The organism is Morganella sp. B601, assembly GCF_051172335.1.
Classification (GTDB): Bacteria; Pseudomonadota; Gammaproteobacteria; order Enterobacterales; family Enterobacteriaceae; genus Morganella; species Morganella morganii.
The window spans coordinates 1-57671 of sequence record NZ_JBPIZE010000005.1; the positions used below are offsets into that span (position 1 = coordinate 1).

The window sequence follows — 57671 nt, forward strand, 5'->3', positions numbered from 1 at the left end:
CTTGCGCCCATTGTGCAATATTCCCCACTGCTGCCTCCCGTAGGAGTCTGGGCCGTGTCTCAGTCCCAGTGTGGCTGATCATCCTCTCAGACCAGCTAGGGATCGTCGCCTAGGTAAGCCGTTACCTTACCTACAAGCTAATCCCATATGGGTTCATCTGATGGCGCGAGGCCCGGAGGTCCCCCGCTTTGGTCCGTAGACATTATGCGGTATTAGCTACCGTTTCCAGTAGTTATCCCCCGCCATCAGGCAGATCCCCATACATTACTCACCCGTCCGCCGCTCGTCAGCAGAGAAGCAAGCTTCTCCCTGTTACCGCCCGACTTGCATGTGTTAGGCCTGCCGCCAGCGTTCAATCTGAGCCATGATCAAACTCTTCAATTAAAAGTGTCTGATGCTCAAAGAATTAAACTGTTTACTGCTGCTTATTGCTAAGCTGCTGTATTGGTCACTCTTCAAGACTTCTCAAAAATATATTTTTTGTGATATGTCCTGCGAGTGCCCACACAGATTGTCTGATAAATTGTTAAAGAGCAGTTGCAACATTCGCTGCCGTTGCCGGTCTTCTGCGTTGTTGCGAGGCTGCGTATATTACGTTTTCAGCCCCTTCGAGTCAAGCGTTGTTTTTCAACTTTTTTCGCTTTCCTCTACTGTCGGCGCGCTTCTCAGCGTGTTGCTCCGTGTCAGTGAGGGCGCATTATAGACACTCGCTGAGATCACGCAAGTGTTTATTTCAACTTTTTTTCCGTTTGCTCAAAAACCGGGCAAACACATAAGGTATCGCTGATTTCCTGTGCATTATGCACAAAAAAGGGGCGCTTTCGCGCCCCTCTGTTTTGCTTTCTTCTGTTATTACTGTTTCGCGGTGATCACACCATCGGTTAAATCCAGAGTGATCATTTTACCCGGAATCAGTTTGCCGGACAGCATCGCCTGCGCCATCGGGTTTTCGATCTCCTGCTGAATAGCCCGTTTCAGCGGACGCGCCCCGAATACCGGGTCGAATCCGGCTTCTGCCAGTTTATCCAGCGCACTGTCAGTAATCGTGACCTGATAGCCGTGCTCTTCCAGACGTTTGTACAGACGTTTGAGCTGAATTTTCGCAATCGCGTGGATCTGCTCTTTCGCCAGCGGATGGAATACCACCACTTCATCAATACGGTTGATGAATTCCGGTCTGAAGTGATGAGAAACCACTTCCATGACCGCGCCTTTCATTGCATCGTAATTCAGTTCACCAAAGTGTTCCTGAATCCGGTCAGACCCCAGGTTAGAGGTCATAATCACGACCGTGTTACGGAAGTCCACAGTGCGCCCCTGCCCGTCAGTCAGCCGTCCGTCATCCAGCACCTGTAATAAGATGTTGAAGACATCCGGATGCGCTTTTTCCACTTCATCCAGCAGAATGACGGAATAAGGACGACGGCGGACCGCTTCGGTCAGATAACCGCCCTCTTCATACCCGACATATCCCGGAGGTGCCCCGATAAGCCGTGCCACAGAGTGTTTTTCCATAAACTCGGACATATCGATACGCACCATCGCGTCATCGCTGTCGAACAGGAAATCAGCCAGCGCTTTACACAGCTCGGTTTTACCCACCCCGGTCGGTCCGAGGAACAGGAACGAACCAATCGGACGGTTCGGATCCGATAACCCGGCACGGCTGCGGCGGATAGCATTGGCTACCGCGTCAACCGCTTCATCCTGACCGATCACACGGCTGTGCATCACCTGCTCCATACGCAGCAGTTTTTCGCGCTCGCCTTCCAGCATGCGGGATACCGGAATACCGGTCCAGCGCGCCAGGATTTCAGCGATTTCCACATCAGTGACTTTATTACGCAGCAGTTTCATCTCTTTATCTTCTGCCGCATTGGCTGCTGCCAGCTGTTTTTCCAGCTCCGGAATTTTACCGTACTGCAATTCTGACATTTTGGTCAGATCACCGGTACGGCGTGCCTGTTCCAGTGCCGTTTTTGCCTGCTCCAGTTCTGCTTTGATGTGCTGGGTGCCGGACAGCGTTGCTTTCTCCGCTTTCCACTCTTCTTCCAGAGACGCATACTCGCGCTCTTTCTCGGTTAATTCCTGCTCCAGCATATCAAGCCGTTTTTTACTGGCATCATCAGACTCTTTTTTCAGTGCCTGCTGTTCCAGTTTTAACTGAATGATACGGCGATCCAGTCTGTCGAGGGATTCCGGTTTGGAATCCATCTGCATACGCAGACTTGCACCTGCTTCATCAATCAGGTCAATCGCTTTATCCGGTAACATACGATCCGTGATATAGCGGTGCGATAACGTTGCCGCCGCGACAATCGCCGGATCGGTTATCTGCACATGGTGATGCAGCTCATAACGCTCTTTCAGACCACGCAGGATCGCAATGGTGTCTTCCACTGTCGGCTCTGCCACATAGACTTTCTGGAAACGGCGCTCTAATGCCGCATCTTTCTCTATATACTGGCGGTACTCATCCAGTGTGGTTGCGCCCACACAGTGCAGTTCACCACGGGCCAGTGCCGGTTTCAGCATATTCCCGGCGTCCATTGCGCCATCCGCTTTACCTGCGCCGACCATGGTATGCAGCTCATCAATAAAGAGGATGACACTGCCTTCTTCTTTGGATAATTCATTCAGAACGGCTTTCAGACGCTCTTCGAAATCACCGCGGTATTTGGCACCGGCCAGCAGCGCACCGAGATCCAGAGACAGCACGCGTTTATTTTTCAGTCCTTCCGGCACTTCGCCGTTGACGATACGCTGCGCCAGTCCTTCCACGATGGCGGTTTTACCCACCCCGGGTTCCCCGATCAGTACCGGGTTGTTTTTGGTTCTGCGCTGTAAGACCTGGATAGTCCGGCGGATTTCTTCATCACGGCCGATAACCGGGTCGAGTTTGCCGGATTCGGCGCGCTCAGTTAAATCAATCGTATATTTCTTCAGGGCCTGGCGTTGATCTTCCGCGCCCTGGTCATTCACATTCTCACCACCACGCATAGTGTCTATAGCCTTCTTAAGTGTTTGTTTATTAATTCCGGCTGCTTTTAATACATCTGCTAATGAGCTGTTGCTCTCTAATACAGCCAGAACAAAAATTTCGGATGCGATATAAGCATCATTTTGTTTTTGTGCAATCTGGTCACATATATTCAGGTGACGGATTAAATCCTGAGAGGGTTGCACATCCCCGGCGGAACCTTCCACCTGCGGTAAACGACTGATGGTGTCATCAATCTTCTGATTAAGCTGCGCAATATCCGCCCCGGCAGATGCCAGTAACGGACGCACCGACCCGCCTTCCTGATGCAGAAATGCTGACAGTAAATGCACGGGTTCAATAAACTGATTGCTGTGCCCGACTGCAAGAGACTGGGCGTCGGCGAGCGCTTGCTGGAATTTATTCGTGAAACGATCCAAACGCATAACACCTCCAAAAAATGGCTTTGAATTTTAGCTAAGTACTAAATGAGGACTTTTGTCAAATATTCAAGCCAGATTTTGAAAAAATATTAAATATTATGCGTAATCCTGAAGGTTATGACTTTTGCGGCCGGGTGATCCAGATAAATGACGCCATCCGTCCGGTACGGGCATCACGGCGGTAAGAAAAGAAGCGGGCAGAATCTGTCACGGTGCATTCGGTGCCGCCGGAAACAGCATTCACACCGGCGGCTGCCAGACGCTGACGGGCCAGCTGATAAATATCCGCCAGATATTTATCACCATACGGAATAAATGCCGGGGCTGCTTCTGCGGCGTGCGCCATAAACGCCTCCCGCACTTCCGCGCCGACCTCAAATTTCTGCGGGCCGATGGCCGGCCCCAGCCAGGCAATAATGTCTGACGGCGCGGCCGCAAAGCAGGAGACCGTATTTTCCAGCACGCCGCCGCATAAACTGCGCCAGCCTGCGTGAGCACCGGCCACTTCGCGCCCGTCACGGGAACAGAACAGTACCGGCAGGCAATCCGCCGTCATGATCGCACAGACTTTCCCCGGGGTGCGGGTATACACCGCATCGGCCTGCGGGCCGCGCGGTGTGTTGTCACCGAGAATGGCAACATCCGTTCCGTGTACCTGATTCAGCCACAGTGGTGTATCCGGGAACCCGGCCGCCTCAGCCAGAATCGCCCGGTTACGGGCGACGTCCTCAGGGGAATCACCCGTATGCAGCCCCAGATTGAGGCTGTCAAACGGCGGCTGACTGACACCGCCTGTACGTAATGAACTGCAGGCTTTCACGCCTGCGGGCAGCGGCCATTGCGGGGTAATCAGTGCGGTCATGGTGACTCCTTACCAGTCCATATCATCCTGATGCTCTTGCGCATCAGCTTTGAGAACTTCAATCAGTTTCACCATATCATCCGGAATCGGCGCGTGCCACTCCATCTGAATCCCGGTGATCGGATGATAAAGACGCAGCATGGTGGCATGCAGAGCCTGGCGGTCAAATTCACGCAGTGCATCGCGGAATTCATCGCTTGCCCCTTTCAGCGGGCGCGGACGACCGCCGTAGAGCTGATCCCCCACCAGCGGATGATTGATATGTGCCATATGCACACGGATTTGGTGAGTACGGCCGGTTTCCAGACGCAGACGCAGACGGGTGTGGGCACGGAAATGCTCCATCACACGGTAATGTGTCACCGCCGGTTTACCCATCGGGTTAACAGCCATATGAGTACGTTTGGTCGGATGGCGGGAAATAGGTTCTTCCACTTTGCCGCCCGCTGTCATACGACCATTAGCCACCGCTTCATATTCACGGGTGATTTCGCGCAGTTGCAGTGATTCCACCAGCCGGGTCTGGGCAGGTACAGTTTTCGCCACCACCATCAGCCCGGTGGTATCTTTATCCAGGCGGTGAACGATACCCGCACGCGGCACATCGGCAATATCAGGATAATGATACAGCAGCGCGTTCAGGACAGTACCGTCCGGATTACCTGCTCCCGGGTGCACCACAAAATCACGCGGTTTATTAATCACCAGGATATCATCATCTTCATAAACGATATTGAGCGGCAGGTTTTGCGGTTCAAAACGCATGTCCTCGTCAATCAGTGCATCGATACTGATCTGTTCCCCGCCCAGCATTTTTTCTTTTGGTTTGTTGACAAGACGGCCGTTAACCTGAACCCTGTCATCTAAGATCCACTCTTTTATACGTGATCGTGAATAATCAGGGAACAATTCCGCCAAAGCCTGATCTAAACGCTGACCGAGCTGTGATTCATTAATAGTTGCGGTAAGTTGTATTTCTTGAGCCATGTTTGTCTCTGTTTCAGAAAGTTATATTTTGAACGGTAACACCGTTTCATTTAAACTATGTGGTATTGTATCGTGATCGCCAGCGGGAGCTGTACGGAGTGCTCCCTAAAAAATATTCAGAGGATAATCAACACGTGATGATACGTATGAAATATCTCGTGGCCGCCGCCACGCTAAGCCTCATGTTGTCCGGCTGTTCCGGAAACAAGGAAATTCTCCCGGATGCCTCACCGTCAGAGCTGTATACTGTCGGCCAGGAAAAATTACAGGACGGTAACTATAAAGGGGCCATCACGCAGCTTGAGACCCTCGATAACCGTTTTCCTTTCGGCCCGTATTCGCAGCAGGTTCAGCTGGATCTGATTTACGCCTACTATAAAGCAGGTGATTTACAGATGGCACTGGCCTCAATCGACCGTTTCATGCGTCTGAACCCGACACATCCGAACATCGATTACGTCCTGTACATGCGCGGTCTGACCGCTCAGGCGCTCGATGATAACATGCTGCAGAGTTTCTTTGGTATCGATCGTGCAGACCGCGACCCGCAGAACGCGCGTGTGGCATTCCAGGATTTCAGCCAGTTACTGCGTTATTATCCGACCAGTATCTATGCGACAGACTCCGCAAAACGTCTGGTATTCCTCAAAGATCGCCTTGCGGCCTTTGAACTGGCCGTTGCGAAATTCTACACGAAACGCGGGGCATATGTCGCGGTGATTAATCGTGTTGAATTAATGCTGCGTGATTATCCGGACACACTGGCGACACGTCAGGCGCTGCCGCTGATGGAAAATGCCTATAATGAACTGGGATTAACGGCGGAAGCCGGAAAAGTGGCACAGCTGATTGCCGCCAACCCGCGCGACTGAGTTCCGTTTTACTCATCTGATTGAAAAGGCCATCTCCGGATGGCTTTTTTATTGCCTTATCATTATTTTACTGCATAAAAAATGGCCGACAGCCTTCTCCTCTCTGAGAATATGCGGTCAGCCAACTTATCGATAATGCACGATTCAGTCCCTTCCCGCAAGTTGTATCCTCTGTATTCTCAGTCTGAGTCACAAAATTATAACCTTTTGAAAAAACTAAAAAATATTAGTGACGGCGATCAATTTTTTCTTGTCGCCATCAACGTATTCTGAGTATCAACAAGACGGATGTAACAAAGAGAGGTCACTATGAATGTGAATATCACCAGTAAGCAAATGGAGATCACCCCGGCAATCCGGGAGCATGTTGAAAACCGTCTCGATAAGCTGAGTAAGTGGCAGGTTCCTTTAATTAACCCGCACATTATCCTCGCGAAAGATCCGCAGGGATTTGTGGTTGATGCCACCATCAGCACACCGAATGGAAATTTAGTTGCCAGCGCCAAACACGCTGATATGTATGCCGCCATCAATGAATTACTGGCGAAACTGGAACGGCAGCTGAATAAAGCACAGCACAAAGGTGAAGCGCGCCGCGCGGATAACAGTGTTAAAGAAGCCAACCTTGTGTCTGATGAAGAATCCGCAGAATAAAAAATATAATAAATTGAGTTTTGTCTCTGCGCGCCCTCCGGGCGCGTTTTTTTTGGTTGACACAACGGGTTGCATCAGGTCTATTAATTATCATCTGATGACACAACGGACAACGCACTGACTATGTATCCCCGTATCCGCTTCTTCTTTTTCTTTTTTCGCTTCTGTTAATGAGGCTTTTTGTCGTGTGAGAAAGAAAACGAAGACGCACAGAAAAGCCTCCCGCCACGGAGGCTTTTTTTATCGCCGGAAAACAGGGTCTGAGGACAATATATGAACGATCTTTTAGCTATACGGGAACAAATCAGCCAGCTGGATGCACAATTGCTGGACCTGCTGGCAAAGCGGCGGCAGCTCGCCGTGGCTGTCGCACAGACAAAATTACAGGATAACCGCCCCATCCGCGATAAAAACCGCGAGCGTGAGCTGCTGGATGTACTGATAAACAAAGGTAAGCCGCACGGACTGGACGGATTTTATATCACCCGCCTGTTCCAGCTGATTATTGAGGATTCCGTCCTGACCCAGCAGGCGATTCTGCAAAAACACCTGAATCAGACACCGGATAACAGCGCGCGGATAGCCTTCCTGGGCCCGAGAGGATCTTATTCACATGTGGCCGCCCGTCAGTATTCCGCCCGTCATTTCGATCATATGACCGAGTTCAGCTGCAGTAAATTCCGTGATATTTTTGAGCTGGTTGAAAACGGTCAGGCCGATTACGGGATGCTGCCGCTGGAAAATACCAGTTCCGGTGCCATCAACGATGTCTATGATTTGCTCCAGACCACCCCGCTTTCCATTGTCGGCGAGTTGCGCCTGCCGGTGAATCACTGCCTGCTGACCATCCCGGGCGCGGATATTGCCGGGATCACCACCCTTTACAGCCATCCGCAGCCGTTTGAGCAGTGCAGCCAGTATCTCAGTCAGTTCCCGGATCGCAAAATTGAATACTGCGAAAGTACCGCGGCGGCGATGGAAAAAGTCGCCTCCCTCAGCCGGACAGATGTTGCAGCTCTCGGCAGCGAAGCCGGCGGCGCACTGTACGGGTTACAGGCGATTGCACAGAATCTTGCCAATCAGCAGACCAATATGACGCGCTTTATTGTCATTGCCCGCCAGCCGATTGATGTGTCAGAGCAGGTGCCGGCGAAAACGACTCTGCTGATGGCGACCGGGCAACAGGCCGGGGCGCTGGTCGATGCCCTGATTATCCTGAAAGAGCATGACATTGTGATGAGCAAACTGGAATCCCGCCCTATTCACGGTACACCATGGGAAGAGATGTTTTATATTGATGTGCATGCTAATCTGCGTTCAGTACCGATGCAGCAGGCGCTCAAAGCATTACAGGCAATCGCCCGTTCAGTGAAGGTGCTCGGCAGTTATCCGGGGGAACATGTCCCGCCTGCCTTAATCGGCTGATTATACCTGCCGGGGGTGCGGCAGCGCCCCGCCGCCGCACAATACGCCTGTTCAGAGTACGGTTTTGCACGTAGCATGTTCTGCATATCTGTTTGTCACCATCAGAGGTTGCGGGTAAACTGCACCCTTTATTTTTATTCGGAGTTCTTACGGCATGAGTGATATTGCGGGCTGGCAGCCGACTGCCCCGATAGCCAATCTATTAAAACGCGCAAAAATTGTTAATGAAATCAGACATTTTTTTGCAGACAGAGGTGTATTAGAAGTCGAAACGCCGACCATGAGTCAGGCGACCGTCACCGATGTCCATCTGCGCGCCTTTGAAACTCAGTTTACCGGCCCCGGAGCCGCACAGGGAATAACGCTTTATCTGATGACCAGCCCGGAATACCACATGAAACGGTTACTGGCAGCTGGCAGCGGCCCCATTTATCAGATGGGCCGCAGTTATCGTAACGAGGAAGCCGGACGCTATCATAATCCGGAGTTCACCATGCTCGAATGGTATCGTCCTCATTATGATATGTACCGTCTGATAAATGAGGTTGATGATTTATTACAGCAAACCTTAGAGTGTGAAAGTGCAGAATCGTTATCCTATCAGCAGGCTTTCCTGCGCTACCTGGATATCGATCCGCTGACCGCCGAGAAAGACAAACTGCGTGAAGTTGCGGCCAAACTGGATGTCAGCAATATTGCCGATACTGAGGAAGATCGCGATACCATTTTGCAGTTGCTGTTTATGGTGGGTGTGGAGCCGCATATCGGGCTGGAAAAACCGACCTTTATTTATCACTTCCCGGCAAGCCAGGCCTCACTGGCGGAGATCAGCTCTGAAGATCACCGCGTGGCCGAGCGCTTTGAGGTGTATTACAAAGGGGTTGAGCTGGCAAACGGCTTCCGTGAACTGACTGATGCCGCAGAGCAGCGTCAGCGCTTTGAACGGGATAACCGCAAACGGGCAAGTATGGGCCTGCCGGAACAGCCGATTGATGAAAATCTGCTGGCAGCACTTGAGCACGGTTTCCCGGAATGTGCCGGTGTGGCGCTGGGCATTGACCGCCTGATTATGCTCGCTCTGGGTGCAGAGCGGATCAGTGATGTGATCGCTTTCCCGGTGGATCGCGCATAACACCTCTGTCAGCCATCTGTTACGCAGATGGCTGCTTCTCTTTTCTTCATCTCATCTTTATTCTACCCGGTATAGCTAGTCAGCTCATTATTTGAAAGTGATCTGCCGAGTCTGGTGCTATTTTTCGCTGAACATATATTAACGATATAAATCAGCGGAAAATACGTTATGCATATATCATCAGAAATCTTATCAGCTAAATTTCATGCGTTTGAATCATCTGTAAAATCAGCAGTTAAAAACCTGTTTGCTTCATTACATTCTGTTTCTGATATTAAAATGAGCGGTCATAAGCCGGCGGCAGGACACAAAAAGCTGCCCGGCAGTTTTGTCGCGCGCAATTTGGCATTAGATGATGATCTCAATCCAAGTAATCAGACTCCCCGCTTTCACGGCTATACGAATAACTTCCGAAATACGGGTGAGGAAGCACTTCTTCTTCACGGCAGCAAAAGCGGAAAGTTTACCGTTGGCAATCTTGCGCAGCCAATAATAGAAAATGGCACATACACAAAGGTTGGTAACAGACCCCGCTGCCGGCTGGATGAGTCACAGTCACAAAATTTAACTGCGCGTGAATTTGTTGACTATCTGAAAGAAAAATCAAAAGAAGACAATAATATTGAAATTGACCTGACTAAAAATTCAGGACCAATACATTTAATCAGTTGTTACGGAAAACAAAAAGCAGCGCAGGATCTTGCCGATGTCACAGGAAGACCTGTTATTGCCTATTCAAATCAGGAAGTGGTTTGCAAGGATTTAATGACCATCCGGCGCACAGAGTTTACCGTTGACAGTAACTTTAAACATAAATGGGATCCGCGAAAACTCATCACCGGCAATGAGTACCATACCGCAACACCGAAAACGTTTTACCCGAAAGAAAATACCGTAAAATAATCGGCGAAACTGCGGGGTACTTTACTGAGTACCCCGCAAATATCAGCGGCGGCTGTCGCTCGCCTGTTGCAGTAATCCCTGACTCTCTTTCATAAAGCGCTGTGCGTGTTCGCCGAACCAGTCACTGACAGCGGAGAACTGCGAAATAAACTCTGCTTTATCCCGGCTTTCCAGCAGTGACATGGCTTCACCGAACTCACGGTGATAATCCTCTATCACATCCAGGTTATCTTCCGAGGCCATAATGATATCTGCATAAAGCTGCGGATCCTGGGCAAACAGGCGACCAATCATTACCAGTTCCAGCCGGTAAATCGGTGATGACAATGACAGCAGCTGCGCGAGATCGACATTTTCTTTTGCCAGATACCGCCCGTAAGCAAAGGTAGTGAAGTGACGCAGCGCCTGAATGTAGCGCATATTGCGATCATGCTCCTGCGCCTTAATACCCTGTAAATGCGCGCCCCAGACCGTAATCTGTTCGAGGAACCACTGATACTGCTCAGGGAAACGCCCGTCACAAAAGGCCACCACCTGCTTGGCAAAACTGCCGACATCCGGCCCGAACATCGGGTGCAACCCGAGTACCGGTCCGTTGTGTACTGCCAGCATTGCCTGTAACGGCCCCGCTTTGACAGACGCGAGATCCGCCAGGATGCAATCTTCCGGCAGTGGCGGTAATTGTTTAATAACCTGTTCTGTCAGGTGGATAGGCACACTGACAATCACCATGCCCGCATCTGCCAGCAGTTCCGGGGCATCCGCCCAGTCGCCGCTGTCGAGAATACGCACAGTGTAGCCGGACAGTGTCAGCATCCGCCGGAACAACTGCCCCATTTTGCCGTCACCGCCGACAATCACTATCGGGCGGGCCTGCTCATTGAGCTTTTTAAACCCTTTATCATTCTCACGGGAATAGGATTCCCGCATGATACGGCGCAGCACATCCTCTATCAGATCCGGCGGAACCCCGAGTGATTCCGCCTCCTGCCTCCGTGATGCCAGCATTGCGGCTTCGCGATCCGGCGCATAGACCGGCAGGCCGTGCTGACTTTTCACTTCCCCGACTTCCGCCACTAACTGAAGGCGTTTTGCCAGCAGTGACAGCAGCGATTTATCCACTTCATCAATTTGATCACGTAAATGCGTTAATGCACCGGACATACACCCTGCCTGTTTTTATTATCCTGCCTGCTGTAACTGAACCACACGCTCTGCCAGCGCCGGTGAGATCTGCTGATGCAGCTGACGCAGAACTGCTTCAGTGGTTTCCCAACTGATGCAGGCGTCTGTCACTGACACGCCGTACTGCATGGCACTGCGCGGTTGTTCTGATGACTGATTGCCTTCATTAATATGGCTTTCCAGCATAATACCGGTAATTGAGGTATTTCCGGCACAAATTTGTTCTGCCACGGCATCCACCACCAGCGGCTGACGACGGAAATCTTTATCCGAGTTGCCGTGACTGCAGTCTACCATCAGTGAGGGGGTGAGACCGGCTTTCTTCATTTGTGCCTCGCATTCCGTAATATCTTCCGCACTGTAGTTCGGACGTTTTCCGCCGCGCAGGATCACATGGCCGTTCGGGTTACCCTGTGTCTGTAACAGACAGACCTGACCGGACTGGTTGATCCCCATAAAACGGTGCGGCATGGACGCAGCTTTCATGGCGTTGATGGCAGTGCTCAGGCTGCCGTCAGTCCCGTTTTTAAAACCGACCGGCATGGACAGACCGGACGCCATTTCGCGGTGTGTCTGTGATTCGGTGGTACGCGCACCAATGGCAGACCAGCTGAACAGATCCCCGAGGTACTGCGGGTTATTCGGATCCAGCGCTTCACCTGCCAGCGGCAGGCCGAGCTGAACCAGATCCACCATCAGTTTGCGGGCAATGTGCAGACCTTTTTCCATCTCGAAAGATCCATCCATAAACGGATCACTGATAAGCCCTTTCCAGCCCACGGTTGTCCGCGGTTTTTCAAAATAGACACGCATCACGATATACAGACTGTCACTCAACTCAGCAGATAATTCTTTCAGACGACGGGCATATTCCAGCGCTGCATCCGTATCATGAACGGAACACGGGCCACAGACAACCAGTAAACGCGGGTCGCGGTGATGAACAATATCCGCAATCGTCTTACGTGCACCGGCGATGGCATGCTGGTCGTTGCGACTCAATGGGTACTTTTGTTTCAGTTCTTCCGGTGAGATTAAAACAATTTCATCACTGATGTGAACGTTATTGAGTGCGTCTTTTTGCATGATCATAGTGTTTTCCTGCTGAGTTTTACAAAAAATGGATTACGTGTTGAGTGTCTGAGAAAACACCATAACATCCTTCGTAAATAATTCAATCCAAAATCGTAAAATATTTAATTTTTCGTACATTTTAAATTACAAAATAAAAATGAGATGTTCTGCACTGATAACACCCATCAGCTACATCGCTTATGAATAATCATTAATTAATTGAAAAACAATAAATTAATCAAATTCAGATTATGGTATGTAAGATAATGACAGAAAGAAAGGTAGTTTATAACGCAGATATGATGTAAATAAATATTTACATGATGAAAATGATGTCATATAAACAATACAGCGAATTGAACGGAAAACAGGCAAAAAAGAAAAATAAAATAGCGTATAAAAAAGGCCAGCACGAGGCTGGCCTTTATTGTCATATCGGATGCTTGCGCATTATTTTGCGTTCAAACGCTCTTTGATACGAGCTGCCTTACCTGAACGCTCACGCAGGTAGTACAGTTTAGCACGACGAACGGCACCACGGCGTTTAACGCTGATGCTGTCAACAACAGGTGAGTGAGTCTGGAATACACGCTCAACACCTTCGCCGTTAGAAATCTTGCGAACAGTGAATGCAGAGTGCAGACCGCGGTTACGGATAGCGATAACCACGCCCTCGAATGCCTGCAGACGTTTTTTAGAACCTTCAACGACCCATACCTTAACTTCCACGGTGTCACCCGGACGGAATGAAGGTACGTCTTGTTTCATCTGCTCTTGTTCAAGTTGTTTAATAATGTTGCTCATAATAAATCTCTTACCCTAGGTAAACTGATATTTCAAAAGATATCCCGCAGGATACCTGGATTAACTTGTTGCTCCGGACTGATATTCCCGCTGGAATTCAGCCAGCAACATCCTTTGCTCGTCAGTCAGAGCTAGGCTTTCCAGAAGTTCAGGTCTTCTGAGCCAGGTGCGACCGAGTGACTGTTTCATACGCCAGCGATCAATTTCTGCATGGTTGCCCGACAGTAAAACCGGCGGAACACACATGCCATCCAACACTTCAGGGCGGGTATAGTGCGGGTGATCAAGTAAACCGTCAGCAAAGGAATCTTCTTTTGCTGATGCCTGATGTCCGAGGACACCCGGGACAAAACGCGATACCGCATCAATCAGTACCATCGCCGGCAATTCACCACCACTGAGCACGTAATCCCCGACTGACCATTCTTCATCAATTTCAGTCTGGATAACGCGTTCATCTACTCCCTCATACCGGCCGCACACCAGAATTAACTTCTCGTTGGCGGCCAGCTCACAAACTCCCTGTTGATCGAGTTTGCGGCCCTGCGGCGAAAGATAAATCACTTTCGCATTGTCACCTGCGGCAGCTTTTGCTGCATGGATAGCTTTGCGCAGAGGCTCCACCATCATCAGCATGCCGGGACCGCCCCCGTAGGGCCGATCGTCCACAGTGTGGTGCCGGTCATACGTGAAATCACGCGGGTTCCAGCAATCAACACTGATCAGGCCGTTTTTTACTGCCCGTCCGGTTACACCATGCCCGGTTATTGAGAGGAACATTTCAGGAAACAGGCTGATAACCCCAATCCACATTTTCGTGTCCCACTTAATGACAAAACCATCACCGGAGGTTTAAAAACCGGGATCCCACTCAACTTCAATCAGTTTTTCAGTGAGATCAACTTTCCTGATAACCTGCCCGTCAAGAAACGGCACTAACCGCTCTTTCATGCCGAAGGCATCTTTCAGATTTGCTTTAATCACCAGAACATCATTCGACCCGGTTTCCATTAAATCGGTTACGGTGCCGAGATCATATCCGCCGGTGGTCACTACACGGCAGCCCATCAGGTCTTTCCAGTAGTAATCATCGCCGTCTAATTCCGGTAACTGCGAACTGTCCACCACGATTTCCGCGTTAGTCAGTACGTTTGCTGCATCTCTGTCGTCAACCCCTTTGAGTTTGACGATCATATCCTGATTGTGGGATTTCCAGTCTTCCGGTTCGATGTGTTGCCACACCCCGTTACGCTGGATAAACCACGGCTGATAATCAAAAATACTTTCAGTATTTTCGGTGGAAGAAAACACTCTGAGCCACCCTTTAATACCGTAAGATGACCCCAGTTTGCCGAGTACAATCGGATCAGAAGGGGCTTGCGGATTAGTGTGCTTGCTCATTGTTACCACCGTGACAGATTAAGCTGCTTTTTTTGCGTCTTTGATCAGTACAGCAACACGATCAGAGACAGTTGCACCCAGACCAACCCAGTGTTCAACACGGTCCAGATCTAAGCGCAGAGTTTCAGCCTTACCGGCAGCGATAGGGTTGAAGAAACCAATACGTTCGATGAAACGACCGTCACGTGCATTACGACTGTCGGTTACGACGATTTGGTAGAACGGACGCTTTTTTGCGCCGCCACGAGCTAAACGAATTGTTACCATAACATCCTCATTGAATTGACAAACAACCAGACCCCATCGAGGAATGGCGTCCGGTTGTCATAGAAAAAGCCCGAAAAGTTTACTCACTTTGGCGAAAAAATCAATCCAAAGTGATTATTCTTTGTGACTTTCTTTGTTTTACCGCCCCATCATACCCGGCGGCATCATACCTTTCATGCCCCGCATCATCTTCGCGAGGCCCCCTTTCTTCATCTTTTTCATCATGCGCTGCATGTCATCGAACTGCTTGAGCAGCCGGTTGACATCCTGCACCTGAGTCCCGGAACCCGCCGCGATACGGCGTTTGCGGGAACCTTTGATAATTTCCGGTTTGACGCGCTCTTTTTTGGTCATGGAATTGATCATCGCTTCCATTTTGGTCAGCACGCTGTCATCCATCTGCGATTTCACCGCGTCCGGCACCTGAGACATACCCGGCAGCTTGGTCAGCATCCCGGCCATACCGCCCATATTGCGCATCTGCTTAAGCTGTTCCAGGAAGTCGTTGAGGTCAAACCCGTCACCTTTTTTCAGCTTGGAAGCCAGTTTTTCCGCCTGATCGCGGTCAACTTTGCTCTCAATCTCTTCAATCAGTGACAGCACATCGCCCATGCCCAGAATACGGGAGGCAACGCGATCCGGATGGAACGGCTCCAGTGCATCGGTTTTTTCCCCGACACCCAGGAACTTAATCGGTTTACCGGTGATATGGCGGATAGAAAGCGCCGCACCGCCGCGCGCATCACCATCGACTTTAGTCAGCACCACACCGGTCAGCGGCAGGGCTTCGTTAAAGGCTTTGGCGGTGTTTGCCGCATCCTGACCGGTCATGGCATCCACGACGAACAGGGTTTCCACCGGGTTAATGGCCGCATGCAGGTCTTTGATTTCGCCCATCATGCCTTCATCGACATGCAGACGGCCCGCGGTATCCACCAGCAGGACATCAAAGAATTGCAGCTGCGCATGTTTCAGCGCTTTTTTAGCGATATCAATCGGTTTTTCTGACACATCAGACGGGAAAAATTCGATTCCCACTGTCTCTGCCAGTGTCTGTAACTGTTTAATCGCCGCCGGACGGTACACGTCCGCAGAGACCACCAGCACCTTTTTCTTGTGTTTTTCTTTCAGCAGTTTACCGAGTTTCGCCACACTGGTGGTTTTACCCGCACCCTGCAGACCGGCCATCAGTACCACAGCCGGCGGCTGGGCAGAGAGATCCAGAGCGTTATTTTCCTCGCCCATCGCCGCAACCAGTTCGCCCTGAACGATTTTGACGAACTCCTGCCCCGGCGTCAGGCTTTTATTCACCTCATGGCCGACAGCACGCTCTTTGACGCGGTTGATGAAATCCCGTACCACCGGCAGGGCAACATCGGCTTCCAGAAGCGCCATGCGCACTTCGCGCAGCGTTTCTTTAATATTGTCTTCCGTCAGTCGTCCGCGACCACTGATATTGCGCAAGGTGCGCGAAAGTCTGTCAGTTAAATTATCAAACATGTCATCGACTCTGCCAAAACTGAGCTAAAAATAGAAAAGATACCCGGGATTATAACACGCACCGCAGCAAATCAGCGAACCGATTTACGTAAAGTATCGTGTAATCATTGGAGTGATCTGCGGGCTGCGGTATACTGACGTATGAATTTTGTTTCATCTTACTGACTGAATAATCACAAAACCATGCCTGAAATCTCTGTTGTTGCAATTAGCGCATATCTGTTAAGCCTGGTACTTCTGATGCCGGGCGTGCTCCGCTATCAGCGCGGCTACCGGAAACTGGCGCTTATCTTCGCCGTTATCGCCCTGGTGTGCCACGGCGTGGCGATTAAATCACAGATTTTTCAGGGCGCTGGTCAGAACCTGACACTGCTGAACCTCGGCTCGGTGGTGAGCCTGCTGGTCTCCGTCATTATGACGATTGTCGCATTTCAGGGCCGGGCGTGGTTCCTTATCCCGATTGTTTACAGCTTCTCGATGGTCAACCTGATTCTTGCCACCCTGATGCCGGGCGAGTTTATCACCCACTTACAGGCCAGTGTGCCGCTGTTTGTGCATATCGGACTGGCGCTGCTCAGCTTCGCGACACTGATTATTGCGGCGCTGTATGCCATGCAGCTCGGCTGGATGGATCATCAGCTGAAAAACAAACGTCTTAAGTTTACGCCGGATATGCCGCCGTTAATGGTTATTGAGCGTAAAATGTTTCATATCACGCAGGTCGGCGTGATTCTGCTGACACTGACTCTCGCCACCGGCATTGTGTTCATGGATAACATCTTTGATAAAGATAATATTCATAAATCATTGCTGTCGATGGTCGCCTGGTGTGTCTATATCGTGCTGCTGTGGGGGCACTATCATGAAGGCTGGCGCGGCAAACGGGTTATCTGGTTTAACTTCGCCGGCGCCTTTATTCTCACACTGGCATTTTTCGGGCACCGTCTGTTTCAGGAACTGATGCTGTATGCATAACGGCCGGTCTCTGTAACGCCCTTTTCCGCTCATCACAAAAGAAAGGAACACCGCTGTGGAGCACGTCTCAACAAGTACGCTGATTATTATTCTTATTTTATTGGTGATAATTTCAGCGTACTTTTCCGCATCCGAAACCGGGATGATGACCATCAACCGCTACCGGCTGCGCCATCAGGTCAGGCAGGGAAACCGGGCTGCCCGCCGTGTCGAAAAACTGCTGGAGAAACCGGAACGCCTGCTGAGCCTCATTCTTATCGGTAATAACCTGGTCAATATTGTCGCTTCCGCACTGGGGACGATTGTCGGTATGCGCCTGTACGGCAACGCCGGTGTGGCTATCGCCACCGGGGTACTGACCTTTGTCATCCTCGTGTTTGCCGAAGTGATGCCGAAAACCATTGCCGCACTCTATCCGCAGCAGGTCGCCTTTCCGAGCAGTTTTCTGCTTCGTCCGCTGGCAAAAATCTGTCTTCCGCTGGTCTGGGCATTTAACGCGATAACCCTGATTATGATGCGCTGCATCGGTATCCGCGGCACCGTGATCCGCAGCGATGCGGTATCAAAAGAAGAACTGAAAACCATCGTTAATGAGTCCAAAGGCAAGCTGTCCCGCCGCAACCAGGACATGCTGATCTCCATCCTCGATCTGGATAAAGTCAGTGTGGATGAAATTATGGTGCCGCACACTGAGATCATCGGGATTGATATCAATGATGAATGGAAATCCATTCTGCGCCAGCTTACGCACTCGCCGCACGGCCGGATAGTGCTCTACCGCGACTCGCTGGATGATGCCATCGGTATGCTACGTGTCCGGGAAGCTTACCGGCTGATGATTGAGAAGCAGGAATTCACCAAGCAAATGCTTATCAAGGCCGCTGATAAAGTCTACTTTGTGCCGGACAGCACACCGCTGAACTTACAGCTGGTTAATTTCCAGCGCAATAATGAAAAAGTCGGACTGGTTGTCGATGAGTACGGTGACATCCGGGGGCTTATCTCCGTGGAAGATATCCTGGAAGAAATTGTCGGTGATTTTACCACCTCAATGTCACCGTCGCTGGCCGAGGAAGTGACCCGTCAGCCTGACGGTACACTGCTGATTGAAGGCTCTGCCAATATCCGCGAAATCAATAAAGCCCTGAATCTTTCCCTGCCGGAAGAAGGTGCCCGCACCATTAACGGCCTTCTGCTGGAAGAGCTCGGTGATATCCCGACACTCAATACCGTTGTCGCTGTCGGTAACTACCAGTTTGAAGTGGTTGCCATCGGTGAGAATGTGATTAAAACGGTAAAACTGTCGCCGCTGAAACCGGCCGGTGCCGATATCGCTGCTGATATCTGAAAAAGATAAAAGACATAAAAAAACCTGCGGCAGCAATTCGCGCAGGTTTTTTTGTATCCGGGGCTGAAAAATTACGGATGCAGTTTTTCCAGCTCATCATCAGATAACAGCAGTTCATCATTTTTGTTGACGCGGACATCGCGCTCAATGATGTTTTTTGCAATCTGATGTGCTTCTTCCAGTGAATGCATTTTATACGTCCCGCACTGATACAGGTTCAGTTCAGGGATCTTCGCCTGATCTTTGACAGTCAGGATATCCGCCATAGCGTCTTTCCAGGCCTGTGCAACACGGGTCTCTGACGGCGCACCAATCAGGCTCATATAGAACCCGGTACGGCAGCCCATCGGCGAGATATCAATGATTTCAACACCATTGCCGTTTAAATGGTTACGCATAAAACCGGCAAACAGGTGTTCCAGTGTATGCGTTCCTCTTTCCGGCAGAATCTCTTCATTAGGAACACAAAACCGCAGATCGAAAACAGTGATGGTATCGCCACCCGGGGTGGTCATGGTTTTCGCTACGCGTACCGCAGGTGCCGCCATGCGTGTGTGGTCAACTAAAAAACTATCCAGCAAAGGCATAATTCCCGCTCCTCTTTTTTTTGTAAAAAATGCCGAACGAATGAAACTTTTTCTGAATACGCTGGTCTGATGTATTGAAAGACGCGCAAATTGTTATCATCCCTATTCTCTGAGAGATTTATTTTGGCCACATTGATTGTGGCCATTTTCTTATCTGTCAGAAATCAGCGACCGCCGTGCAGCGCCAGATACTCATCAAAACTTATCGTATCACTCTCTTCCATCGCTTTTTGTTTATCGACAGAAGTCTGCCATTGTTCAGCAAAGTCTGCTTCACTGATCACTTCATACGGCTCGTGAGTCAGTTCTTCATGATACCGATCTGCCAGGGCCAGCCCGTAACTTCCGATACCCGCTTCTTTTATCAGCGCCAGCATCCGCCCCGAGAACGTCAGTTCCGGGTCATCAAACTGTGCTTTCAGTGCTTCGCACACTTCGCGATACTGTGTGCCTGAGCAGGTATCTAACACATCGGCAACACGCAGGAGATCATTAAACAGTGCGTGACCCACTTTTTGCAAGGGTTGTTTTTCACGACCGCAGCCGATACCGATTTCCTGTCCCGGTTTACGCCCTTCCAGAATCACACGATTCCAGTTATGGCGGGCACACGCCAGCTCATCCGCGCTCATTTCCGGCGCATCCGCCAGCACACACCAGATAAGGAACAGGTCGAGGAAACGGATTTGTGTTTCATCGACACCGGTGGCAGAGAACGGGTTGATATCCAGGGCACGGACTTCGATATACTCCACCCCGCCGCGCTGTAAGGCGTCAGACGGTGACTCATCACCTTTCTGCACACGCTTCGGCCGGATAGGGGCATAGAACTCGTTTTCAATCTGCAGGACGTTGGCGTTAATCTGAAGGTGTTTTCCGTCTTTGGTTAATCCCAGTGCGGCAAATTCTTCAGACGGGATCTGAATGGCATTCTTCAGCCCGGCAACATATGTGTCCAGATGGTTGAAGGTGATGTTCAGATCACTTTGTGACTTGTTGGTATAACCGAGGTCACTTAAACGCAGTGACGTGGCATACGGCAGGTATAACGCCCCTTTCGGCAGCGTTTCAAACGGCAGATTAGTTTTGCGGCCGCGCAGGAACGAGCTGCAGATTGCCGGCGAAGCACCGAACAGATACGGGATCACCCAGCCGAAACGGTAATAGTTGCGGATCAGGCGGAAGTAGCCGTCGGAGATTTTATCCTTGCCGCTCTGTGCATCGCTGATACCGCTCCACGCCTGCCAGAATTCCATCGGCAGAGAGAAGTTATAGTGGACACCGGAAATGGTCTGCATCAGCGCACCATAGCGGTTTTTAAGTCCTTCACGGTACAGTGTCTTGAAACGGCCGGCATTGGATGTGCCGAACTGCGCCAGTTCGATATGCTCTTCAGAATCAATGAAGCATGGCATGCTCAGCGGCCACATCCGTTCATTGTTCAGATGACGCGCAGTGTAGCGGTGCACATCACGCAGAAATTTCACGGTGTAATCAATGCGCGAATCCACCGGGGTAATAAACTCCAGCAGTGACTCGGCAAAGTCCGTGGTGATCCACTTATGGGTTAATGATTTTCCCAGCCCTTCCGGGTGACCGGTACGTGCCAGAGCACCATCCGGCGTGATACGCAGTGTTTCACGCTCAATGCCGCGGTTGATGCCTTTTAAAATCCGGGGGTGCGTCTCTAACCATGAGAGCGCTTTGGATACATCCGGGATCAAATCGACCTCCCGTCCTGATAATGGATATTATTCATAAGAGGGATACTTTATCGTAAAGCCGGGTTATTGTCGCTGTGATTCAACCCTGCCCCACACAAACGGAACAGCAGAAACCAATGCCGCGACAATACATTATCCCTCTTACACGTCATTGTTATACGATCAGTTTCAGAAGCATCTGTACTTCAGATAACAAGTATGACGTAAAAATGGATTCGATTCAGTGACGGGAAAAACGGAAAAAGAAAAACCCCGCTCAAAGAGCGGGGTTTTTATATGGTGCACCCGAGAGGATTCGAACCTCTGACCGCCCGGTTCGTAGCCGGGTACTCTATCCAGCTGAGCTACGGGTGCTGAATATGGGATAAGAGAGGAAGATGGTGCACCCGAGAGGATTCGAACCTCTGACCGCCCGGTTCGTAGCCGGGTACTCTATCCAGCTGAGCTACGGGTGCATCGCATACTAATTCTGTTACCGGAAATCAGTTTTGAAATAAGGTGATAAGATGGTGCACCCGAGAGGATTCGAACCTCTGACCGCCCGGTTCGTAGCCGGGTACTCTATCCAGCTGAGCTACGGGTGCGTACCTTAAAACATCTTTTCAGAACTGATTTTTTATCTTAGCATTTTCTTTTGCCAAAATAAAAACCCCATGACAGTATCGTGGGGTTCAAATGGTGCACCCGAGAGGATTCGAACCTCTGACCGCCCGGTTCGTAGCCGGGTACTCTATCCAGCTGAGCTACGGGTGCAATCTGAATGGCGGTGAGAGAGGGATTCGAACCCTCGATGCAGCTTTTGACCGCATACTCCCTTAGCAGGGGAGCGCCTTCAGCCTCTCGGCCATCTCACCATTGTTCCAGACTACACAACGATGATTTCCGTTTCCGTCATCTCGTCGTCGTGTGGCGCACATATTACTTTCCCCCACTGAGAAGTCAAACAATTTTTCCCAACTTTTTAAGATCTCACGATCGTTTGCACAATTACCGCGCACTATGTTGATTTTCACAACGATACGTGTGTTTTTACGGCAGCAGGATCCACATCAGCATAACGCGGCGGTGAGGAAAAAATCCGGCAGTGAGCAGAGAAAGTAACAGAATGACGGGCGATTTTTGCAGGAAAAAAAGTGAGGAGCCGGGATAATAGCGGCAGGAAGAAAAGAAGAAGGCGCCCGTCGCGGTAACGAGCGCGCCTCACAACTTAATAGTTATTGTTATTGGGTTGAGATTTTTCAGCCTGGATCCGCTGGTAAATTTCTTCACGGTGAACAGAAACCTCTTTGGGGGCGTTGACACCAATTCGTACCTGGTTTCCTTTAACACCCAGTACAGTCACTGTTACCTCATCGCCTATCATGAGTGTTTCACCAACTCGACGAGTCAGAATAAGCATTCTTTGCTCCTTGAAATATTAAAAGAGTCGGGCCTCTGAGTTTACCCGCCATTATCCATCCAACACCGTGAAAGCGTATAGCAATGATTATTTGTAAACTATATGTAGTTTTAGACACATTGCAATATTTAGTGTAGTTAAAAATTGCGACCTAACGTTAGTGATACAAAGACCTTATCACCAATATCAGGAGCACGCCGGAGCGCGCTCCTGTTCAGATTTACTCAGACTACAGGTGAGATGCCACCCAGCTTTCAACGCTTGCCATAGCAGCAGGTAAAGCAGCGGTATCTGTCCCGCCGGCTTGGGCCATATCCGGGCGACCGCCCCCTTTACCGCCGATTTGTTCAGCAATAAAAGCAACCAATTCGCCGGCTTTGACTTTGCCGGTCAGATCTTTTGTTACACCTGCAATGAGACTAACTTTATCATCACTGATAGTTGAAAGCACAATAATTCCAGAGCTTAATTGATTTTTTAGATCATCAACCATCGTGCGTAACATTTTAGGTTCAGCGTTAGTCAATTGTTTCACCAGGAGTTTAACACCGTTCACTGAAACGGCATCTTTGGTCATGGAGGAACTTTCCTGCGCAGCCTGCTGTTCTTTGAGTTGCTGTAACTCTTTTTCCAGGGTACGGATTTTATCCAGCGCAGCTTTGACTTTCTCGCTCACACCGGCTTCATCACTTTTCACCAGCTGAGCCACCGCAGAGAGCGCGTCAGACTGCTGATTCACGCTTTCCAGTGCGCCGGCACCGGTGACCGCTTCAATACGGCGGATACCGGCAGCTGTGGCGGATTCACTGATAATACGGAACAGACCGATATCACCGGTACGTGCCGCGTGAGTACCACCGCACAGCTCGGTTGAGAAGTCGCCCATGCTCAGTACACGGACACGTTCATCGTATTTTTCACCGAACAGAGCCATCGCACCTTTGGCTTTCGCCTCTTCCAGATCCATCAGCTCAGTCACAACCGGCTCATTTTTACGGATTTCGGCGTTGACCAGGGCTTCCACTTCACGGATTTGTGCCGGTGTCATGGCTTCAAAGTGAGAGAAGTCAAAACGCAGGTATTTATCGTTTACCAGTGAGCCTTTCTGTGACACATGCTCACCCAGAACCTGACGCAGCGCGGCATGCATCAGGTGCGTTGCCGAGTGGTTCAGACGGATGGCATTACGGCGCTCTTCGTCGATTTTCGCGGTGATTTTGTGGTTCACCGTCAGTTTGCCACTGTCCACACGACCGGCATGGCCGATAGCCTGACCGTATTTCTGTGTGTCCAGAACGCTGAACTGCGCATCGTTGTTCGACAGCACACCGGTATCACCGACCTGACCGCCGGATTCCGCATAAAACGCGGTTTTATCCAGGATCACCAGACCTTCATCACCGGCATTCAGTTCAGTAACAGGCTGACCTTCTTTGTACAGTGCAACAATGGTTGCCGCCTGTTCATTGTGGTCATAACCGGAGAAGTCACTGCGCTTGTCCACTTTGATGAGACTGTTGTAGTCCGCACCAAAACCGCTGTTTTCACGGGCACGGCGGCGCTGTTCTTCCATTGCCGCTTCAAAACCGGCTTCATCCACCTTCAGGTTGCGCTCGCGGCAGACGTCAGCGGTCAGATCCAGCGGGAAACCATAGGTGTCATAAAGACGGAATGCCGCTTCACCGCTCAGGGTATCCCCGGTCAGTGAGGCTAATTCGTCATCCAGCAGTTGCAGGCCGCGTTCCAGCGTACGGGCAAACTGCTCTTCTTCTGACTTCAGCACTTTCTCAACCATCACGCGCTGACGTGCCAGTTCTTCACCGGCAGAGTCCATCACGTCGATCAGCGGTGCAACCAGTTTGTAGAAGAAGGTGTCTTTCGCGCCCAGCATGTAGCCATGACGGACAGCGCGGCGGATGATACGGCGCAGCACATAACCGCGGCCTTCGTTGGACGGAATAACACCGTCGCAAATCAGGAAGGCACAGGAACGGATGTGGTCGGCGATCACGCGCAGTGATTTGCTGGTCAGATCGTCAGCACCGGTCACTTTCGCCACATCAGCAATCAGTTTGCGGAACAGGTCGATATCATAGTTAGAGTTTACATGCTGCAGAACAGCGGTAATACGCTCCAGACCCATACCGGTATCAACGGATGGTTTCGGCAGCGGCTCTAATGTGCCGTCAGACTGACGGTTGAATTGCATAAAGACGATGTTCCAGATCTCGATGTAACGGTCGCCGTCTTCTTCCGGTGATCCCGGAGGACCTCCCCAGATGTGGTCACCGTGATCAAAGAAAATCTCAGTACACGGACCGCAAGGGCCGGTATCGCCCATCTGCCAGAAGTTGTCAGAGGCGTATTGGGCACCTTTGTTATCACCGATGCGGATAATGCGCTCAGCCGGAACACCGACTTCATCTTTCCAGATGTTGTACGCTTCATCATCCGTGGCATAAACAGTAACCCACAGTTTCTCTTTTGGCAGGTTAAACCATTCTTTGCCGGTCAGCAGTTCCCAGGCGAAATTGATGGCATCATGCTTGAAGTAATCGCCGAAGCTGAAGTTACCCAGCATTTCGAAGAAAGTGTGGTGACGTGCAGTGTAGCCGACGTTTTCCAGGTCGTTATGCTTACCGCCGGCACGGACACAGCGCTGTGCTGTGGTAGCGCGGGTGTAAGGACGTTTATCCAGACCGAGGAAAACATCTTTGAATTGATTCATCCCTGCGTTAGTAAAAAGCAGCGTTGGGTCGTTGTTCGGAACCAGCGAACTGCTCTGGACAATCTGATGTCCTTTTGTATGGAAAAAGTCGAGAAACGCTTGACGGATCTCAGCGGTGCTTTTGCTCATATTTATCCCGAAATCAAGCTGAAATAATAAGATTTATGAATTGCGAAACAGACTGTGAAGCCGCTCCGATTCAACCTTCGGATCAATCAAGGCGGAGAGAAATTTAAGGGTTTCCCTTGAACATTAATTCCCAGATAAATCCATTCGCTGTACCCATTGTAAAGCGAATAAACTTTTTCTGAAAGTCTGTTCGTACAAACGGCGTTCATCCGGCAGGGAGTGGGGTTTTTGTATAAAGAACACGGTATGAGGGACAGAGACAGGCGGTTGTCCGCAGATAGAAAGAAAGCCGTACCCGTCACGGATACAGCTTTCATAGTAACTCAATGATTTTATTACTGTAAATCTTAAAATCAGTGTGGTTTTACGAATTAAAACTCTTCGTTACCCGCATCTTCAGTTTCACTTTCTTCGTTGAAACTTTCTGCTGCGGTACTGAATTCACCACTGTGATTCAGTAATAACTCACGTAATTTTTTATCCAGTTCATCCGCCATTTCCGGATGTTCTTTCAGGTAAATTGTGGCGTTTGCCTTACCCTGACCGATTTTTTCACCGTTGTAGCTGTACCATGCACCGGCTTTCTCAACCAGCTTATGTTTCACACCCAGGTCGATCAGTTCGCCCATGGTGTTGATACCTTCGCCGTACATGATCTGGAATTCAGCCTGTTTGAACGGCGCAGCCACTTTATTTTTCACCACTTTCACGCGGGTTTCGCTGCCGACCACTTCATCACCGTTTTTCACCGCCCCGATACGGCGGATATCCAGACGGACAGAGGCATAGAATTTCAGTGCGTTACCACCGGTGGTGGTTTCCGGGTTACCGAACATCACACCAATCTTCATACGGATCTGGTTGATGAAAATCAGCAGTGTGTTGGAGTTTTTCAGGTTACCGGCCAGCTTACGCATTGCCTGGCTCATCATACGGGCTGCCAGGCCCATGTGAGAGTCACCGATTTCACCTTCGATTTCAGCCTTTGGTGTCAATGCTGCCACGGAGTCAACAATAATGACATCAACCGCACCGGAGCGGGTTAAAGCATCACAGATTTCCAGTGCCTGCTCGCCGGTGTCCGGCTGGGAGCACAGCAGGTTATCAATATCCACACCCAGTTTCTTGGCATAAACCGGATCCAGTGCGTGTTCCGCATCGATAAACGCACACACACGACCCTGACGCTGTGCAGCTGCGATAACCTGTAATGTCAGCGTGGTTTTACCGGAAGATTCAGGCCCGTAGATTTCAACAATACGTCCCAGCGGCAGACCACCAGCACCCAGTGCAACGTCCAGTGCCAGAGAGCCGGTTGAGATAGTTTCCACATCCATGGAACGGTCTTCACCCAGACGCATGATCGAACCCTTACCGAACTGCTTCTCGATCTGACCTAAGGCTGCTGCCAGTGCTTTCTGTTTGTTCTCATCAATAGCCATGTAAACTCCCTTCTCAACCCCTGAGACACCGCCCGGGTTATTAAAATGGTTTCAACTGAATCTGTTGAATTGATTATACTGTATAGTCATACAGTATCAAGTGATTTTTTCGTCAGAATTGCAATTAATCCGTCAAGCCCTTTCAGCACCGCCTGACAGCGCACCGCATTACGATCGCCCGGAAAACACCAGCTGCGGGCCGCGGTTTTTATTCCTGTTTTTTCCCGCCACGCCCAGCCGAACCAGACTGTCCCGACCGGCTTTTCATCACTGCCGCCATCCGGCCCGGCAATGCCGCTGACAGAGACGGCTAAGTCCGCACCCGCAGTGTCCAGCGCCCCGGCGGCCATTTCCCGGACCACTGCCTCACTGACCGCACCAAAAGCGGACAGTGACTGTTCTGATACGCCGATCATACTGTGTTTGGCATCATTACTGTAGGTGACAAACCCGCGCTGAAAATACGCCGAACTCCCGGCGATATCTGTGATCACCTTGGCAATCCACCCGCCGGTGCAGGATTCTGCCGTTGTGACACTCAGACCGGCTTCAAGGAGATAAGATCCCAGTTCCGTACTTCGCCGGGTCAGAGCCTGTTCATCATGCATCGGTCACTCCTGTTGTGAAATCTGTTTTTTGCGGCGGATATCCCAGAGCCATAATCCGCCGATTGCAATGGCAAACAGGCTGCCGAACGCCGCACCGATCACCACCACCGGCACACCGGCTTTGACGGCCAGGGAGTAGAGCCCCAGCATCAGAAGCATCGCGCCGTTTTCCCCCATATTCTGTACCGCGATAGCGTTCCCCGCCCCGACAGTCTCTTTACCGCGCTTTTGCAGCAGCGCATTGAGCGGCACCACAAACAGGCCGCCGAATACGCCGAGCATAATCAGCGTGATATTGGTCGGTACCACCGAGGTCTGAAAGGTGAAAATAATGACCATCACCCCGATCAGGATCCCGGCCGGCATGCAGCGGCGCACGGTTTCCAGGGTGATAAAGCGGGCAGCCAGCCCGGCGCCTGCCACAATCCCGATAGCAACCATCGCATTAAGGAGTGTCGGCATGGTCTGGCCGGTAATGCCCAGTGCCGCCGGAACCCACAATACCAGCATCAGCCGCAGTGTCACGCCCGCGCCCCAGAACAGACTGGTACCGGTCAGGGAAAAACGGCTTTCCTGGTTTTTCCACAGTGATACCACAGCGCGGAAGAAAGTGACCACCATCGTACGCGGATTGCGGCTCAGGCCGGTTTTCGCCGGCGGCAGCCGCGGAATATAAATGTTGGTCACTGCCGCCAGTGCGTACATCACCGTACATAAAATCAGTGCCATTGTAATATGGTAATCAGACAGGAAGCCGCCGGTTACCGACCCCAGCAGAATAGCCACAATCGTCGACGCTTCAATCAGCCCGTTGGCTTTCACCAGCTGTTCACCAGTGGTCAGTTCACCGAGGATCCCGTATTTTGCCGGGGAATAGGCCGCTGCCCCGACCCCGATCAGCCCGTATCCCAGGAACGGATCCGCGCCGAAGCAGATCACCACCGCGCCGAAAAGCTTACAGGCGTTCGACAGCAGCATCACCCGCCCTTTCGGGAAGCTGTCGGCAATCTGTCCGACAAACGGTGCCAGCACAATAAAAGTCAGCACAAAGACCATCTGCAGCATCGGCTGGCTCCACTCGGGATAGTGCCGGGCGCTGAGCTGTGCAAGGATGGCGAACAGAATAGCGTTATCCGCAAATGCCGTAATAAACTGGGAAACCAGTACCGCTTTCATGCCTTTGTTCAGTAACGGGGCGGATGCTGTCATACCTGCGGCTCCTGTAATGCCTGTTGTTTCAGTGTGACAAAATCCGGTTTACCGCTGCCGAGCACCGGCAGCTGTCTGATATAACGGATATCACGCGGAACCGCCAGTTCCGGCAGCCCTTTCGCTTTCGCTTCTGTCAGCAGTTGTGTGCGATCCAGTTCACTGTCAGTGGTAAACATCACCAGTGCTTCGCCGCGTTTTGCATCCGGTTTCGTCACCACAGCATGCAGTTTGTCCGGCGAGACACTCAGTGCCAGTTGCTCAACACTTTCCAGCGAGATCATCTCACCGGCCAGTTTGGCAAAGCGTTTGACCCGTCCGCGGATAGTGATAAACCCGGCCGCATCCTGTGTGACGATATCGCCGGTATCATACCAGCCGATCTGAACCTCGCCCTGCATATTCTCCGCTGACGGCGGTTCAATCTGCCCCGGTTTTTCCACCCGCAGATACCCTTTCATCACATTCGGGCCGCGCACCTGCAGCAACCCGCCGTTTTCAATCCCGGCAACCGGCAGCAGCCGCGCTTCCATCCCCGGCATCAGCCGTCCGACAGTACCGGTACGGGCGGCCATCGGCACGTTAATGGAAATCACCGGCGCACACTCAGTCACCCCGTAACCTTCCAGAATGCGCAGGCCGAATTTATCCTGCCAGACCTGTTTGGTGCCTTCCGCCAGCTTCTCCGCCCCAGCCACAGCATAGCGGACACGGGCAAAATCATACGGATGAGCAAAACGGGCATAGTTGGCAAGGAAGGTGGATGTCCCGAAAATGACGGTACAGTTCTGGTCATACGTCAGCTCCGGCACCATGCGGTAATGCAGCGGGCTCGGATAGAGGAAGATCCGGCTGCCGCACAGCAGCGGCGTGATAAGCCCGGCAGTCAGACCAAAGGCGTGAAACAGCGGCAGTGCAGACATAAAACGGTCTTTCGGCGTGAAATCCGCCACCGTTTTAATCTGCTCAACGTTTGCCAGCAGAGAATCGTGACTGTGCACCACACCTTTCGGTGTCCCTTCCGAACCGGAGGTAAAGAGAATAATCGCATCATCTTCCGGCTTCTGCGGCAGCAGTGCCGCCTGCGGCGTGACCAGGTGACGCATCACCCACAGTTTATCTTTCAGGGTAACGGATGCTTTTGCCTCTTCCAGATAGACCCAGTTGGCTTCTGTCAGCTGTTCCGGCAAATGTGTCATTTTGCCTTTTTCCAGAAACTGGCGCGAGGTGATGATGGTAGTGATCCCCGCCGCCTTCATGGCATTCCGCAGCCCGGCGACACCCGCTGTGTAGTTAAGCAGTGCCGGGATACGGCGGCGCATGGAAGCGCCGAGGATCGCCGCACCCATCACGGTGGCATTCGGCAGCAGGAAGCCGGTGCGCTCTCCCTCTTTGGTATAGTGGCTGATAATGCAGCTCAGTCCGAGGGATTTTTTCAGCAGCCCCTGATAACTGTCCTCGCTGAAATTGATGTCATCAATGATCCGCTGGAAACGGCCGTAACGTTTTACCGCGCCGAGAAATGCCTGCGGCAGTGTCAGTGACGGGCGGCACGTCATGCGTGCATCCATCATAATGTCGCGCAGATGTTCCCCCGCCAGACGGCGGCGCTCTGCGGCACGCGGTGCCTCCGGCATCGGAATGGTCTCCGGCGGCAGAACATGAATGGTGATGGCCGGGAAAAAGTGACTTTTGATCACTTTCCGCATCCGGCTGAAATACGTCAGTTCCGCGCCGTCAATCCGCACCGGGATCACTTTCGCGCCGGTTTTGGCAGCAATAAAAGCAGCGCCGTCGTAGATCTTCATCAGAGAATCAGTGATCGTCACCCGCCCTTCAGGGAAGATCACTATCTGACGCCCTTTTTCAACTTCGCGGATCAGATGCCGCAATGCCAGCGGATTACGCGGATCCACCGGAATAATATCGGCAATGGGTTTTAAACAGCGGATGAAAAATGGCGTGGCATAATTGGTGTACATCGCGAACACCGGCCGGGTCGGCAGGAATAACCCCAGCAGAACACCATCGATAAAAGAGGCGTGGTTCGGGGTGATAACACTTCGCGGTTGATTAAGATTACTCAGGTCACCTGTAACACGAATGCGGAATAATCCGCGGAGCAGTGCACGTAACACATTCATCAACATACTGAATTCCCTGTGTATTTATTATTCCGCCAATCAGTTCGGCGGGCAGACGCTTTAATAATAACACAGCGGATTGATTAACCAACTGACAGAGCGGTACGGAATTACCTTTAATTCGATTTGTGTCACTGTTCACAATAATACAGCAGCAGGCACTATACTGCAGCGTGGATACGGGTGCAGATCTGACTGATGAGTTCCGGTACCGGACAGGTGGCATCCACCACGATATCCGCGCATTCCAGATAGAGCGGCTCGCGCTTGCTCAGCACTTCCGCCATCTCCTCCACAATGCACTTGCCGGTCAGGCTCGGGCGCTGATGTGCCTGAGGGGTGTGTGACAGCCTTTCCGCCAGGGTTTCGGCACTGGCGCGCAGATATACCACTTTGCCGGAGGATTGCATAAACGCCCGGTTTTCCGGTGCCATCACAATACCGCCGCCGGTGGAGACCAGACGGTGTGGTTTACTGACCTGACGCAGCACATCACTTTCCAGCTCACGAAAACTGCGCCAGCCCGATTGTTCCACCAGTTGGGAGATAGACATCCGGCACTGTTCTGTCACACAGGCATCAGTGTCAATAAAATCGTACAGTAATGCCTGCGCCAGTGGTTTACCCACCGTGGTTTTGCCAGCCCCGCGGGCGCCGATAAGATAAATAATCGGTTTTTCATCCTGATGATTCATACTATCCGCTTTCTCCGCAGGTGTTCATAATATTTTACATAAGTGTAAATTAAGATGACCTATCATAGCGTACTCAGATAAAAAGCTAAAGCGCGATCCGCAGAACGCGGCTGTCATCTGACAAAAAACGTCCTGCGGATGCTTAACGGTCGGTTTATGAACGGATCGTGTGATCACCGACCCCGATCCACTTATAGGTAGTCAGTGCCGCCAGCCCCATCGGGCCGCGGGCATGCAGTTTCTGGGTGCTGACCGCAACTTCCGCGCCCAGTCCGAACTGACCGCCGTCCGTGAAACGGGTGCTGGCGTTAACATAGACCGCTGATGAATCAATATTTGAGACGAAATAATCAGCCTGAGACATGGATTGTGTCAGAATCGATTCTGAGTGCTGAGTGCCGAAATGACGGATATGCTCAATCGCGCCATCAATATCCTTCACAATCACCACATTCAGATCAAGTGACAGCCATTCATCTGACAGCTGTGCTTCTGTTACAGCTTCCGTCTTCGCCGGGCCGTTTTTCAGCAGCGCCAGCGCAGCAGGATCTGCATGCAGAGTAACATTATCCGCCGCCATGTGATCACTCAGCAGAGGCAGGAATTCCGCAGCCACTTTTTCATGCACCAGCAGTGTTTCCACCGCATTACAGACGCTCGGACGCTGCACTTTGGCATTGCGGATAACCGGCAGTGCTTTATGCAGATCCGCCGTCTCATCGACAAAAATATGACACACGCCGATACCGCCGGTGATCACCGGAATCGTGGACTGCTCACGACATAAGCGGTGCAGACCGGCACCGCCGCGCGGAATAAGAATATCCACATAGCGATCCATCTTCAGCAGCTCATTGACCAGCGCACGATCCGGGTTATCAATCGCCTGGATAGCCGCCTGCGGCAGACCGCACTCGCTGAGCGCCTGCTGAATAACACGGACCATCGCCACATTGGTATTGTGTGTCTCTTTGCCGCCGCGCAGGATCACCGCATTACCGGTTTTCAGGCACAGTGAGGCAACATCCACCGTCACATTCGGGCGTGCTTCATAAATCACACCGACCACACCGAGCGGCACACGGCGGCGCTCAAGGCGCAGACCGCTTTCCAGCACACCGCCGTCGATCACTTCCCCGACCGGATCCGCCAGCTGACACACCTTACGCACGTCCGCAGCAATACTTTCCAGGCGTGCCTGCGTCAGCAGCAGGCGATCAAGCATCGCCTCTGAGGTACCCTGCTCACGGGCTTTGGCAATATCAAGTTCATTGGCAGCAAGGATCGGCGCACTGTTCTGTTCCAGCAGATCGGCGATGCGGGTCAGAGCCTGATTTTTCTGTTTTCCGGAAAGCTGAGCCAGTGCCCAGGAGGCGGCTTTGGCCGCTTTACCCATTTGTTCTAACATATGCTGATATCCTTAACTGACAATCATATCGTCGCGGTGGACAGCCACGGCGCCGTATTCATAACCTAAAATTGTGCTGATTTCCTGTGACTGCCGTCCGGCAATCAGGCGCAGCGCATCGCTGTTATACCGGCAGACACCGTGTGCCAGATCCCGCCCGTTCAGCGCGCGGATGCGGACAACCTCACCACGGGAGAAATTGCCGTTCACAGTACGGATCCCGCTCGGCAGCAGGGAACTGCCCTTATCTTTCAGTGCTTTCTCCGCACCGTCATCCACAATGATCTCACCGGCAGGCGGTGCCCCGAAGATCCACTGCTTGCGCGCTTCCATCGGCGCTTTTTTCCCGAAGAACCGGGTGCCGACCGGAATATCATCAATCACATCACAAATCACCCCGGCGCGATCACCGGCAGCAATAATGACATCAATCCCCGCACGTCCTGCGACAGTCGCGGCCTGGAGCTTGGTGGCCATTCCGCCGGTGCCCAGCCCGGAGACACTGTCACCTGCGACACTGCGCAGTTCATCACTGATATCATGCACCTCAGAAATCAGGGTGGCATCCGGGTTGCTGCGCGGATCGGCAGTATACAGCCCTTCAATATCAGTCAGCAGCAGGAGCTTATCCGCCCCGCCGAGGATCGCTGCCAGTGCGGAGAGGTTATCATTATCCCCGACTTTAATTTCCGCTGTGGCGACCGCATCATTTTCATTGATGACCGGCACAATGCCGTTATCCAACAGTGCGGTCAGGGTGTCACGGGCATTCAGGAAACGCTCGCGATCTTCCATATCCGCGCGGGTCAGCAGCATCTGGCCGATATGGATGCCGTAAATCGAGAACAGGCGCTCCCATAACTGGATCAGGCGGCTCTGACCAACAGCCGCCAGCAACTGTTTGGACGCAATGGTGGCGGGGAGTTCAGGGTAACCGAGGTGCTCACGCCCGGCGGCAATCGCCCCGGAAGTCACAATAATAATACGGTGCCCTTTTGCATACTGCTGCGCACACTGCCGGACCAGTTCAACAATTCTGGCCTGATTTAAATGTCGTGATCCGCCGGTCAGCACACTTGTGCCCAGTTTGACAACCAGCGTTTGGCTGCTATTCATTGCGTTCTACCATTCATTTTGCGGGAATAAGAAAAGATGACCTGTTTTAACAGGTGATGCGCGTCATGCCAACAGGCACAACGCAAAACCGGACATTAATCCGGCTGCTTTCCGGGGGGCGGTGATACCGGTGACGGGGTCAGGGACAGATCCAGTTCCTGAAGAACGGCCTGTAAGCGGGGATAAAAATCAGTCAGGGTTTTACTGACCGCATCACGGATCTCTTTGTCAGACAGGGATTTTTCCTGCCAGAGCCCTTTTTTATCAAATACCCCGGTATGGTATTCAGAGACAAACCCGGTTTCCTGCGGGATCAGTGTCAGCCACCAGCCAAAAAACTCACGTTTTTCCGGCGCGACCCCCGCATTCACACACACTGCCAGGCAGTCAAAAAAATAGTGACCCTCCTGACACTGCGGCTCACGGATATACGGACCCAATGCAGTGAAACATCGCAGCAACCTGCCGCGTGTGTAATCTGAAACCAGTGCCATCATTAAGCCTCCTTTCAGCGAAGGCTTAGTTGTAGCAAACAGACAGGAATTATCAATGATTATTATGCTGTTCAGGATAAAATTCTGGTGAGCCAGCGGGTGGCCTCATCCAGCGATTTGTGGAAAGTGTCAAAAACCGGGGTATGGCCGAACTCCACCAGCTTACCGTCAGCGCTGGAGCGGACAATCAGCTCCGATTCACTTTTCGGGCTGAACACATCCTCTTTCCAGCACATGCTCAGCACCGGCAGTGAACAGCGGCGGCCGAGCAGCCCCTGATTTTTCAGAGATAAGCAGCCGAGCCGGGTGCGGACGGTATCAAGGTCAGTACAGCGTGCCGCTGCACGGCTGGCCAGCACATCCATATACATGCCGGGGATTTTATCCTGCCGCTCCGGGCTGACAAACAGATCATGCACCACCGGCCCGAACAGCACGGCCCCCCGCAGCTGATGTGCGGACAGGTATGCCATACGCATCGCCACATTGGCACCGAAACGCAGCCCCATCACCGCCACACGGGTGTGGTCAATCCACGGCACATTGCGCAACTGATCCAGCACCTGCTGGTGCATCAGGCTGCTTTCCTGGCCTAAAGTCTGTTTTGAGGAATAACCGATTGACGGCATATCCAGCGTCAGCAGTGCAATGCCCTGCGGTGCCAGATAGTCACGGAAGTAGCGGCAGTAATCACTTTGCAGATTATCCAGACTGCCGCACATCATCACCACCGGAAACGCACTGCCTTTCCCGGGCGGGAGGTGCAGAAAAGCGCAGATGTTTCCGCCGCTCTCCATTTTGAATTCAATTTTTTTCAGTTCATATGCGGCAAACCGGGCGGAGTTTTCATACGCCTGATTTGCCAGAACGGTAGCCTGATCCGCCAGCTCATCCCCTTTTAAATGGGGATATCCCGCAATACTGTACAGATTTGCGGCAAGCAGCCAGGCTTCACAGGCTTTTTCGCCGGATTCAAATTCCAGCGCTTTGCGCTGCCACAACATCGCCTGCTGAGACCATTCATAAGCCCAGTTACCGCGGCGGTAGCCGATCACCGTATCCAGCAGTGCATCATCACTGCGGGGGGCATCAGATGCCGCGATCCGGCTGAGAACCTCTTCGGTTTCCAGCGGCGGGATCCCCCGCCAGGCCCACATTAAGCGGTTAATCATGCGATACCAGCCCGGATGGGTACATCCGCTCAGGACGCTGCCCCTGACTTCCTTTATCCCGGAACGGGTAAAGTTCACCAGTGCGGATGTCTCAGGGTGCTTGATTTTCGGCTTAAACAGTTTCTCTGACAGGTTCTGTTGTGTCATGGCATTCGCTTACTGATCGCAGATTGGTTTAACAAAACTGACGGTCATATCCCACGGCTGTTCGATCCAGGTATCCTGCGGGATATCAACCACATAATCGTCAACCAGCGGACGTCCGGCCGGTTTGGCAAAAATAGTGACGAAATGCGCTTTCGGATACATATCGCGGATCATCTGAGCAGTACCGCCGGTGTCCACCAGATCATCAACAATAATAAATCCTTCGCCGTCACCGTCGGCTTTTTTCAGGACTTTCATATCGCGCTGATGGTCATGATCATAGCTGGAAATGCAGACAGTATCCACATGACGGATACCCAGTTCACGAGCGAGTAAGGCACCCGGCACCAGACCACCGCGGCTTACGGCGATGATGCCTTTCCATTGTTCGGTTGGCATTAAACGCTGTGCCAGTTTACGGGCATGCATTTGCAACATATCCCACGTTACGACGTATTTTTCGCTCATATCAGATTGATCCCGGCTTGATGATTTACAGAAAAGAGTCTTTTTTGCGGAAAAAAGGTTGCGCGAGATTATAGTGACTTGAGCCGCCAAAGACCAGAGTATCTGACAAATTCATCATAATTCCCTGTTATGACACACGCACTTTGCGTAAGAATTTGCTATTCTCCGGACATCGGATATTCGCGACCGCTCATTTTAAACAGCGTTACCGGCCGCCTTCGGGTATCCTCCCCCTAATAATGAAAAATGCAGTAACAGGAGATCGAACGTGTCTGAACTATCACAATTATTTCCGCAGCCGCTGTGGGATATTTTTGCCAAAATCTGCTCTATTCCTCATCCGTCCTACCACGAAGAGCAACTGGCTGCACATATTATTGAATGGGCAAAAGAAAAGGAATTCCACGTTGAACGCGACAGCGTCGGTAATATCCTGATCCGCAAACCGGCCAGCAAAGGCCTGGAAAACCGCAAAGCGGTTGTTCTGCAGGCGCACCTGGATATGGTGCCGCAGAAAAATAATGATACAGCACACGATTTCGAAAAAGATCCGATTCAACCGTACATCGACGGCGACTGGGTAACCGCGAAAGGCACCACATTAGGTGCAGATAACGGCATCGGTATGGCCTCCGCGCTGGCAGTACTGGCTGACGATTCAGTCAAACACGGGCCGCTGGAAGTTCTGCTGACCATGACAGAAGAAGCCGGGATGGACGGCGCATTCGGTCTTCAGCCGGGCTGGTTACAGGCTGATATCCTGATCAACACCGACTCCGAAGAAGAAGGTGAAATTTACATGGGTTGTGCGGGCGGTATTGACGTCACCACAACACTTGCGCTGAGCCGTGAAGCCGTTCCGGCCGGTTACAGCATCTTCACCCTGACCCTCAAAGGTCTCAAAGGCGGCCACTCCGGCGGCGATATTCATCTGGGCCTCGGCAATGCCAACAAATTACTGGCCCGTTTCCTGGCCGGTCACGCCGCAGAACTCGGCGCGCGTCTGGTTGATTTTCAGGGCGGCACACTGCGCAACGCGATTCCGCGCGAAGGCCACATCACACTGGCAGTACCGGCAGATAAAGCCGCACAGCTGAAATCGCTGGCACAGACCTTTGAAGCGCTGCTCAGAGAAGAATTGGCGCAGAAAGAGAAAAACCTGGTTGTCACCCTGGAAGCTGCAACCGCTGCTCAGGGCGCTCTGACCGCTGATGTGCAGTCCCGCTTTATCAATATGCTCAATGTCATGCCGAACGGCGTGATCCGCATGAGTGACGTGGTTCCGGGCGTGGTCGAAACCTCACTGAACGTGGGTGTGGTGAAAATGAGTGACGACCGTGTGCAGATTATCTGTCTGGTACGTTCCCTGATTGAATCCGGCAAATCTTCTGTGGTCAGCATGCTGACCTCGCTGGCGGCACTGTCCGGTGCGGATATTGTTGCCGAAGGCGGCTATCCGGGCTGGCAGCCGGATGCAGATTCTCCGGTCATGCATCTGGTCAGCGAAACCTATCAGCAATTGTTTGACAAAACCCCGAACATCATGGTGATCCACGCCGGTCTTGAGTGCGGTTTATTCAAAAAACCGTATCCGGACATGGACATGGTCTCCATCGGACCGACCATCACCGGAGCTCACTCCCCTGATGAACAAGTGCATATCAAGAGTGTCGGGCAGTACTGGCAGTTACTGACCGCTATCTTAAAAGCGATCCCTGAGAAAGCGTAACCGCGTTATTCAGTTCAGCGGCGGGATAATTATCCCGCCGTTTTTATATGTGATTCAGAACCCGAGCAGCAACTGCCGCTCAAGCTGCGGATCCCGCAGTGTCACATGCAACCCCACCAGCCGCACGCCGCGCCCTTCCCAGCGGCTATCCCAGGCCAGTTCCGCCGTTTTCAGTAAATCCGCTTTATCCAGCACCTGATGGACATGTTCCTGTGTGGTCTGCTGAAAATCCGCAAACTTCAGTTTAATGCCCTGACGGGCGATCCGCAGATCCGGTGACACCTTTGTCAGACGGCGCTCCAGCTCCGGAAACAGCTCATCAATAATCGTCTGACACTCATCCCACGAGGCGATATCTTCCGCCAGTGTCCGCTCGACACCGACAGATTTCCGTTCCCTGTCCGGACAAACCGGCCGCTCATCCGTACCGTGACTGCGCTGCCAGATGATCTGCCCGAACTTTCCGAACTGTTTCAGCAGCGATATCTGATCATAATTCTGCACATCCCGGCAGGTCTCCAGCCCGAGGTCAGCCAGGCGCTTTGCTGTCACCTTTCCCACACCGGGAATTTTACGCAGCGGCAGTGACAGCACAAAATCCGTCACCTGCTCCGGCGTGATAATGTACTGCCCGTCGGGTTTATTCAGGTCCGACGCGATTTTGGCAAGGAATTTTACCGGTGCCACCCCGGCAGATGCAGTCAGCCCCAGTTCGGTATAAATGGTTTTGCGGATCTCTTCCGCCATCAGTGTGGCTGAGCCCCGGCACTGCGGGCTGTCTGTCACATCAAGATAAGCTTCATCCAGTGACAGCGGCTCAATCAGTGAAGTATAACGGGCGAAAATCGCATGCAGGTGGCGGGAGGTGGTTTTATACAACTCCATCCGCCCCGGAATGACTTTCAGATGCGGACACAGCAGCAGTGCTTTTGCCGTTGACATCGCGCTGTGCACCCCGAAGCGCCGCGCCGGATAATTGGCGGTCGCAATCACACCGCGACGGTCGGAACTGCCGCCGATAGCCAGCGGAATATCGCGCAGACGGGGATCGTCACGCATTTCAATCGCCGCATAAAAGCAATCCATATCAATATGAATGATTTTACGCATCCGCCTCTCCTGCTCACCAATAACACTGTTTAAATACACAGTTAAAATCAATGCAATTCAAATCGGTTAATTTGCTTATTATTAACCAAATCAATCTGTGGGCTGAAATTTGCAAGTTTGTGCTTTTTTTCTGTGATTACATCCGGTTGTCATGTTACTCCGCTATAACAGCGTGACATCACACCTGGTCTCTTTCTTTCTGACGGACGGATTATGAAAAAAATACTATCAGCCCTTTTCCTGAGTGGCATTGTTATGACAGCCCATGCAGCACCGCAGATTATTGCCCATCGCGCCGCCACGGCGGACGCCCCTGAAAATACCCTTTATGCCATCGATAAGGCGCTGAGTAACAAAGCCGATGCCATCTGGATCACCCTTCAGCTGTCAAAAGATAACCAGGTGGTGTTATACCGCCCGTCTGATCTGAAATCTCTGACCGACAAATCGGGTCCGGTTTCCGGTTACAACGCCGCAGAGCTGGCACAAACCGATGCAGCCCGGGATTATAATCAGAAAAATAAAACCCATATCAAAGCCTCTGTTCCGGCACTGGATACCGTCCTGAGTCGTTACCCTGAGACCTTTTTCTACCTCGATATCAAATCTCCGGATGCCTCACCGGCGGTTTTTGCACAACAGCTGGATTCAGTACTGACTCGTCATAACGCCAAAAACCGTGTCCGCGTCTATTCAACCGGTCAGGATTATCTGGCTGCCCTGCCGCCGTCAATCCCCGTTTTTGAAAGCCGTGATACCACCCGTAATGCACTGGCCGGCAGCCTGATCACACACACCTGTGACCTGGCGGACAATCCGCAGCCACGCTGGTATGGCTTTGAACTGCGCCGTAACGTGGATGTGGTTGAAACCTTCACACTGGGTGAAGCACGCTCTCCGGTTGTGCTGACCTGGGATAAAACCGCAATGGACTGTTTTCGTAAAAATAATCAAAACCATGTTGTTCTGTTCGGTATAAAAACACCCGCCGATTTACAACTGGCGACAGAATTGGGTGCAGATGGCGTGATGGTCGATTCGCTGCTCAATATGAAAATAAAATAATTAATCAAGGTATTATTACTTGGTAATTTTACCCGCCTGAAAAATAAGAGTGAGATTTAACAGATGATGAATATCACTCTTATTTAATACATTCTGTCTCTTCCTGCAATTTACGCTGTAATCCTTACATAATATTTTATAATCTCAACAAACCTAATTAATTATAGTAATTTATTTATCAGGCCACTTTTGTTATAACTATAAGAAACATCCGGGAGACCATGCGGTGATAAGTAACCTGTTCTTTGATTTAAATTCACCCCCAAAATCCCTCTTTGTTTTTACGGGATTATTTTTTCTGTTATTTAGTGTTTATTCTTACGCAGACTGCAATTTGTATTCAGATGAGACACGCAGCAGTAACTTTATTATTCTGGGTGCCGGTATGATCAACGGCCCGGTAAAATCCGTCATCACAACAGCACATTCCCCGGACAACAAAAACAGCAATATTATGATTAACGGGCACTATGACCTGACGCCGTGCGGTGAACTGAGTTACTTTTCACTGGAAGTTACCGAACACTACCCGGGGTTGCAAAACCGGATGTATTCCGAAGGTAAGAAGACGGAACAGGGATATACCTTATTATTCACGTCACAACTGCATGGCAGCGGAAAAGCACCCGTCACGCTGATTCACGCCCGAAGCCACCTTTTCTATAATAATCAAAAGCAAATCGTCCGCGCCGAATCTGAAAGCAACAGTGGCGGCAATACCCAAAAATCACATATGGAAACCGATTTTTTTTATGAAAACGGTTTAATCTCACATGCAGTATCTACAGGGGACTCCGCGGACACCGGCGGTGAAATCCGTTACGACTGGCGTCAGGATCGGCAGATAAATGCGATTATGTCCCGGAGTAGCGGGCTTCCTCAACTGAACTATGAGTTTGCCTATAATGATGACGGTCAGGTTATCCGGCAGACACAGACACAACATACGCCGCTGGGCCGGGTAAAAACCATTTATATCTGCCAGCAGACAGATACTTACGGAAATTGTGAAAAAGCACTCTGGCAGAGTATCTCTGAAGGGAATCAGGCCAATAATATTATTGTGATAAATACCGCTATTGTGACATCAGACTATCGTTATTACTGATTCTGTATTGTTGTTTTGACATTAATAAACAAAGGCGCTTTAAGGCGCCTTTGTTATATCTTCCGAATCTATACAATCCGGTTTTTATTCAGTTTCTCTTCGCGGGCAGCTTCACGTGCCATCCGTTTTTTCCGGGCATCACACGGTTCAGGACAGTCACAGACTTTTTCGACACCAATGCTGCTCAGCCCGCCGCAGCTTCCCTGAATACTCTTGCGCTTAATAATATACCCAAGAGACATTCCCAGAAACGCGACCAGAAACAGGATAAAGGTTGCGATAAATACTTTTATCATCATATCAGCCACCTCCTTTTATTTTTGCTGCAAATAGGGCTTAAATGCCTCACTGTAGCGTTCTTCAAATCCCTTCCCTGTTTTGACAATCATAAAAACAGGGATATTTTGCGCATTCGCCACTTCGAGGCCACGCTCTGGCCCGAGCACATTCAGTCCGGTAGAAAAGCCATCCGCACTCATGCAATTATCAGCAATCACCGTAATCGATACCAGATTATGGTTAATCGGACGTGCTGTTTTCGGATCAATGGTATGTGAATAACGGACATTATTTTCTTCAAAATAATTCCGGTAATCCCCGGATGTGGCCACAGAGGCATTCCCCGGTTCAATGATTTCCTGTGCAGACTGGCTCAGCCCCTGTGACGACGGTTTTTCAATCGCAATACGCCACGGTTTGCCTTTGCCGTTAATACCCTGTGTCCGGACTTCGCCGCCCACATCCACCATATAATTACGGATATTCTGTGATTCCAGGTATTCTGCCACCGCATCCACTCCGTAGCCTTTGGCGATCGAGGACAGATCCACATACAGTTCCGGCACAGTCTTAATCAGATTATTGCCTTCAACCTTCAGTTTATCAATCCCGGTCCACTGACGGCGGGTTTCAATATCCTGATCTGTCGGCACATGGGTCACCCGTCCTTCCGGACCAAATCCCCATAAATTGACCAGCGGACCGACGGTGACGTCCAGTGCGCCGTCTGTCAGCTGATTAATGCGGATAGCCTCACGAACCACTTTTGCAGTCGCGGCAGAGACCGGAAACGGCGTATTCACCTCACGGCTCTGATTAAAACGGCTGAGTTCAGAATCCGGCCGGTAGGTGGACATCTGGTCATTGACCTCTTCCAGCACCACATCAATGCCTTTCTGCAATGATTCCGCCGACGGGTCTTTCGGGTCAGCGATATATTTGATCGCATAATAGGTGCCCATCGTTTTGCCGTTCAGGGTTACCTGCTGTGTTTCCGGTGTGTTATCACCGCACGCGCTCAGTAACAATGTCATCAGTGCCAGCGGCAGGAAAGCCCGTTTTATTTTTACCATATACAATCCAGTCTGATTTCAGATCATCTGCGCCCACAGGTGTGGGCGCAGTTTCGTTATGACAGGGGCGGAAATCAGCCGCCGAAGTCATCCAGCATAATATTTTCGTCTTCCACACCCAGATCTTTGAGCATCTTGATCACGGCGGCGTTCATCATCGGCGGCCCGCACATGTAGAACTCACAATCTTCCGGTGCCGGGTGGTTTTTCAGGTAATGCTCATAGAGAACATTATGAATAAACCCGGTGTATCCGTCCCAGTTATCTTCCGGCAGGGCATCAGACAGCGCCACGTTCCAGGTGAAGTTTTCATTCTCAGCCTGAAGCTGGTCAAAATCTTCCTCATAGAACATTTCACGTTTTGAACGCGCACCATACCAGAAAGACATCTTGCGTTTGGAGTGCAGACGCTTGAGCTGATCGAAGATATGCGAACGCATCGGCGCCATCCCCGCACCACCACCAATAAAGATCATTTCCGCGTCGGTATCTTTCGCGAAGAACTCCCCGAACGGCCCGGAAATTGTCACTTTATCACCCGGTTTCAGTGACCAGATGTAAGAGGACATAATCCCCGGAGGCGCATCCGGCACACGCGGAGGCGGTGTGGCGATACGCACGTTCAGCATGATAATGCCGTGCTCTTCCGGATAGTTCGCCATAGAGTAAGCACGCACTGTCGGCTCTTTCACATCAGACACATAGCGGAACAGGTTGAACTTGTCCCAGTCCTCGCGGTATTCCTGCGGCACATCAAACTCATCATAACGGACCACATGCGGCGGACATTCAATCTGAATATAACCACCGGCACGGAACGGCACACTTTCGCCATCAGGAATTTTCAGTTTCAGCTCTTTAATGAAAGTCGCTTTGTTATCATTGGAGATAACTTCGCACTCCCACTTTTTCACCCCGAAGATCTCTTCCGGCAGCTCAATTTTCAGATCCTGTTTCACATTCACCTGGCACGCCAGACGGCAGCCTTCACGCGCTTCGCGTTTATTAATGTGAGACATTTCTGTCGGCAGAATATCACCGCCGCCTTCTTTGATCTTCACGCGGCACTGACCGCAGGTGCCGCCGCCGCCGCAGGCCGAGGAGACAAAAATCCCCTGACCGGACAGCACATTCAGTAATTTGTCACCGGCCGGTGCGTCGAAGCTTTTCTGCGCATCACCGTTGATTTCAATCTTAACGTCCCCTGTGTTCACCAGTTTTGATTTTGCAAACAAAATCAACGCGGTCAGCGCCAGAACAATCAGGGTAAACATTGCCACGCCTAAAATAACGATATCCATAATTGCGTTTCACCCTTATAACTGTACGCCGGAGAAGGACATAAAGCCCAGAGCCATCAGTCCGGTGGTCACGAATGTGATCCCCAGCCCTTTCAGGCCGGCCGGTACGTCAGAGTATTTCATCTTCTCGCGGATAGCGGCCATCAGCACAATCGCCAGCAGCCAGCCGATACCGGAAGCGAACCCGTAAACCACAGACTCCGTAAAGTTGTAGTCTCGCTGCGCCATAAAGGACACACCACCGAAAATCGCACAGTTTACGGTGATTAACGGCAGGAAGATCCCCAGCGCGTTATACAGTGCCGGGAAGTAGCGATCCAGAATCATCTCCAGAATCTGTACCAGCGCCGCAATGACCCCGATAAAGGTAATGAAGTTCAGGAAGCTTAAATCCACACCTTCCATCAGTGCGCCGTCGCGCAGCAGCAGGTTGTACACCAGGTTGTTTGCCGGAACCGAAATCCCCAGCACCACGGTAACCGCCACGCCGAGACCAAACGCCGTTTTGACGTTTTTAGACACCGCCAGGAACGTACACATCCCGAGGAAGAAGGCCAGTGCCATGTTTTCAATAAACACAGCCCGCACAAAGAGACTGATATAATGTTCCATATCTTAATCCTCCTCGACTTGTGACGGTTTCAGGGTACGGATCCCCCAGATAAGCATCCCGATGATAAAGAATGCACTTGGTGCCAGCAGGAACAGGCCGTTCGGCAGATACCAGCCACCGTTCTGTACCGTTTCCAGCACCGTCACACCAAAGAGCTTACCGGAGCCGATCAGTTCTCGGAAGAAGCCCACCAGCAGCAGGATCACACCGTAACCTAAGCCATTACCGATACCGTCCATAAAACTCTCAATCGGCGGTGCTTTCATGGCATACGCTTCCGCACGTCCCATCACAATACAGTTGGTAATGATCAGACCGACGAACACAGAAAGCTGCTTGGAGATACCATAGGCATACGCCCGCAGGATCTGGTCAACAAGAATAACCAGTGAGGCGATAATTGCCATCTGAACGATAATCCGCACACTGCCCGGAATAAAGTTACGGATCATCGAGATAAACATGCTGGAGAATGCTGTCACCAGGGTTACCGCGATGGTCATAACCAGTGCGGTTTCCAGTTTGGTGGTTACCGCCAGCGCCGAACACACACCCAGTACCTGGAGGGCAATCGGGTTGTTATCTAATAACGGTCCGAGAAGAACGCGTTTAATTTCTTTACTATCAGCCATGATTCAACGCTCCTTCGCGTACTGTTTTCAGGAACGGGCCAAAACCGTTGTCGCCCAGCCAGAAATCAAACATATGCTGGATACCGTTTGAGGTCAGTGTCGCACCGGATAAACCATCAATGCCGTACGGGCTGTCAGTGGCGCCGCTGCGGACTATTTTGATAGCCGGCATACCTTCTTCATTAAACAGCTTTTTACCAATCCACTGTTTACGCCATTGCGGGTTATCCACCTCACCGCCCAGCCCCGGCGTTTCACCGTGCTGGTAGTAAGTGATCCCCTCGGAGGTGATACCGTCGACATCAATCGCGATAAAGGCATACATCACCGACCACAGACCGGAGCCGTAAACCGGCAGAACAATCTTGCTGGTTTCACCCTGCTCATTCTGTACCAGATAGATTTCCGCGCTGTTGGCACGGCGGCGGATTTTCGCCAGATCTTCTTCCGGTGACAGGGCAATACTGCTCTCATCACTGCGCAGTTCATCGTTGAGATCGTACTTGCCGGTGCTGTCGCTCATCTGACCGGTTTTTAAATTCACCATTTTTGCTCTGATGAATTTTTTATAGACAGCATCGATTTCGTCTGCCGGCATGGATGGCGTCAGTAACCCGGCCACATCCAGAATGTTACGCTGCTTATCCAGCATAATCTGTGTCTGCTGCGTGGACTTCAGCCCCACAGCAGAACCGGCCACGACTATTGAACACACAAGGCAAAGGACGAAGACAACGATAAACGTTCTTGCGACACTGTCCTTGTTTTTCGTTTTTTCATTAGCCACGTGCTTTTCTCCGTTTAATGTTTGCCTGAACCACCAGATAATCAAATAACGGGGCGAATAAGTTAGCGAACAGGATAGCCAGCATCATCCCTTCCGGATATGCCGGGTTTGCCACACGGATCAGGACACACATCACCCCGATCAGGATCCCGTAAGCCCATTTACCTTTGTCGGTAAATGAGGCTGAAACCGGGTCCGTCGCCATGAAAATCATACCGAAGGCAAAACCGCCCAGGACCAGATGCCAGTACCACGGCATAGCAAACAGCGGGTTGGTGTCCGAACCAATCATATTAAAGACGGCGGACATTGCGATCATCCCGACCATCACACCGGCCACAATACGCAGAGACGCAATACGGGCAAACAGAATGACTGCACCACCGATCAGAATCATCAGCGTGGAAACTTCACCAATCGAGCCCGGTACGTTACCGATAAAGGCATCCATCCAGGAAATCGGCTGGTTGGTCATGGTATTAACGAGCTGATGCTCGCCACCGACTGCCCACTGTGACAGCGGGGTTGCGCCGGAGAAGCCGTCAGCGGCAGTCCAGACGGTATCACCGGAAATCTGAGCCGGATAAGCAAAGAACAGGAAAGCACGGCCGGCCAGTGCCGGGTTCAGGAAGTTGCGTCCTGTACCGCCGAAAATTTCCTTCGCGACCACCACACCGAAGGTGACAGCCAGTGCGGCCTGCCATAACGGCAGCGTCGGCGGTACAATCAGAGCCAGCAGAATGGAGGTGATAAAGAAACCTTCGTTAATTTCATGCCCGCGGATCATCGCAAACAGGACTTCCCAGAAGCCGCCGACGATGAAAATCACCCCGTAGATCGGCAGGAAATAGACGGCACCGAACAGCATTTTGCTGACCCAGCCCGCATCCTGTGTGAAGGACACCCCGATAAGCTCCGCCAGACGATAATGCCAGTCACCGGCAATCACCTGCTGAAGCTCCGCACCGCTGTACATATCCAGCAGTACCGGCATTGCCTGGTTACCGACGTTATACATCCCCCAGAACATCGCAGGGAAAACGGATAACCAGACCAGGATCATCAGACGTTTAAGGTCGATGGAGTCACGGACATGTGAACGCCCGCGGGTAACTGTCCCCGGGGTATAGAAGATGGTGGCGGCTGCTTCGTACAGTGCATACCATCTCTGTAATTTGCCGCCCGGTTCAAAATGCGGCTCAATTTTTTCGAGAAATTTTTTCAGACCCATGATTATCCTTCCTGCTCAATCCTGGTCAGTACGTCACGCAGCACCGGGCCGTACTCATATTTACTCTGACAGACATAGGTACACAGCCCCAGATCTTCCTCATCCAGCTCCAGCGCACCCAGCGCCTGTGCGCTGTCAGTATCACCCGCCAGCAGATCGCGCAGAAAATGTGTCGCCATAATGTCGAGCGGCATCACACGTTCATAACTGCCGATTGGCACCATAGAACGTTCGCCACCATTCATTGATGTGGTAAATGAGAACAGTTTTTTCTTAAAGAAATGACCCAGTGTGGTGCGGGTAACCGTGTATTTGTCTGTGCCCGGCATAATCCAGCCGAACAGCTCTTTCTCCCGGCCTTCTTCCAGAACAGAGACCTGATTGGTAAAACGGCCCAGATAGTGATGAGCATCATCACTGGCCACGCCCCACAGGACCGAACCGGAAATAATGCGGTTTTCACCGGCTTTCAGCTGCCCTTCGGTCAGTTCATACAGATCTGCGCCGAGGCGGGTTTTCAGCAGACGCGGATTTTTCACCTGCGGACCACCGAGCGCCACAATACGGTCGGTATATAAAAAGCCGGTCGTGAACAGTTTACCGATGGCGATGACATCCTGGTAATTCAGAGACCAGACGGTTTTCGTTGCGCTGACCGGTTCCAGGAAGTGTATGTGCGTACCGGCAAGGCCTGCCGGATGCGGCCCGGTAAACTGCGTATAACTGACACGATTGTTATCGGTAACTTTTGCGAAATCAGCTGTACCGTGGCAGACATGTACCTTCCCTTCCGTCAGGCAGCTCAGTACCTGTAAGCCGTCATCAAACGACACCTGTTCCTGACGGATAATTACCAGCGGATCAGCTGACAACGGATTGGTGTCCATGGCAGTGACAAAAATAGCGGCAGGCACGGAACCTAATTTTGGGGTATGACTGAACGGACGTGTCCGCAGCGCAGTCCATAACCCGGAGGCCACCAGGTTTTTCTCTGCCTGTTCACGGGTCAGTGACGGCAGATCCCGGCGGTCATAACTGTCAAATGTTAATTGCTCGTCTCCCTGTATCTCAATCACCACAGATTGTAATACACGACGCTCACCACGATTGATGGCTTTTACCACTCCGCAGGCGGGGCTGGTAAAAATCACACCGGGGTTCTTTTTGTCTTCAAAAAGAGCCTGTCCTTTTTTCACTGATTCACCTTCCTGAACCAGCATCGACGGACGCATCCCGATGTATTCCTCACCCAGCAGCGCTGCGTGGCGGACTGAAGGGCCATCTTCTGTGACTTGAGCAGGTGCTCCTGCGATCGGCAGGTCGAGTCCTTTTTTAATTTTAATCATAAAATTTGCACAAGTTTTGTTAAACCCACGTCATTACTGCCGCAGCAGCGTATGACAACTCAACAATAAAAACACTCCGGGCCGTTATTGTCGCCCCGGGCTGTTTTCTCTGATGTATGTCACGATTTTGCGTAAATCAGATCCGCATTATTTTACCACTTCACAACAATTCTGTCCGGCGAAACTGCCGCAGCACATCCGCCAGCCGTTTAATTTCACGGAATACTGTCTGCAGATCCTGCGGCGGCTGCGGGTATTTTTCTTTCAGCTGATTCAGCAGCCAGCAGAATGCATGCTCGCTGTCAGTCTGGCCGACCGGGGTAAAAAAACCGGTCGGCAGATGCTCATAGCCGCTGAGCTGCCCGTTATGGGCATATGTCCAGTTCCGCCCCCACAGTTCGCGGGTAAAAGGGTGGGTATTTTCCAGTGATACCACCCCTCTGTTTGCCTGGCGGATATGGGCGATCACCGCTTCGGATTTGACAGGATAGTCACGGACAAAACGGGCAACGGGGGAGTTGCAGCAGGCACGGGCGTCTTTGAATGTCCGGCAGCCCATTCCTTCATAAAACGTAATTCCCCACCCGTCTTTATGCGGCCCAGTTTCGCCGCCACGCGGGATCAGGCCACTGAGACTGAAATGAATATCAGTCGGGACATTCGCACTCATCCCCAGCAATTCACACATCGCCTTTCTCCCTTACCCGTTTTTGTGATGACTGAGGACTATTGTTACCCGCAATCTGATAGTTTCACAATCGCGAAAATATCATTCTTTTAGATGATTTGGTTATATGTAAGGTGATTTATGCTTATGATGAATAAGACAGGCGCTGAACCATAAAAAAAGCACTCAACCGGCGGCAGAGTGCTTTTTCAGGCTCCGGCTTATATCCGGTTATTTGACCATCTCTTTTTCGATCAGCATGATCAGAATATGAATAACCTTAATATGGATTTCCTGAATGCGATCCGCATAACCAAAGTGCGGAACACGGATTTCAATATCCGCGCTGCCTGCCATCTTACCGCCGTCTTTGCCGGTCAGCGTGATCACTTTCATGCCTTTGGCGCGGGCTGCTTCAATGGCTTTAATAATGTTGCCTGAATTACCGGATGTGGAGATACCGAGTAACACATCCCCTTCACGGCCGACAGATTCCACAAAACGGGAGAAAACATATTCATAGCCAAAATCATTGCTGACGCAGGATAAGTGGCTGACATCTGAAATGGCAATCGCCGGATAGCCCGGACGGTTTTCACGGTAGCGCCCGGTCAGTTCTTCCGCAAAATGCATCGCATCACAGTGTGAACCGCCGTTGCCGCATGACATCACTTTGCCGCCCGCTTTAAAAGAATCAGCCAGCATGACAGCAGCCCGGCGGATAGCATCGATATTATTCTCATCTTTCAAAAAGTTATCGAGGGTTGCCGCTGCTTCGGTCAGTTCACCGCGGATAAGTTCCTGGTACATAGAGATAGGCTCCTGAAAATGAATCGGATTTGTCTGTCCTGAGTGTAACGGATCTGCCGGGGTGAAAGAAGTCACAATCCGTGGTATCTGCAAATAAGACACATTGAGATTGCTGACAAAGCAGGATAAAACGTGGTTTTTCCTGGTTTATTTTTACAACCTCTGTCGGTCGTCGCCAACCACTGCGGGTTTGTCAACGGCCGGATTTTATTTTGCTAATTTTGTGAGCTGAGTTGTAAATAAAATGTGAAATCATTGAAGTTATTCCGCCGTTGCGCTAAATCTGAACACAACAGGTCAGACCTCTGATGACATCATATTGTGCTGACACGAATATCCGCCTACGGAGGTTCATCATGTTACTAATCAGCATTATTCTGTTTATCGCCGTCACCGGGTTGCTCTCATTTCACCGGGTCAGCCTGAAGTACAGTGTAATGACACTGGTACTGTTCAGTATCGTCATGAATATCTTCCGTTTATGGCCGTTTACTGTCACCGTTTTACTGGTGCTGGTTACCCTGCCGTTTGTTATCACCCCCGTCCGTCAGGCATTGTTCAGCAGCCGTCTGATGCAGCTGTTCCGCAAAGTAATGCCGCCGATGTCACAGACAGAAAAAGAAGCAATCGATGCGGGTACCACCTGGTGGGAAGGTGATTTATTCCGCGGGCAGCCGGACTGGCAGAAACTGCACAGCTATCCTGCCCCGCAACTGACAGCAGAAGAACAGGCTTTCCTCGACGGCCCGGCAGAAGAAGCCTGCCGGATGGCCAATGATTTTGAAATTACCCACGAACTGGCGGATCTGCCGCCGGAGCTGTGGCAGTTCCTGCGCGAGCATAAATTCTTCGCCATGATCATCCGCAAAGAATACGGCGGCCTGGCGTTCTCCGCCTATGCCCAGGCGCGGGTCCTGCAAAAACTCGCCGGGGTTTCCGGTATTCTGGCGATTACCGTCGGCGTTCCCAACTCTCTGGGGCCGGGAGAGCTGTTACAGCACTATGGTACTGATGAACAGAAAAAGCGCTGGCTGCCGGGACTGGCCTCCGGGGAAGAGATCCCCTGCTTTGCCCTGACCAGCCCGGAAGCCGGTTCAGATGCCGGTGCCATTCCGGATACCGGGATTATCTGCACCGGCGAATGGCAGGGTGAACAGGTTCTCGGCATGCGCCTGAACTGGAATAAACGCTATATCACCCTGGCACCGGTCGCCACCGTGCTGGGTCTCGCCTTTAAACTGTATGATCCGGATAAACTGCTCGGTGAAAAAACCTCGCTCGGGATCACCTGCGCACTCATCCCGGTAAATACCCCGGGGGTTGAAACCGGCCCCCGTCATTTCCCGCTCAACGTCCCGTTCCAGAACGGCCCGACACGCGGTAAAGATGTCTTTGTGCCGCTGGATTATATTATCGGCGGCCCGGCAATGGCCGGACAGGGCTGGCGCATGCTGGTGGAGTGTCTGTCGGTCGGGCGTGGTATCACTCTGCCGTCCAATGCCACCGGCGGGCTGAAAAGTGCGGCCATGGCAATTGGCGCTTATTCCTACATCCGTCGTCAGTTCCGGATGCCGATCGGCAAAATGGAAGGGATTGAGGAGCCGCTGGCGCGGATTGCCGGAAATGCCTATCTGATGGATGCCGCCGCCACGCTGATCACCACCGGTATTATGCTGGGAGAAAAACCGGCGGTTCTGTCCGCGATTGTGAAATACCACTGTACCCACCGGGGACAGCGCGCCATTATTGATGCCATGGATATTGCGGGGGGTAAAGGTATCTGCCTCGGGCCGTCCAACTTCCTGGCCCGCAACTATCAGGGGGCGCCTATCGCGATTACTGTCGAAGGTGCCAATATTCTGACCCGCAGTATGATTATCTTCGGTCAGGGCGCTATCCGCTGTCACCCGTATGTACTGACTGAAATGGCCGCAGCGGCGGATAATCAGCTGAATGACTTCGATAACGCACTGTTTTCTCATGTCGGCCATGTGTTAACCGCCGCCACCCGCAGTTTCTGGCTCGGATTATCTCGCGGGCATTTCAGCCCGTCACCGTTCCGGGATGCCACCCGCCGCTATTATCAGCATCTCAACCGGCTGAGCGCCAACCTGGCACTGTTATCTGATATCGCCATGGCGACACTCGGCGGCAGTTTAAAACGCCGTGAGCGGATTTCCGCCAGACTCGGCGATATACTCAGCCAGCTTTACCTGGCATCCGCCACCTTAAAACGCTTTGATGAAGATGGCCGTCCGCAGGCAGATTTACCGCTGGTGCACTGGGCAGTACAGGATTGCCTGTATGAAGCCGAAAAAGCCATGGATGAACTGCTGACCAACTTCCCTGACCGCAGAGTCGCCGCCCTGCTGCGCCTGACTGTCTTCCCGACGGGCCGCCATCACCGTCCGCCGTCAGACAAACTGGACAGCAAACTCGCCCGTCTGCTGCAGGAACCGTCAGAGACCCGCGACAGAATCGGACGCGGGCAATATCTGACACCTGAGCCCAACAACCCGCACGGGCTGCTCAATGCCGCCCTCAGTGATATTCTCGCCGCTGAGCCGCTGGTGGATCGCCTGAGCCGCATGGCTGAAAAACACATTGATTTCACCCGGCTGGATAAACTGGCAGATATTGCCCTGGAAGACGGAAAAGTCACACCGGAAGAGGCTGATATTCTGCGTAAAGCGGAAGCCAGCCGTCTGCGCTCGATTAATGTGGATGAGTTTGCACCGGAGATTATCGGCTTAAAATCACACGCTAATTCTCACCGTTACCGCAAAGGTGAAAATCCCGGCGCATAAATAACACGGCGGAGCAGTTCTCTGCTCCGCCATTACTGTGCTCTGTATTACCGTCCTGTGCTGCTGTTGCCGGTCATATTGGCATCCAGGCTGAGGATCTCCCGCATTTGTGCGTCTGTCAGATCGGTATCAAAGAACTGCTTAAAGAACTGACGGATATCCTGCTGTATTGCCGCATCATCTGCCGGTTTACGCTTAACCCGCGCTTCAATCCATTTCATCATCAGCGGCGTTTCTATCCCCGGTGCATCCCAGCGGTAAATACCGATAGGCGCTTTATAGACACGTTTGTTCTTCACGGCTGAAATCGTTTCTGTCCCCTGCCAGCCGACCGTATTCCGGTACACATCTTCCGGCACGAATGAATCAAACTGGCTCAGAATAATAATTTCCGGATCCAGGTTAATCACCTGCTCTGCCGACACCGTGATCCAGTTTGGTTTAACCGGCATATCATCTGTCAGGTTAATACCCCCGGCCCGGTTGATCATCAGGCTGTTTACCGAGGTCTTTCCGGCCACCGTCAGGTTTTTATCTCTGACATACAAAATGCCCGGCTTTCCGTACGGCATCTCGCGAATGGTCACCGGGGTTGAGTCTCTTGTCACCGTGTTCACTGACTCAATCTGATGATCAAAAAAAGCCAGTAAATCTGCGGCCCGCTTTTCTTTGCCCAGAATATCGCCCAGCAGCCTGATCCCGTTTTTCACATCATCCAAATCACCGTATCTGATTGCCACTGCCGGGATGCCGAGTTTATCCAGTTTCTCTTTTTCTTCTTTCTGGTAATCCCAGATAATCACCAGATCCGGATTTAACCTGACCAGCTCTTCGCCGTTAATCGTGAAATCTTTATTCACAAAGGTGCTGTTTACCTTCTCAATACCGGGAGCCAGTGTTTTTAAAATACTGTTGCGGTAAGCCTCTTTTGCTGACGGATGCATCCCCGCAATTTTTGCATCTGAACCATCCACCACATAAATCATCGACATCCACGGAATAGGCACAACCGCAATCCGCTGTACCTTATCCGGAATAGTGACCCGGTTCCCGGCGAGATCGGTGATTTCTTTTGCCCCGGCACAATTGAAAAACAGCAGTAATACACCGGCACTGAAAATACGTTTTAAGGCTGATATTGCCATGTTATCTTCCTGTCATTGTATTTACTGTTATCAGCGAAATGCCCGGATATACGGACGGGGAATTAATTTACGATCATATTTCAGTAAATATTCCAGATACCAGTTAGGATTGCGTAATAACCCGCGGCCGACAGCAATTAAATCCGCATACTGATGTTCTAATATATCATCGGCCAGTTGGTGATCACGAATACCCCCGACAACAATAACCGGTTTTTCACAGCCTTTTTTTACCCCTTTGGTATCTTCCAGCTGATAAGCAACACCTTTGTTTGTTCCGTGCATCTGACTGCCGCCATTAGATATATGTACAATATCGATAAGCGGATTAATATTACGCAGAATTTTTTGTGTAAATGAAATACTGTCTTCTTCGCAGTAACGGGTGCCGATACGTAAAATAATCGCTTTATCTTCCGGCCAGGGTTTTCGGATTGCGGTCAGTAATTCAGTCAGGAAAATAACCGGATCGGCATATTTATCGCTGCGCTGATTTGTCCGCCGGTCAATAAACTGAGAAATTAAAAACTCATGGGATGCCATAATTTCCAGGGCATCAAAACCAGCTTTATCTGCCCGTGCCGCCGCGCGCGTATAACAGTCAAACAATGCCGTAATATCTTCTGTTGTTAATGCATTAATATCCTGAATAATATTGCCGGATTCCAGCCGTGACTTGCTGCCTGCATGATTAAGCTGAATTGCCACTTTACTGCCTTCATTTTGCAGCATTGCCACAATCTGCGCCAGCATCGCAACATGCCCGTCCTCATATAAACCCAGGGCACCACTGCCCAGGCGGCCGTCAGCGGTAACCGCGCACTCTTCCATAATAATCAGCCCGACCTGGCCGACAGCAAAAGACATATAATGCGCCAGATGAAAGTAATCCGCGTAGCCGTCAGTGGCACGTTTTATTCTGACCGGCGGATAAACTAATTTATTTTTAAGTGTTAATTTCTCTGATACAAATGGCTGCATTAAATTCATAATACACACGTCCCCGGAAAAAGCTGACCGGCACTGTTATATAAAAACTGTACCGGTGATAAATAATAAAGTAACTGAAGAGATAATAGAGGTAACAGTGCGGGGACTCTATGACAGGCCATCTGTTTTATAACGTCTGTCACACTCTGCCGGGATACCGCCTCCGGATGCAGTTATTGCGTTAATAATCATCATTATATTGTTATCTTTATGTGATAAAAAATAACAATAATATACTCCTGGGGAGTATAAAAATAAAATCCCCGGGATGTTATTTCCGGGGATTTTAAATATCAGATAAAAACGATAACGGATAATATATTATTCCGTAATTTCCAGCGCCATCAGTTCATCAATGGTCTGACGGCGGCGGATCAATTTTGCCTTTCCGTCAGTAAATAAGATTTCCGGTAATAACGGACGGCTGTTGTAATTCGATGACATCGATGCACCGTATGCCCCGGTATCGTGAAAGACCAGAAAATCATTCACAGCGGCTTCCGGTAATGCACGCGGCACCACCATTCCGCCTTCCAACTGGGTAAACACATCCCCGGATTCACATAACGGCCCGGCGACAATTGTTTCCCGCACCGTACTGTTTTGCAGCTCTCCCGCTGCCGGTAACACCGAAATATGATGATAACTGCCATACATGGCCGGACGCATCAGATCATTAAAACCACTGTCCACCAGCACATAGTGACGGCTCCCCATACCTTTGACCGCCCGTACCTGTGCCAGCAGAATACCGGATTCCGCCACCAGATAACGACCCGGTTCAATTTCCAGGGTGATCTCACGGCCGAGATGGCGGGCAATGCGTGCCCGGGCGGCATCCCAGAGTGAAAAATAATTATCTATATCAATAATTTCATCCCCTTCGCGGTAAGGGGTCGATAATCCGCCGCCGGCAGAAATCGCGCGGATATCCAGATTATTGGTGATCACCAGTTCAGCCATAGCATCACAGACCGTTGCCAGGTGCTCATAATCCACACCGGAACCGATATGCATATGAATGCCGGTTAATGTCAGCTGATAATAGCGGATCTCCGCCAGTGCTTCACCGAGATCCGCAAACCAGATCCCGTGTTTGCTGTTCTCGCCGCCGGTATTGGTTTTCTGGCTGTGACCGTGACCAAAACCCGGATTAATGCGCAGCCACACCGGATGTCCCGGACGGCGGGTACCAATCTGGCGCAGCATATCCACCGAGCCGGTATTCACCGCAATGCCGAGTTCCAGCACGCGATCCAGCGTTTCTTCTGTGATCATATCGGCGGTGAAAACAATCTCATCCGGACGGTAACCGGCTTTCAGTGCCCGTTCGATTTCCCCTGCAGATACTGAATCCACTTTTACACCATGCTCATGCATCAGGCGCAGAATATGAATATTGGAATTGGCTTTCTGCGCAAAACGGATCACATCAAAGCGGTTCAGCCGGGCAATGCGGCTGACAATCACCTCACTGTCATACAGCCACAGCGGGGTACCATATTGCTGAGCCAGGCTGCGCAGGGCATCCGGGGTAAACGGGGCGCGGAGTGTTTTGGTTGCGATGGTCATGATGTTGTGCTCTTTTTGATCGTGATCTCATTTTTTTCCATCGTGACAAAAATTCTGCGCGATTTAAAATATCTGATTTGCTAAGGTCTATTCATTATTGATATGGACTTGATGAATAATGGAACACTACTCCTGGCGTCACATTGATATTTTCCACGCGGTTATGACAACAAAAAGCCTGACGGATGCCGCGCAACTGCTGCATACCTCACAGCCGACTGTCAGCCGGGAGCTTGCCCGTTTCGAAAAAATCCTCGGGTTCCGTGTTTTCGACCGCATCAAAGGCCGCCTGCACCCGACAGAACAGGGGCTGCGATTATTTGAGGAAGTGGAACGATCGTATTACGGGCTCGAGCGCATCAGCCGGGCAGCGGAGAGCATCCGTCAGTTTCAGCATGCCCAGTTGGCAATCACCTGTCTGCCCGCCTTCGCTCAGTCATTACTGCCCGCGGTCTGCCGCACATTTCATGCGCAGTATCCGGATGTGAATTTTGAAATCGCCCCGCAGGAATCACCGCTTCTTGAAGAGTGGCTCTCCGCCCAGCGTTATGACCTCGGAATCACCGAACATCAGCTGACGCCGCCCGGCACTCTGCAGGAAACTCTGCTCACGCTCAGTGAAGTCTGTGTGCTGCCGGAATCACATCCGCTGTGCAGCAAATCAGTACTGACCCCTGCTGATTTTGCGCAGCAGAATTTTATCAGCTTATCCGTTGCAGACAGTTACCGGCAGAAAATCGATGCATTGTTCAGTGAAAAACAGATCCCGCGCCGGATGATAATGGAAACACACAGTGCCGCCTCGGTATGTGCCATGGTCAGAGAGGGGCTGGGGATGTCTGTCGTTAACCCGATGACTGCCATGGATTGCAGCGGAATTTGTGTCCGCCCGTTCAGTGAGGATATTCCGTTCACCGTGAGCCTGATCCGCCCGCTGCACAGGCCGCATTCTGTACTGACAGATATTTTTATCACCCATCTCCGCCAGCATATGCAGGCCGTTCTGCGGCAGTTAAAGCGGGTTACCGGTTAGTTTTTTCATCCAGCAGATACGGCAGCCAGTCCGGTGAATGCGTAAACCACTCTGCCAGAAAATCCAGCAGCAGGCGCAGCGGCCGCGCCAT

Annotated in this window: 50 protein-coding genes, 5 tRNA genes, 1 rRNA gene, 1 pseudogene and 1 other annotated feature (1 of these 58 running past the window's edge); of the genes and pseudogenes, 12 read left to right on the top strand and 45 right to left on the bottom strand. The window is 51.4% G+C overall.

Translation table 11 applies throughout. The annotated features are described in order from the left end of the window. From ACSBQN_RS13525 to rluD, 4 genes are all read right to left on the bottom strand, one after another. Positions 1-384: ribosomal RNA gene (locus tag ACSBQN_RS13525) — 16S ribosomal RNA — on the bottom strand; the annotation flags it as partial. A 468-nt stretch (positions 385-852) separates the two neighbouring features. Next, complete coding sequence (gene clpB / locus ACSBQN_RS13530; RefSeq protein ID WP_032097900.1) at positions 853-3426, bottom strand: ATP-dependent chaperone ClpB; 2574 nt, start codon at positions 3424-3426, stop codon at positions 853-855. A gap of 112 nt (positions 3427-3538) precedes the next feature. Next, positions 3539-4285: a purine nucleoside phosphorylase YfiH gene (yfiH, locus tag ACSBQN_RS13535; RefSeq protein WP_152696893.1), complete on the bottom strand. Its 747-nt coding sequence runs from the start codon at positions 4283-4285 to the stop codon at positions 3539-3541. A 9-nt stretch (positions 4286-4294) separates the two neighbouring features. Further along, on the bottom strand, positions 4295-5272 hold the full coding sequence (gene rluD, locus ACSBQN_RS13540; protein WP_004237889.1) for a 23S rRNA pseudouridine(1911/1915/1917) synthase RluD: 978 nt from the start codon (positions 5270-5272) through the stop codon (positions 4295-4297). 137 nt (positions 5273-5409) lie between these two features. Here rluD and bamD point away from each other — a divergent pair, with 137 nt between their 5' ends. The 5 genes from bamD (at position 5410) to ACSBQN_RS13565 (ending at position 10258) form a co-directional block, all read left to right on the top strand. Further along, positions 5410-6144 (top strand): outer membrane protein assembly factor BamD, encoded by a 735-nt coding sequence (gene bamD, locus ACSBQN_RS13545; RefSeq protein WP_024472621.1) that lies wholly within the window; start codon positions 5410-5412, stop codon positions 6142-6144. Positions 6145-6453: 309 nt separating this feature from the next. Then, positions 6454-6798, top strand: coding sequence for a ribosome-associated translation inhibitor RaiA (gene raiA / locus ACSBQN_RS13550; protein ID WP_004237887.1), 345 nt, complete (start codon positions 6454-6456; stop codon positions 6796-6798). A 122-nt stretch (positions 6799-6920) separates the two neighbouring features. Then, positions 6921-7042, top strand: a sequence feature (Phe leader region). A 29-nt stretch (positions 7043-7071) separates the two neighbouring features. Continuing rightward, a complete protein-coding gene (gene pheA, locus ACSBQN_RS13555; RefSeq protein WP_024472622.1) occupies positions 7072-8223 on the top strand; it encodes a bifunctional chorismate mutase/prephenate dehydratase in 1152 nt (383 codons plus the stop codon). Between the two features lie 154 nt (positions 8224-8377). Continuing rightward, positions 8378-9355: an elongation factor P--(R)-beta-lysine ligase gene (gene epmA / locus ACSBQN_RS13560; RefSeq protein WP_036409747.1), complete on the top strand. Its 978-nt coding sequence runs from the start codon at positions 8378-8380 to the stop codon at positions 9353-9355. A gap of 168 nt (positions 9356-9523) precedes the next feature. Then, the gene (locus tag ACSBQN_RS13565) at positions 9524-10258 is read left to right on the top strand and encodes a hypothetical protein (protein ID WP_152696892.1); all 735 of its coding nucleotides are present in this window, start codon (positions 9524-9526) and stop codon (positions 10256-10258) included. Between the two features lie 42 nt (positions 10259-10300). Here ACSBQN_RS13565 and tyrA read toward each other — a convergent pair whose 3' ends face one another. From tyrA to ffh, 7 genes are all read right to left on the bottom strand, one after another. Then, complete coding sequence (gene tyrA / locus ACSBQN_RS13570) at positions 10301-11422, bottom strand: bifunctional chorismate mutase/prephenate dehydrogenase (protein WP_036409743.1); 1122 nt, start codon at positions 11420-11422, stop codon at positions 10301-10303. Between the two features lie 18 nt (positions 11423-11440). After that, positions 11441-12535, bottom strand: a complete 1095-nt coding sequence (locus ACSBQN_RS13575) for a 3-deoxy-7-phosphoheptulonate synthase (RefSeq protein ID WP_004237882.1) — start codon at positions 12533-12535, stop codon at positions 11441-11443. 432 nt (positions 12536-12967) lie between these two features. After that, the gene (gene rplS / locus ACSBQN_RS13580) at positions 12968-13321 is read right to left on the bottom strand and encodes a 50S ribosomal protein L19 (RefSeq protein WP_004237881.1); all 354 of its coding nucleotides are present in this window, start codon (positions 13319-13321) and stop codon (positions 12968-12970) included. A gap of 60 nt (positions 13322-13381) precedes the next feature. Beyond that, positions 13382-14134: a tRNA (guanosine(37)-N1)-methyltransferase TrmD gene (trmD, locus tag ACSBQN_RS13585; protein ID WP_004237880.1), complete on the bottom strand. Its 753-nt coding sequence runs from the start codon at positions 14132-14134 to the stop codon at positions 13382-13384. 39 nt (positions 14135-14173) lie between these two features. Beyond that, complete coding sequence (gene rimM / locus ACSBQN_RS13590) at positions 14174-14722, bottom strand: ribosome maturation factor RimM (protein WP_004237879.1); 549 nt, start codon at positions 14720-14722, stop codon at positions 14174-14176. Positions 14723-14740: 18 nt separating this feature from the next. After that, positions 14741-14989, bottom strand: coding sequence for a 30S ribosomal protein S16 (gene rpsP / locus ACSBQN_RS13595; RefSeq protein ID WP_004237878.1), 249 nt, complete (start codon positions 14987-14989; stop codon positions 14741-14743). A gap of 138 nt (positions 14990-15127) precedes the next feature. Next, positions 15128-16489: a signal recognition particle protein gene (gene ffh, locus ACSBQN_RS13600; protein WP_036409740.1), complete on the bottom strand. Its 1362-nt coding sequence runs from the start codon at positions 16487-16489 to the stop codon at positions 15128-15130. A gap of 183 nt (positions 16490-16672) precedes the next feature. Between ffh and ACSBQN_RS13605 the strand changes: the two genes are divergently transcribed. Both ACSBQN_RS13605 and ACSBQN_RS13610 read left to right on the top strand, forming a co-directional pair. Further along, positions 16673-17464, top strand: coding sequence for a cytochrome C assembly family protein (locus tag ACSBQN_RS13605; protein ID WP_024472627.1), 792 nt, complete (start codon positions 16673-16675; stop codon positions 17462-17464). A 55-nt stretch (positions 17465-17519) separates the two neighbouring features. Next, a complete protein-coding gene (locus ACSBQN_RS13610; RefSeq protein ID WP_024472628.1) occupies positions 17520-18812 on the top strand; it encodes a CNNM domain-containing protein in 1293 nt (430 codons plus the stop codon). Between the two features lie 71 nt (positions 18813-18883). Here the strand turns inward: ACSBQN_RS13610 and luxS are convergent, their stop codons facing one another. The 19 genes from luxS to gpt form a co-directional block, all read right to left on the bottom strand. Next, positions 18884-19399 (bottom strand): S-ribosylhomocysteine lyase, encoded by a 516-nt coding sequence (gene luxS, locus ACSBQN_RS13615; protein WP_004238743.1) that lies wholly within the window; start codon positions 19397-19399, stop codon positions 18884-18886. Positions 19400-19563: 164 nt separating this feature from the next. Further along, positions 19564-21123: a glutamate--cysteine ligase gene (gene gshA, locus ACSBQN_RS13620; RefSeq protein WP_024472629.1), complete on the bottom strand. Its 1560-nt coding sequence runs from the start codon at positions 21121-21123 to the stop codon at positions 19564-19566. Positions 21124-21400: 277 nt separating this feature from the next. Continuing rightward, positions 21401-21477 (bottom strand) — tRNA-Arg (locus ACSBQN_RS13625). Between the two features lie 24 nt (positions 21478-21501). Continuing rightward, positions 21502-21578, bottom strand: a tRNA-Arg gene (locus ACSBQN_RS13630). Positions 21579-21630: 52 nt separating this feature from the next. Further along, positions 21631-21707 (bottom strand) — tRNA-Arg (locus tag ACSBQN_RS13635). Positions 21708-21799: 92 nt separating this feature from the next. After that, a tRNA-Arg gene (locus ACSBQN_RS13640) sits at positions 21800-21876 on the bottom strand. A gap of 8 nt (positions 21877-21884) precedes the next feature. Further along, positions 21885-21977 (bottom strand) — tRNA-Ser (locus tag ACSBQN_RS13645). A gap of 353 nt (positions 21978-22330) precedes the next feature. Then, positions 22331-22522: a carbon storage regulator CsrA gene (csrA, locus tag ACSBQN_RS13650; RefSeq protein ID WP_004237871.1), complete on the bottom strand. Its 192-nt coding sequence runs from the start codon at positions 22520-22522 to the stop codon at positions 22331-22333. 229 nt (positions 22523-22751) lie between these two features. Then, complete coding sequence (alaS, locus tag ACSBQN_RS13655) at positions 22752-25379, bottom strand: alanine--tRNA ligase (RefSeq protein WP_024472630.1); 2628 nt, start codon at positions 25377-25379, stop codon at positions 22752-22754. Between the two features lie 371 nt (positions 25380-25750). Next, on the bottom strand, positions 25751-26821 hold the full coding sequence (gene recA / locus ACSBQN_RS13660) for a recombinase RecA (RefSeq protein ID WP_004237869.1): 1071 nt from the start codon (positions 26819-26821) through the stop codon (positions 25751-25753). Between the two features lie 86 nt (positions 26822-26907). Further along, on the bottom strand, positions 26908-27429 hold the full coding sequence (gene pncC, locus ACSBQN_RS13665) for a nicotinamide-nucleotide amidase (protein ID WP_036414082.1): 522 nt from the start codon (positions 27427-27429) through the stop codon (positions 26908-26910). 3 nt (positions 27430-27432) lie between these two features. Then, the gene (gene lplT / locus ACSBQN_RS13670) at positions 27433-28638 is read right to left on the bottom strand and encodes a lysophospholipid transporter LplT (protein ID WP_024472632.1); all 1206 of its coding nucleotides are present in this window, start codon (positions 28636-28638) and stop codon (positions 27433-27435) included. Next, a complete protein-coding gene (gene aas / locus ACSBQN_RS13675; RefSeq protein WP_163653843.1) occupies positions 28635-30788 on the bottom strand; it encodes a bifunctional acyl-ACP--phospholipid O-acyltransferase/long-chain-fatty-acid--ACP ligase in 2154 nt (717 codons plus the stop codon). Before aas ends, lplT begins: the two co-directional genes overlap by 4 nt. A gap of 155 nt (positions 30789-30943) precedes the next feature. Further along, a complete protein-coding gene (gene aroL / locus ACSBQN_RS13680) occupies positions 30944-31477 on the bottom strand; it encodes a shikimate kinase AroL (protein WP_024472634.1) in 534 nt (177 codons plus the stop codon). Between the two features lie 154 nt (positions 31478-31631). After that, the gene (proA, locus tag ACSBQN_RS13685; protein ID WP_087826002.1) at positions 31632-32885 is read right to left on the bottom strand and encodes a glutamate-5-semialdehyde dehydrogenase; all 1254 of its coding nucleotides are present in this window, start codon (positions 32883-32885) and stop codon (positions 31632-31634) included. 12 nt (positions 32886-32897) lie between these two features. Then, positions 32898-34001, bottom strand: coding sequence for a glutamate 5-kinase (proB, locus tag ACSBQN_RS13690; protein ID WP_004237863.1), 1104 nt, complete (start codon positions 33999-34001; stop codon positions 32898-32900). 95 nt (positions 34002-34096) lie between these two features. Next, the gene (crl, locus tag ACSBQN_RS13695; RefSeq protein ID WP_004237862.1) at positions 34097-34498 is read right to left on the bottom strand and encodes a sigma factor-binding protein Crl; all 402 of its coding nucleotides are present in this window, start codon (positions 34496-34498) and stop codon (positions 34097-34099) included. 68 nt (positions 34499-34566) lie between these two features. Then, positions 34567-35814, bottom strand: coding sequence for an esterase FrsA (gene frsA, locus ACSBQN_RS13700; RefSeq protein WP_024472637.1), 1248 nt, complete (start codon positions 35812-35814; stop codon positions 34567-34569). Positions 35815-35823: 9 nt separating this feature from the next. Continuing rightward, a complete protein-coding gene (gene gpt, locus ACSBQN_RS13705; RefSeq protein ID WP_024472638.1) occupies positions 35824-36282 on the bottom strand; it encodes a xanthine phosphoribosyltransferase in 459 nt (152 codons plus the stop codon). A 268-nt stretch (positions 36283-36550) separates the two neighbouring features. Here gpt and pepD point away from each other — a divergent pair, with 268 nt between their 5' ends. After that, positions 36551-38011, top strand: a complete 1461-nt coding sequence (gene pepD / locus ACSBQN_RS13710; RefSeq protein ID WP_024472639.1) for a beta-Ala-His dipeptidase — start codon at positions 36551-36553, stop codon at positions 38009-38011. 54 nt (positions 38012-38065) lie between these two features. On the opposite strand, the gene dinB is transcribed toward pepD, so the two are convergent. Next, positions 38066-39121, bottom strand: a complete 1056-nt coding sequence (gene dinB / locus ACSBQN_RS13715; RefSeq protein WP_434991715.1) for a DNA polymerase IV — start codon at positions 39119-39121, stop codon at positions 38066-38068. 255 nt (positions 39122-39376) lie between these two features. Here dinB and ACSBQN_RS13720 point away from each other — a divergent pair, with 255 nt between their 5' ends. Both ACSBQN_RS13720 and ACSBQN_RS13725 read left to right on the top strand, forming a co-directional pair. After that, the gene (locus ACSBQN_RS13720; protein WP_036409771.1) at positions 39377-40186 is read left to right on the top strand and encodes a glycerophosphodiester phosphodiesterase family protein; all 810 of its coding nucleotides are present in this window, start codon (positions 39377-39379) and stop codon (positions 40184-40186) included. Positions 40187-40520: 334 nt separating this feature from the next. Next, positions 40521-41294 (top strand): hypothetical protein, encoded by a 774-nt coding sequence (locus ACSBQN_RS13725; protein WP_236595570.1) that lies wholly within the window; start codon positions 40521-40523, stop codon positions 41292-41294. A gap of 68 nt (positions 41295-41362) precedes the next feature. On the opposite strand, the gene nqrM is transcribed toward ACSBQN_RS13725, so the two are convergent. From nqrM to lpcA, 10 genes and pseudogenes are all read right to left on the bottom strand, one after another. Further along, positions 41363-41590: a (Na+)-NQR maturation NqrM gene (gene nqrM, locus ACSBQN_RS13730; RefSeq protein ID WP_024472643.1), complete on the bottom strand. Its 228-nt coding sequence runs from the start codon at positions 41588-41590 to the stop codon at positions 41363-41365. An 18-nt stretch (positions 41591-41608) separates the two neighbouring features. Further along, on the bottom strand, positions 41609-42646 hold the full coding sequence (locus ACSBQN_RS13735; RefSeq protein ID WP_354632903.1) for an FAD:protein FMN transferase: 1038 nt from the start codon (positions 42644-42646) through the stop codon (positions 41609-41611). 74 nt (positions 42647-42720) lie between these two features. Next, positions 42721-43947 (bottom strand): NADH:ubiquinone reductase (Na(+)-transporting) subunit F, encoded by a 1227-nt coding sequence (nqrF, locus tag ACSBQN_RS13740; RefSeq protein ID WP_220730778.1) that lies wholly within the window; start codon positions 43945-43947, stop codon positions 42721-42723. A gap of 15 nt (positions 43948-43962) precedes the next feature. Further along, on the bottom strand, positions 43963-44559 hold the full coding sequence (nqrE, locus tag ACSBQN_RS13745) for an NADH:ubiquinone reductase (Na(+)-transporting) subunit E (protein ID WP_004237852.1): 597 nt from the start codon (positions 44557-44559) through the stop codon (positions 43963-43965). A gap of 3 nt (positions 44560-44562) precedes the next feature. Continuing rightward, positions 44563-45192 carry an NADH:ubiquinone reductase (Na(+)-transporting) subunit D gene (locus tag ACSBQN_RS13750; RefSeq protein WP_024472645.1) on the bottom strand — a complete coding sequence of 210 codons (630 nt, stop codon included), beginning with the start codon at positions 45190-45192 and terminating at the stop codon, positions 44563-44565. After that, the gene (locus ACSBQN_RS13755) at positions 45185-45979 is read right to left on the bottom strand and encodes a Na(+)-translocating NADH-quinone reductase subunit C (protein WP_024472646.1); all 795 of its coding nucleotides are present in this window, start codon (positions 45977-45979) and stop codon (positions 45185-45187) included. The genes ACSBQN_RS13750 and ACSBQN_RS13755 overlap by 8 nt, the downstream gene beginning before the upstream one ends. Further along, positions 45972-47210: an NADH:ubiquinone reductase (Na(+)-transporting) subunit B gene (locus ACSBQN_RS13760; protein WP_004237848.1), complete on the bottom strand. Its 1239-nt coding sequence runs from the start codon at positions 47208-47210 to the stop codon at positions 45972-45974. Before ACSBQN_RS13760 ends, ACSBQN_RS13755 begins: the two co-directional genes overlap by 8 nt. A gap of 2 nt (positions 47211-47212) precedes the next feature. Continuing rightward, positions 47213-48556, bottom strand: a complete 1344-nt coding sequence (locus tag ACSBQN_RS13765) for a Na(+)-translocating NADH-quinone reductase subunit A (RefSeq protein WP_024472648.1) — start codon at positions 48554-48556, stop codon at positions 47213-47215. A gap of 184 nt (positions 48557-48740) precedes the next feature. Further along, positions 48741-49244: pseudogene (locus ACSBQN_RS13770) on the bottom strand (class II glutamine amidotransferase); the annotation flags it as partial. Positions 49245-49454: 210 nt separating this feature from the next. Next, positions 49455-50033: a D-sedoheptulose 7-phosphate isomerase gene (lpcA, locus tag ACSBQN_RS13775; RefSeq protein WP_024472650.1), complete on the bottom strand. Its 579-nt coding sequence runs from the start codon at positions 50031-50033 to the stop codon at positions 49455-49457. A 356-nt stretch (positions 50034-50389) separates the two neighbouring features. On the opposite strand from lpcA, the gene fadE reads away from it, so the two are divergent. Next, entirely contained in the window at positions 50390-52840 is a 2451-nt protein-coding gene (gene fadE, locus ACSBQN_RS13780; RefSeq protein WP_289647831.1) for an acyl-CoA dehydrogenase FadE, read from the top strand. Positions 52841-52887: 47 nt separating this feature from the next. On the opposite strand, the gene ACSBQN_RS13785 is transcribed toward fadE, so the two are convergent. From ACSBQN_RS13785 to lysA, 3 genes are all read right to left on the bottom strand, one after another. After that, positions 52888-53985, bottom strand: coding sequence for an ABC transporter substrate-binding protein (locus ACSBQN_RS13785; protein ID WP_024472652.1), 1098 nt, complete (start codon positions 53983-53985; stop codon positions 52888-52890). Positions 53986-54015: 30 nt separating this feature from the next. Further along, a complete protein-coding gene (locus ACSBQN_RS13790; protein WP_354632905.1) occupies positions 54016-54975 on the bottom strand; it encodes an NADH:flavin oxidoreductase in 960 nt (319 codons plus the stop codon). 321 nt (positions 54976-55296) lie between these two features. After that, positions 55297-56547, bottom strand: coding sequence for a diaminopimelate decarboxylase (gene lysA / locus ACSBQN_RS13795; RefSeq protein ID WP_036409720.1), 1251 nt, complete (start codon positions 56545-56547; stop codon positions 55297-55299). 118 nt (positions 56548-56665) lie between these two features. Between lysA and ACSBQN_RS13800 the strand changes: the two genes are divergently transcribed. Further along, on the top strand, positions 56666-57580 hold the full coding sequence (locus ACSBQN_RS13800) for a LysR family transcriptional regulator (protein ID WP_024472655.1): 915 nt from the start codon (positions 56666-56668) through the stop codon (positions 57578-57580). Here the strand turns inward: ACSBQN_RS13800 and ACSBQN_RS13805 are convergent. Further along, a protein-coding gene (locus ACSBQN_RS13805; protein ID WP_354632906.1) for a LysR family transcriptional regulator crosses the window boundary here: on the bottom strand, positions 57570-57671 show its final stretch. The gene runs 825 nt beyond the window's last position; only the last 102 of its 927 coding nucleotides appear in the window; its start codon lies beyond the right edge, outside the window — the gene reads right to left on this strand; its stop codon occupies positions 57570-57572. The two genes, ACSBQN_RS13800 and ACSBQN_RS13805, sit on opposite strands and share 11 nt — an antisense overlap.

Coding starts and splice junctions, on each gene's coding strand:
- clpB (WP_032097900.1), bottom strand. CDS start 3,426: ATGCGTTTGGATCGTTTCACGAATAAATTCCAGCAAGCGCTCGCCGAC.
- yfiH (WP_152696893.1), bottom strand. CDS start 4,285: ATGACCGCACTGATTACCCCGCAATGGCCGCTGCCCGCAGGCGTGAAA.
- rluD (WP_004237889.1), bottom strand. CDS start 5,272: ATGGCTCAAGAAATACAACTTACCGCAACTATTAATGAATCACAGCTC.
- bamD (WP_024472621.1), top strand. CDS start 5,410: ATGATACGTATGAAATATCTCGTGGCCGCCGCCACGCTAAGCCTCATG.
- raiA (WP_004237887.1), top strand. CDS start 6,454: ATGAATGTGAATATCACCAGTAAGCAAATGGAGATCACCCCGGCAATC.
- pheA (WP_024472622.1), top strand. CDS start 7,072: ATGAACGATCTTTTAGCTATACGGGAACAAATCAGCCAGCTGGATGCA.
- epmA (WP_036409747.1), top strand. CDS start 8,378: ATGAGTGATATTGCGGGCTGGCAGCCGACTGCCCCGATAGCCAATCTA.
- ACSBQN_RS13565 (WP_152696892.1), top strand. CDS start 9,524: ATGCATATATCATCAGAAATCTTATCAGCTAAATTTCATGCGTTTGAA.
- tyrA (WP_036409743.1), bottom strand. CDS start 11,422: ATGTCCGGTGCATTAACGCATTTACGTGATCAAATTGATGAAGTGGAT.
- ACSBQN_RS13575 (WP_004237882.1), bottom strand. CDS start 12,535: ATGATCATGCAAAAAGACGCACTCAATAACGTTCACATCAGTGATGAA.
- rplS (WP_004237881.1), bottom strand. CDS start 13,321: ATGAGCAACATTATTAAACAACTTGAACAAGAGCAGATGAAACAAGAC.
- trmD (WP_004237880.1), bottom strand. CDS start 14,134: ATGTGGATTGGGGTTATCAGCCTGTTTCCTGAAATGTTCCTCTCAATA.
- rimM (WP_004237879.1), bottom strand. CDS start 14,722: ATGAGCAAGCACACTAATCCGCAAGCCCCTTCTGATCCGATTGTACTC.
- rpsP (WP_004237878.1), bottom strand. CDS start 14,989: ATGGTAACAATTCGTTTAGCTCGTGGCGGCGCAAAAAAGCGTCCGTTC.
- ffh (WP_036409740.1), bottom strand. CDS start 16,489: ATGTTTGATAATTTAACTGACAGACTTTCGCGCACCTTGCGCAATATC.
- ACSBQN_RS13605 (WP_024472627.1), top strand. CDS start 16,673: ATGCCTGAAATCTCTGTTGTTGCAATTAGCGCATATCTGTTAAGCCTG.
- luxS (WP_004238743.1), bottom strand. CDS start 19,399: ATGCCTTTGCTGGATAGTTTTTTAGTTGACCACACACGCATGGCGGCA.
- csrA (WP_004237871.1), bottom strand. CDS start 22,522: ATGCTTATTCTGACTCGTCGAGTTGGTGAAACACTCATGATAGGCGAT.
- alaS (WP_024472630.1), bottom strand. CDS start 25,379: ATGAGCAAAAGCACCGCTGAGATCCGTCAAGCGTTTCTCGACTTTTTC.
- recA (WP_004237869.1), bottom strand. CDS start 26,821: ATGGCTATTGATGAGAACAAACAGAAAGCACTGGCAGCAGCCTTAGGT.
- pncC (WP_036414082.1), bottom strand. CDS start 27,429: ATGCATGATGAACAGGCTCTGACCCGGCGAAGTACGGAACTGGGATCT.
- lplT (WP_024472632.1), bottom strand. CDS start 28,638: ATGACAGCATCCGCCCCGTTACTGAACAAAGGCATGAAAGCGGTACTG.
- aas (WP_163653843.1), bottom strand. CDS start 30,788: ATGTTGATGAATGTGTTACGTGCACTGCTCCGCGGATTATTCCGCATT.
- aroL (WP_024472634.1), bottom strand. CDS start 31,477: ATGAATCATCAGGATGAAAAACCGATTATTTATCTTATCGGCGCCCGC.
- proA (WP_087826002.1), bottom strand. CDS start 32,885: ATGTTAGAACAAATGGGTAAAGCGGCCAAAGCCGCCTCCTGGGCACTG.
- proB (WP_004237863.1), bottom strand. CDS start 34,001: ATGAATAGCAGCCAAACGCTGGTTGTCAAACTGGGCACAAGTGTGCTG.
- crl (WP_004237862.1), bottom strand. CDS start 34,498: ATGATGGCACTGGTTTCAGATTACACACGCGGCAGGTTGCTGCGATGT.
- frsA (WP_024472637.1), bottom strand. CDS start 35,814: ATGACACAACAGAACCTGTCAGAGAAACTGTTTAAGCCGAAAATCAAG.
- gpt (WP_024472638.1), bottom strand. CDS start 36,282: ATGAGCGAAAAATACGTCGTAACGTGGGATATGTTGCAAATGCATGCC.
- dinB (WP_434991715.1), bottom strand. CDS start 39,121: ATGCGTAAAATCATTCATATTGATATGGATTGCTTTTATGCGGCGATT.
- ACSBQN_RS13720 (WP_036409771.1), top strand. CDS start 39,377: ATGACAGCCCATGCAGCACCGCAGATTATTGCCCATCGCGCCGCCACG.
- nqrM (WP_024472643.1), bottom strand. CDS start 41,590: ATGATAAAAGTATTTATCGCAACCTTTATCCTGTTTCTGGTCGCGTTT.
- ACSBQN_RS13735 (WP_354632903.1), bottom strand. CDS start 42,646: ATGGTAAAAATAAAACGGGCTTTCCTGCCGCTGGCACTGATGACATTG.
- nqrF (WP_220730778.1), bottom strand. CDS start 43,947: ATGGATATCGTTATTTTAGGCGTGGCAATGTTTACCCTGATTGTTCTG.
- nqrE (WP_004237852.1), bottom strand. CDS start 44,559: ATGGAACATTATATCAGTCTCTTTGTGCGGGCTGTGTTTATTGAAAAC.
- ACSBQN_RS13750 (WP_024472645.1), bottom strand. CDS start 45,192: ATGGCTGATAGTAAAGAAATTAAACGCGTTCTTCTCGGACCGTTATTA.
- ACSBQN_RS13760 (WP_004237848.1), bottom strand. CDS start 47,210: ATGGGTCTGAAAAAATTTCTCGAAAAAATTGAGCCGCATTTTGAACCG.
- ACSBQN_RS13765 (WP_024472648.1), bottom strand. CDS start 48,556: ATGATTAAAATTAAAAAAGGACTCGACCTGCCGATCGCAGGAGCACCT.
- lpcA (WP_024472650.1), bottom strand. CDS start 50,033: ATGTACCAGGAACTTATCCGCGGTGAACTGACCGAAGCAGCGGCAACC.
- fadE (WP_289647831.1), top strand. CDS start 50,390: ATGTTACTAATCAGCATTATTCTGTTTATCGCCGTCACCGGGTTGCTC.
- ACSBQN_RS13785 (WP_024472652.1), bottom strand. CDS start 53,985: ATGGCAATATCAGCCTTAAAACGTATTTTCAGTGCCGGTGTATTACTG.
- ACSBQN_RS13790 (WP_354632905.1), bottom strand. CDS start 54,975: ATGAATTTAATGCAGCCATTTGTATCAGAGAAATTAACACTTAAAAAT.
- lysA (WP_036409720.1), bottom strand. CDS start 56,547: ATGACCATCGCAACCAAAACACTCCGCGCCCCGTTTACCCCGGATGCC.
- ACSBQN_RS13800 (WP_024472655.1), top strand. CDS start 56,666: ATGGAACACTACTCCTGGCGTCACATTGATATTTTCCACGCGGTTATG.